This is a genomic window from Hymenobacter montanus (assembly GCF_014699115.1).
GTDB classification, from domain to species: Bacteria; Bacteroidota; Bacteroidia; order Cytophagales; family Hymenobacteraceae; genus Hymenobacter; species Hymenobacter montanus.
This window is the reverse complement of record NZ_JACXAD010000009.1, coordinates 115,344-173,014: the sequence shown is the minus strand read 5'-3', so window position 1 is coordinate 173,014 and position 57,671 is coordinate 115,344. Positions and strand designations below refer to the sequence as shown.

Annotated in this window: 47 protein-coding genes and 1 pseudogene (2 of these 48 cut by a window edge); 30 read left to right on the top strand and 18 right to left on the bottom strand. The window is 57.1% G+C overall.

The features are described from left to right. Positions 1-117 carry the beginning of a GAF domain-containing protein gene (locus tag IC235_RS10200; protein ID WP_191005072.1) on the bottom strand. 594 nt of this gene lie to the left of the window's left edge, so 117 of the gene's 711 nt are visible here — the first part of the coding sequence; it begins with the start codon at positions 115-117; its stop codon lies beyond the left edge, outside the window. Positions 118-637: 520 nt separating this feature from the next. Here IC235_RS10200 and IC235_RS10195 point away from each other — a divergent pair. From IC235_RS10195 to ureG, 7 genes are all read left to right on the top strand, one after another. Beyond that, positions 638-1,243 carry a HoxN/HupN/NixA family nickel/cobalt transporter gene (locus tag IC235_RS10195; protein ID WP_191005071.1) on the top strand — a complete coding sequence of 202 codons (606 nt, stop codon included), beginning with the start codon at positions 638-640 and terminating at the stop codon, positions 1,241-1,243. Between the two features lie 250 nt (positions 1,244-1,493). Further along, on the top strand, positions 1,494-2,237 hold the full coding sequence (locus IC235_RS10190) for an urease subunit beta (RefSeq protein WP_191005070.1): 744 nt from the start codon (positions 1,494-1,496) through the stop codon (positions 2,235-2,237). Between the two features lie 233 nt (positions 2,238-2,470). Beyond that, entirely contained in the window at positions 2,471-2,752 is a 282-nt protein-coding gene (locus IC235_RS10185; RefSeq protein WP_223847189.1) for a hypothetical protein, read from the top strand. Between the two features lie 12 nt (positions 2,753-2,764). Next, positions 2,765-3,139, top strand: coding sequence for a hypothetical protein (locus IC235_RS10180; protein ID WP_191005068.1), 375 nt, complete (start codon positions 2,765-2,767; stop codon positions 3,137-3,139). Between the two features lie 7 nt (positions 3,140-3,146). Beyond that, entirely contained in the window at positions 3,147-4,862 is a 1,716-nt protein-coding gene (gene ureC, locus IC235_RS10175; protein WP_191005067.1) for an urease subunit alpha, read from the top strand. Between the two features lie 64 nt (positions 4,863-4,926). Next, positions 4,927-5,598: an urease accessory protein UreF gene (locus IC235_RS10170; protein WP_191005066.1), complete on the top strand. Its 672-nt coding sequence runs from the start codon at positions 4,927-4,929 to the stop codon at positions 5,596-5,598. Between the two features lie 81 nt (positions 5,599-5,679). Then, positions 5,680-6,432 (top strand): urease accessory protein UreG, encoded by a 753-nt coding sequence (ureG, locus tag IC235_RS10165; protein ID WP_191005065.1) that lies wholly within the window; start codon positions 5,680-5,682, stop codon positions 6,430-6,432. 99 nt (positions 6,433-6,531) lie between these two features. On the opposite strand, the gene IC235_RS10160 is transcribed toward ureG, so the two are convergent. Beyond that, on the bottom strand, positions 6,532-7,389 hold the full coding sequence (locus IC235_RS10160; RefSeq protein WP_191005064.1) for an urease accessory protein UreD: 858 nt from the start codon (positions 7,387-7,389) through the stop codon (positions 6,532-6,534). A gap of 232 nt (positions 7,390-7,621) precedes the next feature. Here IC235_RS10160 and IC235_RS10155 point away from each other — a divergent pair, with 232 nt between their 5' ends. Both IC235_RS10155 and IC235_RS10150 read left to right on the top strand, forming a co-directional pair. Beyond that, a complete protein-coding gene (locus IC235_RS10155; RefSeq protein ID WP_191005063.1) occupies positions 7,622-8,371 on the top strand; it encodes a J domain-containing protein in 750 nt (249 codons plus the stop codon). Between the two features lie 217 nt (positions 8,372-8,588). Further along, positions 8,589-9,071, top strand: coding sequence for an ankyrin repeat domain-containing protein (locus IC235_RS10150; protein ID WP_191005062.1), 483 nt, complete (start codon positions 8,589-8,591; stop codon positions 9,069-9,071). 129 nt (positions 9,072-9,200) lie between these two features. Here IC235_RS10150 and scpA read toward each other — a convergent pair whose 3' ends face one another. Next, positions 9,201-11,453: a methylmalonyl-CoA mutase gene (gene scpA / locus IC235_RS10145; RefSeq protein ID WP_191005061.1), complete on the bottom strand. Its 2,253-nt coding sequence runs from the start codon at positions 11,451-11,453 to the stop codon at positions 9,201-9,203. A 129-nt stretch (positions 11,454-11,582) separates the two neighbouring features. Further along, positions 11,583-13,364, bottom strand: coding sequence for a methylmalonyl-CoA mutase family protein (locus IC235_RS10140; RefSeq protein WP_191005060.1), 1,782 nt, complete (start codon positions 13,362-13,364; stop codon positions 11,583-11,585). An 888-nt stretch (positions 13,365-14,252) separates the two neighbouring features. Here IC235_RS10140 and IC235_RS10135 point away from each other — a divergent pair. The 4 genes from IC235_RS10135 (at position 14,253) to IC235_RS10120 (ending at position 18,310) form a co-directional block, all read left to right on the top strand. After that, on the top strand, positions 14,253-15,041 hold the full coding sequence (locus IC235_RS10135) for a 5'-nucleotidase C-terminal domain-containing protein (RefSeq protein ID WP_191005059.1): 789 nt from the start codon (positions 14,253-14,255) through the stop codon (positions 15,039-15,041). Positions 15,042-15,138: 97 nt separating this feature from the next. Further along, on the top strand, positions 15,139-16,077 hold the full coding sequence (locus IC235_RS10130; protein WP_191005058.1) for a bifunctional metallophosphatase/5'-nucleotidase: 939 nt from the start codon (positions 15,139-15,141) through the stop codon (positions 16,075-16,077). Between the two features lie 152 nt (positions 16,078-16,229). After that, positions 16,230-17,786 carry a chromosomal replication initiator protein DnaA gene (dnaA, locus tag IC235_RS10125; RefSeq protein ID WP_191005057.1) on the top strand — a complete coding sequence of 519 codons (1,557 nt, stop codon included), beginning with the start codon at positions 16,230-16,232 and terminating at the stop codon, positions 17,784-17,786. A gap of 50 nt (positions 17,787-17,836) precedes the next feature. After that, positions 17,837-18,310: a Uma2 family endonuclease gene (locus IC235_RS10120; protein ID WP_191005056.1), complete on the top strand. Its 474-nt coding sequence runs from the start codon at positions 17,837-17,839 to the stop codon at positions 18,308-18,310. Here IC235_RS10120 and IC235_RS10115 read toward each other — a convergent pair. Continuing rightward, the gene (locus IC235_RS10115; protein ID WP_191005055.1) at positions 18,307-18,801 is read right to left on the bottom strand and encodes a hypothetical protein; all 495 of its coding nucleotides are present in this window, start codon (positions 18,799-18,801) and stop codon (positions 18,307-18,309) included. The genes IC235_RS10120 and IC235_RS10115 overlap by 4 nt on opposite strands. Before the next feature lie 176 nt (positions 18,802-18,977). Further along, the gene (locus tag IC235_RS10110) at positions 18,978-19,412 is read right to left on the bottom strand and encodes an OsmC family peroxiredoxin (protein ID WP_191005054.1); all 435 of its coding nucleotides are present in this window, start codon (positions 19,410-19,412) and stop codon (positions 18,978-18,980) included. 144 nt (positions 19,413-19,556) lie between these two features. Here IC235_RS10110 and IC235_RS10105 point away from each other — a divergent pair, with 144 nt between their 5' ends. The 5 genes from IC235_RS10105 to IC235_RS10085 all read left to right on the top strand — a co-directional run bounded on the left by IC235_RS10105 (position 19,557) and on the right by IC235_RS10085 (position 23,095). Then, complete coding sequence (locus IC235_RS10105; protein ID WP_191005053.1) at positions 19,557-21,053, top strand: GH3 family domain-containing protein; 1,497 nt, start codon at positions 19,557-19,559, stop codon at positions 21,051-21,053. 181 nt (positions 21,054-21,234) lie between these two features. After that, positions 21,235-21,417, top strand: coding sequence for a hypothetical protein (locus IC235_RS10100; protein WP_191005052.1), 183 nt, complete (start codon positions 21,235-21,237; stop codon positions 21,415-21,417). A gap of 124 nt (positions 21,418-21,541) precedes the next feature. Next, complete coding sequence (locus IC235_RS10095) at positions 21,542-21,988, top strand: HAD family hydrolase (protein ID WP_191005051.1); 447 nt, start codon at positions 21,542-21,544, stop codon at positions 21,986-21,988. Between the two features lie 29 nt (positions 21,989-22,017). Continuing rightward, the gene (locus IC235_RS10090) at positions 22,018-22,656 is read left to right on the top strand and encodes a hypothetical protein (protein WP_191005050.1); all 639 of its coding nucleotides are present in this window, start codon (positions 22,018-22,020) and stop codon (positions 22,654-22,656) included. Further along, positions 22,649-23,095 carry a 3-oxoacyl-ACP synthase gene (locus IC235_RS10085; protein WP_191005049.1) on the top strand — a complete coding sequence of 149 codons (447 nt, stop codon included), beginning with the start codon at positions 22,649-22,651 and terminating at the stop codon, positions 23,093-23,095. The genes IC235_RS10090 and IC235_RS10085 overlap by 8 nt, the downstream gene beginning before the upstream one ends. Before the next feature lie 161 nt (positions 23,096-23,256). On the opposite strand, the gene IC235_RS10080 is transcribed toward IC235_RS10085, so the two are convergent. Beyond that, the gene (locus tag IC235_RS10080) at positions 23,257-25,377 is read right to left on the bottom strand and encodes an OmpA family protein (protein WP_191005048.1); all 2,121 of its coding nucleotides are present in this window, start codon (positions 25,375-25,377) and stop codon (positions 23,257-23,259) included. A 314-nt stretch (positions 25,378-25,691) separates the two neighbouring features. Between IC235_RS10080 and lon the strand changes: the two genes are divergently transcribed. From lon to hslU, 3 genes are all read left to right on the top strand, one after another. After that, positions 25,692-28,115: an endopeptidase La gene (lon, locus tag IC235_RS10075; RefSeq protein WP_191005095.1), complete on the top strand. Its 2,424-nt coding sequence runs from the start codon at positions 25,692-25,694 to the stop codon at positions 28,113-28,115. A gap of 513 nt (positions 28,116-28,628) precedes the next feature. Then, positions 28,629-29,687, top strand: coding sequence for a type IX secretion system protein PorQ (gene porQ, locus IC235_RS10070; protein WP_191005047.1), 1,059 nt, complete (start codon positions 28,629-28,631; stop codon positions 29,685-29,687). A gap of 95 nt (positions 29,688-29,782) precedes the next feature. Then, positions 29,783-31,183, top strand: a complete 1,401-nt coding sequence (hslU, locus tag IC235_RS10065) for an ATP-dependent protease ATPase subunit HslU (protein WP_191005046.1) — start codon at positions 29,783-29,785, stop codon at positions 31,181-31,183. Positions 31,184-31,280: 97 nt separating this feature from the next. Here the strand turns inward: hslU and IC235_RS10060 are convergent, their stop codons facing one another. From IC235_RS10060 to IC235_RS10030, 7 genes and pseudogenes are all read right to left on the bottom strand, one after another. Beyond that, on the bottom strand, positions 31,281-32,732 hold the full coding sequence (locus IC235_RS10060; protein WP_191005045.1) for an IS4 family transposase: 1,452 nt from the start codon (positions 32,730-32,732) through the stop codon (positions 31,281-31,283). A gap of 119 nt (positions 32,733-32,851) precedes the next feature. After that, positions 32,852-33,406: a hypothetical protein gene (locus IC235_RS10055; protein WP_191005044.1), complete on the bottom strand. Its 555-nt coding sequence runs from the start codon at positions 33,404-33,406 to the stop codon at positions 32,852-32,854. Between the two features lie 54 nt (positions 33,407-33,460). Further along, positions 33,461-35,044 carry a SusD/RagB family nutrient-binding outer membrane lipoprotein gene (locus IC235_RS10050; protein WP_191005043.1) on the bottom strand — a complete coding sequence of 528 codons (1,584 nt, stop codon included), beginning with the start codon at positions 35,042-35,044 and terminating at the stop codon, positions 33,461-33,463. A 26-nt stretch (positions 35,045-35,070) separates the two neighbouring features. After that, positions 35,071-38,316: a SusC/RagA family TonB-linked outer membrane protein gene (locus tag IC235_RS10045; RefSeq protein WP_191005042.1), complete on the bottom strand. Its 3,246-nt coding sequence runs from the start codon at positions 38,314-38,316 to the stop codon at positions 35,071-35,073. A 486-nt stretch (positions 38,317-38,802) separates the two neighbouring features. Then, entirely contained in the window at positions 38,803-40,215 is a 1,413-nt protein-coding gene (locus IC235_RS10040; protein ID WP_191005041.1) for a SusD/RagB family nutrient-binding outer membrane lipoprotein, read from the bottom strand. 32 nt (positions 40,216-40,247) lie between these two features. Further along, positions 40,248-43,439 carry a SusC/RagA family TonB-linked outer membrane protein gene (locus tag IC235_RS10035; protein WP_191005040.1) on the bottom strand — a complete coding sequence of 1,064 codons (3,192 nt, stop codon included), beginning with the start codon at positions 43,437-43,439 and terminating at the stop codon, positions 40,248-40,250. Positions 43,440-43,699: 260 nt separating this feature from the next. Beyond that, positions 43,700-44,005 (bottom strand): annotated as a pseudogene (locus tag IC235_RS10030) (peptide chain release factor-like protein); the annotation flags it as partial. A 171-nt stretch (positions 44,006-44,176) separates the two neighbouring features. Here IC235_RS10030 and IC235_RS22805 point away from each other — a divergent pair. After that, positions 44,177-44,494 (top strand): transposase, encoded by a 318-nt coding sequence (locus tag IC235_RS22805; protein WP_394355259.1) that lies wholly within the window; start codon positions 44,177-44,179, stop codon positions 44,492-44,494. Between the two features lie 574 nt (positions 44,495-45,068). Here the strand turns inward: IC235_RS22805 and IC235_RS22800 are convergent. Next, entirely contained in the window at positions 45,069-45,275 is a 207-nt protein-coding gene (locus tag IC235_RS22800) for a transposase (protein ID WP_191005039.1), read from the bottom strand. Positions 45,276-45,797: 522 nt separating this feature from the next. On the opposite strand from IC235_RS22800, the gene IC235_RS10020 reads away from it, so the two are divergent. Together IC235_RS10020 and IC235_RS10015 are read left to right on the top strand one after the other, a co-directional pair. Beyond that, positions 45,798-48,797, top strand: a complete 3,000-nt coding sequence (locus tag IC235_RS10020) for a SusC/RagA family TonB-linked outer membrane protein (RefSeq protein ID WP_191005038.1) — start codon at positions 45,798-45,800, stop codon at positions 48,795-48,797. 22 nt (positions 48,798-48,819) lie between these two features. Beyond that, entirely contained in the window at positions 48,820-50,217 is a 1,398-nt protein-coding gene (locus IC235_RS10015) for a RagB/SusD family nutrient uptake outer membrane protein (protein WP_191005037.1), read from the top strand. Positions 50,218-50,300: 83 nt separating this feature from the next. Here IC235_RS10015 and prfB read toward each other — a convergent pair. Next, positions 50,301-51,378 (bottom strand): peptide chain release factor 2 gene (gene prfB / locus IC235_RS10010; protein WP_191005036.1). Its coding sequence is split into 2 segments (ribosomal slippage): positions 50,301-51,317 and positions 51,319-51,378, totalling 1,077 coding nucleotides; the frame shifts between segments, so codons are not numbered across the junction. A 484-nt stretch (positions 51,379-51,862) separates the two neighbouring features. Here prfB and IC235_RS10005 point away from each other — a divergent pair. Together IC235_RS10005 and IC235_RS10000 are read left to right on the top strand one after the other, a co-directional pair. After that, positions 51,863-53,419, top strand: coding sequence for a sensor histidine kinase (locus IC235_RS10005; protein ID WP_191005035.1), 1,557 nt, complete (start codon positions 51,863-51,865; stop codon positions 53,417-53,419). Between the two features lie 57 nt (positions 53,420-53,476). After that, entirely contained in the window at positions 53,477-53,920 is a 444-nt protein-coding gene (locus IC235_RS10000; RefSeq protein WP_191005034.1) for a response regulator, read from the top strand. A 51-nt stretch (positions 53,921-53,971) separates the two neighbouring features. On the opposite strand, the gene IC235_RS09995 is transcribed toward IC235_RS10000, so the two are convergent. Beyond that, positions 53,972-54,604 (bottom strand): ribonuclease HII, encoded by a 633-nt coding sequence (locus IC235_RS09995; RefSeq protein WP_191005033.1) that lies wholly within the window; start codon positions 54,602-54,604, stop codon positions 53,972-53,974. Positions 54,605-54,714: 110 nt separating this feature from the next. Next, complete coding sequence (locus IC235_RS09990) at positions 54,715-55,047, bottom strand: hypothetical protein (RefSeq protein WP_191005032.1); 333 nt, start codon at positions 55,045-55,047, stop codon at positions 54,715-54,717. Positions 55,048-55,413: 366 nt separating this feature from the next. Between IC235_RS09990 and IC235_RS09985 the strand changes: the two genes are divergently transcribed. From IC235_RS09985 to IC235_RS09970, 4 genes are all read left to right on the top strand, one after another. Next, on the top strand, positions 55,414-56,001 hold the full coding sequence (locus IC235_RS09985) for an NUDIX domain-containing protein (RefSeq protein ID WP_191005031.1): 588 nt from the start codon (positions 55,414-55,416) through the stop codon (positions 55,999-56,001). A gap of 265 nt (positions 56,002-56,266) precedes the next feature. Next, positions 56,267-57,091 (top strand): lysophospholipid acyltransferase family protein, encoded by an 825-nt coding sequence (locus IC235_RS09980; RefSeq protein ID WP_191005030.1) that lies wholly within the window; start codon positions 56,267-56,269, stop codon positions 57,089-57,091. 81 nt (positions 57,092-57,172) lie between these two features. Continuing rightward, the gene (gene gatC, locus IC235_RS09975) at positions 57,173-57,460 is read left to right on the top strand and encodes an Asp-tRNA(Asn)/Glu-tRNA(Gln) amidotransferase subunit GatC (protein ID WP_191005029.1); all 288 of its coding nucleotides are present in this window, start codon (positions 57,173-57,175) and stop codon (positions 57,458-57,460) included. A 9-nt stretch (positions 57,461-57,469) separates the two neighbouring features. Next, positions 57,470-57,671 carry the 5' portion of a hypothetical protein gene (locus IC235_RS09970; RefSeq protein WP_191005028.1) on the top strand. The gene runs 2,582 nt beyond the window's last position, so only the first 202 of its 2,784 coding nucleotides appear in the window; the start codon lies at positions 57,470-57,472; its stop codon lies off the right edge, out of view.

Here is a 57,671-nt window from a genome sequence, read left to right as displayed (position 1 = left end):
GGCCACGATGTCATCCAGTACTTTTTCGCTGCGGGCATCCAGCAGCCAGTAGCGTTCGAGGGCCCGCAAACGGGACGCATCGTCGGCCGGAATCAGGGAAGAAAATAGAGCGCTCACGGTAGAAGATGGAAGGATGAAACAAGGAAGGGCGACACTGGTAGATTAAACATCGGCGGCTTGGGGCTGATAAGGCAGCGCTTTAGCTTTAATTGTGAGCAAATACGGGAAAATTTAAATTCCCCTACAAGGTTACTAGTAGTTAAGATAAGGCCACCGCGGCCTGTGGGGCCTGACTTGGTGCTGGAGAACGGGCGGGTACTGGCGGTACTAGCAGCTACTGGCGCGAGTTTAGCGCAGCGTAACTCGTGCCGACCTATCCGGGGAGGCTGAGCCTCCCATAGCCCGGTCGCTAGCAGAACAACCCGGCGGCGCGGTTCCGCCGTGCCGCTGGCGCGGCAGGGGAGGCTCAGCCTCCCCATCATAGCCGGTCACGAGTTACGCTGCGCTAAACTCGCGCCAGTAGCATAAGAGGCTTCGACCAGCTCAGCCGGATGGCTTTCGTGGCGCAGCATTGCCACACCCAGAAAGATGAATATCACGAAAGCTTATCCCTATCTTTCGTCATTAAAATCGCTCAATGGAAAGCCTGTTGCCCATTCTCTTCGCTTTTATTGCCGGAACGGGCCACGCTTTTGAGCCCGACCATCTGCTGGCCGTCGGCAATCTGATTTCGCGCCGCGACACGCTGGCCTTGGCCCTGCGCGATGGAGTTTACTGGGGCCTGGGGCACACCACCATGCTCGTTGTAGTGGGCTCGCTCATCCTGCTGAGCCGAGCCACCTTTCTGCAGTCCAGCTACTTCGAAGCCGCGGTGGGGCTCATGCTGATTGTCATGGGCGCCAGCCGGCTCATTGGCTGGCGGCGGCCCGTTAGCCTGAAGCCAACCCGTTACCCGCACCGCCTGGCTTACACGGTGGGCCTGCTCCACGGCCTGGCCGGCAGCGGCGCGCTGGTGCTGCTAGTGATGAGCGAAATTCGCCAACTCCCGCTGGGCGTCCTGTATCTGTTCGTCTTTGGCGCGGGCTCTATCCTGGGCATGGTCATCGTGGCGGGGCTGTGCAGCATTCCCTTCACCAAGCGCATGCGCATCAACCGCTCGCTGCAATTCAGCGCTATCATGTTGTCGTCAGTTCTCTGCATCGTCTACGGCGGCCGGATGATTTATGAAAATGTGCGATGGTAGAAACCGTATTGCGCGCCTGGTGGACCTCACCCCCTGACCCCCTCTCCGCAGGAGAGAGGGCACCGGTCTTGCTCTGTATGGAGGCGTCCGGTTCTCCTCTCTTTTGGCTTCGCGCCTTAGCGAACTGGGTTCCGCCCTACCGGATCCCGGTAGGGGCAGGTGAGGTCTCCGGCGTCAGGCGGCGTGAGCGGGATACCTTGGCTTTGCCCGGCATGACGTTATTTACATTCTCTAGCTACCCCTCTACCCAATGCACCTCTCTCCCAAAGACCTCGACAAGCTGGTGCTGCACCAGGCCGGCTTCGTGGCTCAGAAGCGCTACGCCCGCGGCCTGCTCCTGAACTACCCCGAAGCCCTGGCCCTCATTGCCACGCAGCTGCTGGAATTCATCCGCGACGGCGAGCGGGTGGCCACGCTCATGGACAAGGGCAAGCAGCTGCTCGGCTTAGCTGACGTGCTGCCCGGCGTGGCTGATATGCTCCACGAAGTCCAAATCGAAGGCACCTTCCCCGACGGCACCAAGCTCGTGACCGTGCACCATCCCATCTGCCGCGAAACCGGCTCGCCCGAGCTGGCCCTTTACGGCTCCGGCCTGAGTCGCGCCCCGGCCCCCGGCGCCGCGCCCGATAGCGCCAGCCTCGCCCTGCCCGGGGAATACCAGCTGCAACCGGATGAGCTCATCCTCAACGAAAGCCGCGCCACGGTGGATGTGGAAGTCGTGAACATGGGCGACCGGCCCGTGCAGGTGGGCTCGCACTACCCCTTCTTCGAAACCAACGCGGCGCTGGAGTTCGACCGCGCGGCGGCCTACGGGTTCCGCCTCAACATCCCAGCCGGCACGGCGGTGCGCTTCGAGCCCGGCGAGCGCAAGCGCGTGACGCTGGTGGCTTTGGCGGGCGAGCGCATCGTGTACGGCGGCAATGGGCTGATTGATGGGAAGCTGGATGAGGCTGGAAAGAAGCAGCAGGCGCTGGATAAACTACCGGTTAAGTAGTATATCTTCGACTTTCCTAAAGTTCGCAAATCAAAGTTTTAATTATGAAAATTTTACTACTGTTTCTGATATTAATAGTGTGTTTTTGTGGCAAAGTTTCAGCTCAATCATTCACTGAAACTTTGCGCTATCTAAATGATAAACTCAATAGTGATGCTTCGCACACCACCCAAAGTCAAGGGTAAAAAAATACTTGGACAGTTACATCAGATGGTAGACTAGTAGTTAAGCTTATGCATCGTGATGGCTACTCTTTAATGACAAATTCTTATTATTTGAAAACCCTTTGCAATCGACCGGATTGCAGTTCACTGACTACGACACCTGATTTATTGAACTTAGATGGCGGGCGTCCAGGTACTTTGTTGATAATTAGCACAACATCGGGTAAAAAGATTCTTATTGATGTTGTTGACGAAGAAGCTGGTAATAGAATCAGAAACGCAGTTTTTCACTTAGTTACTCTTGCTAAGGCAAACAAAGCCTACAAAAGCAAAGACCCTTTTGATTACTAAATGTTTTTTGTCATGTTTAGAAGAAAAATTGATCCCCGAATCTTGGAAAAGAATCTGGGGGAAGAATCTAATTGGATTAGATTTGAAAATGCTTTAGCGCAATTGCCATCAGATAAAATCATTTTTCCCCCGGTTGTGAATGGTGCTTTCGATGAAGGAAAAAGATTGTGGCTAAAAGATGAGATGGATTTAATAAAAGGGGAGTTTATAAAGGAATATCCATTAGATTGGTATGGGGCGGAATATGTTTCATCTGTAAATGTGCCCGCTGTTGATGACCCCTACGAGGCGGAGTATACTGGTCTTGCTTTCAAATTAGAACAGAGTGATTCAGGTTGGGTTTTCGCACGGAATGAAGCTATTGTCAATTACGTCTTAAAGGCATAGGCCCACCATGTCTCTCCCCATCTCCCGTCGCGCGTATGCCGACATGTACGGCCCCACCACTGGCGACCGGGTGCGCCTCGGCGACACCGACCTGCTGATTCAGGTAGAAAAAGACTACTGCGTGTACGGCGAGGAATGCAAGTTCGGCGGCGGCAAGGTGCTGCGCGACGGCATGGGCCAGGCGGCTGGGATTGCCCAAGCCGACGCGTTAGATTTAGTCATTACCAATGCCCTGGTGGTGGATTACACCGGTATATTCAAGGCCGATATCGGTATCAAGAATGGGCGCATCGTGGGCATCGGCAAAGCCGGTAACCCGCACATTATGCCCGGCGTGACAGCCGGCATGGTCGTGGGCGTGACCACCGAAGTCATCGCCGGCGAAGGCCAGATTCTGACGGCCGGTGGCATCGACTGCCACATCCATTTCATTAGCCCCCAGCAGATTCCCGAGGCCCTGGCTTCCGGTGTCACCACCATGATAGGGGGCGGCACCGGGCCGGCAGCGGGCACCAACGCCACCACCTGCACCCCCGGCGCCTTCTACCTGGAAATGATGCTGAAAGCCACCGAGGCGTATCCGCTCAACTTTGGCTTTCTGGGCAAGGGCAACTCCTCCAAGCCCGAAGGCTTGCGCGAACAGGCCGAGGCGGGCGCGCTGGGCTTCAAGCTGCACGAAGACTGGGGCACCACGCCCGCGGCCATCGACATGTGCTTGCGCATTGCCGACGAGTACGACGTGCAAGTCTGCATCCACACCGACACGCTGAACGAAAGCGGCTTTGTCGAAACTTCCACGGCCGCGTTCAAGGGCCGCACCATTCACTCTTACCACACCGAAGGCGCGGGCGGCGGTCACGCGCCCGACATCATCAAAATCTGCGGCGAGCCCAACGTCATTCCCTCGTCGACGAACCCCACGCGGCCTTTCACGGTGAACACGATAGACGAGCACCTGGACATGCTCATGGTCTGTCATCACCTCGATAAAAACATCCCCGAAGATGTAGCTTTTGCCGAAAGCCGCATCCGCAGCGAAACCATCGCGGCCGAAGACATCCTGCACGATATGGGCGCCCTGAGCATCATCAGCAGCGACTCCCAGGCCATGGGCCGGGTGGGGGAGGTTATCACCCGCACCTGGCAGACGGCCCACAAAATGAAGCAGCAGCGCGGCCCGCTGCCCGAAGACGCGGCCGGCGCGGCCGACAACTTCCGGGTGCGCCGCTACGTGGCCAAATACACCATCAACCCAGCGCGGGCGCACGGCATCGCGGCGGAAGTCGGCTCGGTGGAAATCGGCAAGCTGGCCGACTTGGTACTGTGGAAACCAGCATTTTTTGGCGTGCGGCCCGAAATGATACTCAAGGGCGGCATCATCGCGCAGGCGCAGATGGGCGACGCCAATGCCTCAATTCCAACCCCCCAGCCGTCGTTTTCGCGGCCCATGTTCGGGTCGCTCGGCGGGGCCATCGGGAAAAGTGCGATGGTGTTCGTATCGGCCGCCTCAGTGGCGCGGGTGCGCGATAAATACGGCTTAACCAAGCAGGTAGTGGCGGTAAAAAACTGCCGTAGCGTAGCCAAGAAAGACATGGCCCTGAACGACTATTTACCCAACATCGAGGTCGACCCGGAAACCTACCGGGTGATGGTCGATGGTACCCACCTGACGTGTGAGCCAGCAGAGAAATTGCCGCTGGCGCAACTGTATAACTTGTTTTAAAATGGCCTCACCCCCCGCCCCCTCTCCCCCGGAGAGGGGGCGGGGGGTGAGGCACCCATTCCGCATGCAATTCGCCCGCCTTCTGCACTTGGTCGACTCCGCCATTCCCACCGGTTCCTTCGCCTATTCCTATGGGTTGGAGAGCAGCCTCACGTTCGGGCTGGTGAGTACCCCGTTTGCATTACGCAACTACCTTTATTCGTATCTGCAGCAGGTGGGCAGTGCCGAGCTACCGTTTATCAATTCCTGCTTTCGGCTAGCGGCCTTGAGTGAGGGCTTGCAACCGGTGGCTGAAGAGTACGACGCGCAGCTACTCGTGCCGGCGCTCTACAAGGCCAGTGCCGTGCAGGGCCGCAACTGGCTCAAGCTGTTAGCGCTATTCTACCCGGACGGGCAAATGGAGGCCATTAGCCAGTGGTTTGAGGCCCGTAATATCCCGCCGCATTTCACGCTGGTCTTCGCCCTGGGCCTACAGCGAGCCGGCTGCTCGCTGCCCGAACTGCAAGCCATGTACCTGCACATGCTGCTGCGCGACCAGCTCAGCGCCGCCATTCGTCTCGGGTTTTTGGGACCCCTGGAAGGCCACCGGCTGCAGCACGATTTCTATACCGTGTTCGACCACATTTTGGCCGCGCAGGCGGGTAAAGAATACGGGGAGGCCACCCGCTCCGCTTTTGTGCTCGATGCGGTGCAAGCGCTGCACGAGGACATCTACTCCAAGCTCTTTCAAAACTGAATAACGCCGTGCGGAGCAAACATGACCGACTAACTTCTACCGGCTAGCTCCCTCAACTCTCACCTTTCACTACCACCAACTATGGCTTTTGTCGAAAAACTTGCGCTGCTACTTCACGGCCACACCCATGAGGCGTATGAATCGCCGGGCGACTTTGCCGAGCGCGAGACCCGCCGCCTGCCGCCTTACCGCAACTTCCGCAAGCGAGCCTTCACCGTGGGCATCGGCGGGCCGGTGGGTACGGGCAAGACGGCGCTGCTCAAAGCCCTGTGTGAGCGGTTACGCCACGAGTTTGAGCTGGGCGTAGTCACCAACGACATCTTCACCCGGGAAGACGCCGAATTCCTTATCCGCCACAGCGCTCTGAGCGAAGACCGCATTGTCGGCGTGGAAACCGGCGGCTGCCCGCACGCGGCCATTCGCGAGGATATTTCCCTGAACATGGACGCGCTGGAAGGTCTCATGGCTCGCTTTAACTATGGACTCGACTACCTGTTCGTGGAAAGCGGCGGCGACAACCTGGCTGCTCACTTCAGCCGCGAGCTGGTCGACTATTCCATCTACGTCATTGATGTATCCGGCGGCGACAAAATCCCGCGCAAGGGTGGACCCGGCATCACCCAGTCTGACCTGCTGATTATCAATAAAATTGACCTTAAAGACCTGATAAAAGCCGATCTTGGCGTAATGGAGCGCGACTCACGTAAGATGCGCGGGGCCGGGCCCTTCCTCTTCGCCCGCGCCATCGACGGCCACGGGCTCGACGAAATCATCGCTCACATCAAAGCCGCCAAAGAGCGAGCCCTCGCCGCCGTCCGCGAAGACCGAAAGTAACCCCGTAACGCGGACTCTGCGAGTCCGCGCGTGAGAACGTTCGGGTTGATGTACTCGCGGACTCGCAGAGTCCGCGCTACGGGCGAAACGGCGTTCTCCCTACCACTTCCGCTCCAACGGATTATAACCCAGCAGGTGCTCGTCCGCTAGCGCGGCCAGTAGCTCATCGCACAAGGGCTGCAGGGCGGCGCGGCTCCGGGCGGCGGCGCGCAGAATGCACACGTTGTCGCGGGCCTGGGTTACCGAAATCAGACATTCCTGGCTGCTGATGGCGAAATGAGGGCCCGTGCTGCCGGGCATCTTTTGCCGCGCCAGCCGCCCGGCCAGGTGGCGGAAGCGCGCATCGCCAGGGCTCCCCACCAGGAACACCGAAAAAAACGTCTGGTAGTCGGCGAAGTTGCCGGGGGAAGTGGCAATGTGCTCAGCGGGGCTGAAAGCAAACCGGTCGAGCACCACCAGCTGGTCGCCCACGTGTACGCGCAACTCGGCCCGGAGCCCGGTGAAGGCGAACCGCTCGCCTTGGTCCATCCGGCCGGAGTGAAACCAGTCGACGACGAGTAGCAGCGAGTCGGGCTGTAAGTGCCACTCCTGCAGCTGCTGGTAACGGCTGGCGGCCTGCAGCACCACCGGGTCGGGGAAGACCACTGCCAGGGCGCCGGCGGCCAGCCGGCCGGTGGTGTGCTGCTGGGCAACTGCGCCGTCAATCGACCGAAAGATTCGGGTGCTGGCCTGGGTGCTGATGACCAGCCGCGAGTGGGCCTGCCCACTGATGCGCAGCCGAATGGTATCACCAGCTACCATGCCGCCGCCGTAGCTCGACAGCATCACGTGGCAGGCCGAGGTGGGCGAACCAGGGTTGAAAACTTTGAGGGGTTGGCGGCTGGTGCAGGCGACGAGGCGCGAGCGGCCCCGCACGTGAGCGACCTCCAGCGTGCTCCAATCCATTGATGGGTGCATGGTGACCGGGATGAAAGCGGGGGATAAAACCCCGGGCCCTGGTGGCCCGCGTGGTGCTCCGCCCTGCGAAGTACGGCCCTGGCATTCGGTAAGCAAGCCCCGCTTCCCGCCCAGCCGGCGCGCTGACCCGCCGGTCTGGCTCCAAGTTGCGGATTCAGTGCGCAGTAGGGTGACAATTTCCTCTTTTTCAAATGGCTGCTGGTTTGTATTTTCGAGGCTCCCGTGCTTCTATATGCAGAACTATTATCACGTTTTGGGCGTCGACCCCCTGGCTTCAGCCGCGGAAATTGAACAGGCCTATGTTCGTCAGCGCGCCCGCTTCAAGCGCCTGGCGGCTGTTGACCGGGCCATGAAAGCCCGGCTGGCGGCCGTCGAGGCGGGCTTCGACATTCTCGGCAACCCACGCCGCCGGTTGGCCTACGACTTATTACTGGCCCAGGAGCCGCCGGAAACCCAAGAGCCGCGTCATTCGAGGCAGCAGGAGCAGGTGGTCCACTACGCTCCGGTAGCCCGCCGGCTCAACGCGGCCCTGTTGGCCTGCTTCCTGCTGCTGGCCCTGGACTGGGCCCTGCCCCAACGCGAATACGCCCACGAAACCGTGCGCACCCGCTTTCCCGTGGCGGTCTCCTCCACGTTATCCGACCCCCAGATTGCTTACCGGGTGCGGACCGAGCATACGGCCTTTCGGCTGCCCAGCGCCATCGGCCACCGGGTGCGCGAGGGCAACCGCATTACGGTGTGGAAAACGCCCCTGCTGGGGGTGGTGCGCCGCGTGAGCGTGCCCGATTCGGCCGATGGCCCCGCACCTTTTTTGCCCTACGGGGGCACTATCTACGGCACGTTTGCGGTGCTGCCGCTGCTGGTCGGGGCCGTGGCGGCCGTGGGCGTCTGGCCCGGCCGCTCGCCCGAAACCGTGGTAAATACGGCGGCGGTTGGTGGTTTGCTAAGTATTGTAGCCCTGATTGTTCTGCTGTGGTTTTGAGCGTTAACTACGGGCCGGCGGTAATCAGTCGTCGATATTCGATGCAATAGCTCAACCATTGCAGGCTACTTATCGAATACCAGCAAGCCGCTTAGATAGCGAGTTTGCCAAAAATGAGCAAGCCGCTCTTCACAATCCAAGGCTTTGCCGAACATAAAGCGTAAGGGCTAGTGGCCCAGGTGCATCGCTCTGCTTGCTAATAACTACTTAAACTCCAATGAATTTCACTTCCGCTCGTCCCGAAGATTTGTTGTTTGACGCCGCCCGCCGCGGCGACGTACCCACCCTGCAGGAGCTGCTCGCTCAAGGCCTCGACGTAAACGTAACCAACGGTAAGGGCTTCTCGGCCCTGATTCTGGCCTCCTACGACGACCACCTCGAGGCCACCCGGTTCCTCCTCGCCGCGGGGGCCGACCCGAACGTACAGGACGTAAGCGGCAACACGGCCCTGATGGGCGTTAGCTTCAAAGGCTACCCCGAAATTGCCCGCGAGCTCATTCAGCACGGGGCCGACCTCAACCTGCAAAACGGCAACGGCGGCACCGCCCTCATGTTCGCGACCTTGTTTGGCCGCAACAACTTAGTGAAGCTCCTGGTCGAAGCCGGTGCCGACCAGACTATTGCCGACGTACGCGGCTTAACGGCCCGCGGCTTGGCCCTCCAACAAGGCAACGAAGAGGCGCTCCAGGTGCTGGCCTAAAGCGAGCACTTACCAACCGAAAAGTGGTTATCGGCTTCTGGTTTCAACATCTTCATCCTTGCGTCTGGAAACTGAATTTGGTAAGCGGATTTCCTAAAAGGATAATGTAGCCGGGACTCTACTCAGTGATTATCCCTCCAGCTTTTCTAAAATCTCCTGCGCGGCCACGGCAATTACCGTCCCGGGTCCGTACACCCCTACCACGCCGGCGGCATACAGAAACGGGTAGTCCTGCGCCGGAATCACGCCGCCGGCGATAACGAGAATGTCCTCACGGCCCAACTGCTTCAGCTCCGCGAGCAGCTGAGGAAGCAGGGTTTTGTGGCCGGCCGCCAGGCTGCTCACGCCCACCACGTGCACGTCGTTGTCGGCCGCCTGGCGGGCCACTTCGGCCGGGGTTTGAAACAGGGGCGCGATGTCGACGTCGAAGCCCACGTCGGCGAAGCTGGTGGCGATGATTTTAGCGCCGCGGTCGTGGCCGTCCTGCCCCATTTTGGCCACGAGCAGGCGGGGGCGGCGGCCTTCGCGGGCGGCAAACGCTTCGGCCGCCGCCCGGGCGGCGGCAAATGCTTCATTATAGTCCATTTCCTGGGAGTACACGCCGCTCACGGTGCGCGTGGTGGCCTGGTGCCGGCCGTACATAGCTTCGAGCGCATCAGAGATTTCACCCAGCGTGGCGCGGGCGCGGGCCGCATTCACGGCCAGGGCGAGGAGGTTGTAGGGGGGGAGCCCGGTTGCCTCACGGGACCCCTCCGGGGCCGGCCCCCTCTCCGGGGGAGAGGGGGAGCCGAACGATTCCGTTGCGCTAGCGTCAGGCTCCCCCTCTCCCTCGGAGAGGGGGCCGGGGGGTGAGGCCCCGGCGGCTTCGGTGAGGGAGGCCAGGGCTACTTTCACGGCCACGTTGTCGCGGGTGGCGCGAATGGTTTTGAGGCGGGCAATCTGACTTTCGCGTACGGCGTCGTTGTCAATGTCGAGCACTTCCACCTCCGTTTTCTCGGTGGTCTGGTACTTGTTCACGCCCACGATGACTTCCTTGCCCGAGTCGATGCGGGCCTGCTTGCGGGCGGCGGCCTCCTCAATGCGCAGCTTGGGCAGGCCGGTTTCGATGGCTTTGGCCATGCCCCCCAGCTCCTCCACTTCCTGGATGAGGGCCCAGGCCTTGTTGGCCAGCTCGTGGGTAAGGGTTTCGACGTAGTAGGAACCGCCCCAGGGGTCGACCACCCGGGTGATGTCGGTCTCGTGCTGGAGGTAGAGCTGGGTGTTGCGGGCAATCCGGGCCGAGAAGTCGGTGGGCAGGGCAATGGCCTCATCCAGGGCGTTGGTGTGCAGGCTTTGAGTACCCCCGAGGGCGGCGGCCAGCGCCTCAATGGTGGTGCGCGCCACGTTGTTATAAGGATCCTGCTCGGTGAGCGAGTAGCCCGAAGTCTGGCAGTGCGTGCGCAGGGCCAGGCTTTTGGGGTTGCTGGGGTTGAACTGCCGCATGAGCTTGGCCCACAGCAGGCGGCCGGCCCGTAGCTTAGCAATCTCTATAAAGTGATTCATGCCAATGGCCCAGAAGAAGGACAGCCGGGGGGCAAAGTCGTCGATTTTCATGCCCGCCGCCAGGCCAGCGCGCACGTATTCCAGCCCATCGGCCAAGGTGTAGGCCAGCTCCAGGTCGGCCGTAGCGCCGGCCTCCTGCATGTGATAGCCCGAAATGGAAATGCTGTTGAACTTGGGCATGTTCACCGCCGTGTAGCTAAAAATGTCGGCAATGATGCGCATGCTCGGCGCGGGCGGATAGATGTAGGTGTTGCGCACCATGAACTCCTTCAGAATGTCGTTCTGAATGGTACCGGCCAGCTTGTCGGGACTCACGCCCTGCTCTTCAGCCGCCACGATGTAAAAGGCCAGAATAGGCAGCACCGCCCCATTCATAGTCATCGACACCGACATCTGGTCGAGGGGGATTTGGTCGAAGAGAATTTTCATGTCCTCCACCGAGTCGATGGCCACGCCGGCCTTACCTACGTCGCCCTGCACCCGGGGGTGGTCGGAGTCGTAGCCCCGGTGGGTAGCCAGGTCAAACGCCACGCTCAGGCCCTTCTGCCCGCCCGCCAGGTTACGGCGGTAGAAGGCATTCGAGGCCTCCGCCGTCGAAAAGCCCGCGTACTGGCGAATGGTCCACGGGTTTTGCACGTACATGCTGGCGTAGGGCCCGCGCAGGTACGGCGCTTGCCCGGCGCCAAAACCAAGGTGGTCAAAAGCAGCCACGTCCTCCGGTCCGTAGGTCGGCTTGATGGGAATGCCTTCGGGCGTAAGCACAGCGGCGGCTTCCGTAACCGCGGGAGCACTAGGCGCGGCTGCCGCGTTGTAAGGAATAGCGGAAAAGTCAGGTTTCATGGGGTAGTAATTAAAAATTAAAAATGAAGAATTAAAAATGGTCTGGAAGCCCTGTTCAGAATGGTGCTTTTTATTTTAGAAAGCACATAACTGCATTTTTAATTTTTAATTCATCATTTCTAATTGACTTCACCGGCCTTGCAAACGGGCCAGCACCTGCTCCGTCGTGTAGCCTTGCACTTTCATCTCCTGAAACCCAAATACCCGCACGGCTTCTTGCAGCGTGGCCAGGTCGGCGCTGAGCAAAGTTGGCGGAACGAAAACCTGCTTCTCGGCGGGAATGTGGTAGATGAAGCGGGCGAACCGTTGGAACTGTTCGGGCGTGGCATACATCAGCGTGGCTTCTTCGGGCGACGAGTACAGCAGCGACAGCGTGCCGGGCGGATGACTGGCGGCCATTTCGGGCCGCTCGTGGGGCTGGAGCAGGTTCAGAAACGAATCCATGATGAGCTGGTTGGTGTTGGTGCCCAGCAGCACCACGGCGGCCCGCTTGCTTTTGCGCTCCCGCCGCTCGAAGTGCAGGGCGGTAGCCAGGCGCAACACCTCGGTTGGGTAAGTTGCCCGCGTTACGTCGAAGGCCGCCGAGCGCAGCAGCTTCTTGGGGTGAAAGCTGAACTGCTCGTCCCGGTTCTGAAAGCGGTTGGTGCCCACCACCACCTGCTGGCCGCTGGCAATGCGCCGAAATGTTTCAGTCGCTACCTCCTTGATTTCTTCCTGCATCTGGCTGCGCACCTTGGGTAGCCCGCCCGCCGCCTCCAGGCGTTGGAAGTGCATCCAGGCTTCCCGGGCTAGTTGGTCGGTGAGGGTTTCGAGGTAGTAGGAGCCGGCGGCGGGGTCCTGGACCCGGCCCAGGCCTGACTCTTCGCGCAGCAGCACCGACAGGTTACGGGCCAACCGGGTTGAAAATTCGTTCGCCTCAGCAAAGAGGCTGTCGAATGGGGCCACCGACAGCGAGTCGGCTCCCCCCAGCACGGCGCTCATGGCTTCGGTGGTGTGGCGAAGCAGGTTGGTGTGCGGGTCGAGTGTGGTTTGAGTCCAGGATGCGGTGGCGGCGTGAATGCGCAGGCGATGGTTTAGGTCCGCGGGCAGCCCGAAGCCATGCAGCAGGGTGGCCCACAGCCGTCGCAGGGCGCGCAGCTTCGCTATTTCGGGGAAATAGCTGGGCGTAACCACCAAGTGCACGTGCAGCGCCGCCGCCACTTGCGCCGCTGGGAGGTTTTCGTCGGGAAGTTCAGCCAGCAAGGCCGCCGCCGTATTCAGGCTAAAGGCTATTTGTTGGGTGGCCGTCGCCCCGCGGTTGCCGAAGAAGGCGCCGTTCACGGCCAGGGCCCGGAAGTCGGGCATGCCGGTGGTTAGGCTCACGCACCGGCGCAGGGCCGTCCGGTAGTCGGGCAGGGCGGCTCCTTCGGGTACGGGAGGCGGGGCGAAACGCAGGAACCCACGCAGGGCAGTACCCGGGGCAGCATCTACCAACCGGCTGAGCAGTACCTCCGGGCCCGCCGTCAGGGTGTAGCCAACGTAGGTACGGGCCAGCGGCAACTGCTTGGCCAGGTAGTGCACGGCAAAAGCCGAGGCGTCAGTCAGCACAAAGTGAATGCCGTCGGCCCCCCGGGCCAGGGCCGCTGCGGCCTGGTCGATTTCGGCGCGGCCGTCGCCGGCGGCGACGGTCAAGGTGGGCACGTTCAGCCAGGGAGCCACCGGGTGGGGGAGGGGAGCCGGCGGACCACCCAGCGCGGCTAAGGCTTCGCAGTGGTAAAAGGGCTCCACGCTAAAGCCATCGGGCAGGGGCCAGCGCAGGACAGCCGGGTCCTGGCCTTTCAGGTCGCGGGCCAGGCGGGCCTGCCACTCCGCGGTGGTTACGGCCGGGAACTCGGCGAAGGAAACGGGCGCGGCTCCGGGGGTGTCGGACATACAAAAAGGCTCAACAAGAGAAGGTCGGTAAAAACGATAACCGGTCGAAAGATACCGCCTACGCAATATCCTGCCGAAAAATCAAAAGTTCTAAAGCATTTTTTACTCGGCATAGAAGGCCGCTAAGGCGCTGTGTAGTCCCTTGGGAAAACTAGCTTTCTATAAGTCGGAGTAGATTCGGCTTAGATATTAGATAATAGAAGCATTTTCTCGGTTAGTAACTGCCGGCTTTGGCTGGGTGGAGAGCTGCTTCGATCAACTCAGTAGGATACCCTCTTACTACTTTTTCCCAACAGGCTACTGACTCCAGGCAAGGGCAACTCAGGTATGGAGATGGCTTTCGGCATGATGTTTCTTAATCAGGCAGCTGCCGGACCACGCCGTACTAATTCAGGAGGCATAAGTACTTCCTATGCCGGGAAGCCCATTGTGGTAGCTTTACGCATCCGCCTAGTTGTACGAGTGGCTGAGCTGCCTCAGCTTACTCTGGAAATAGTGTGATTGTAAAGACTAAGGTTGTCAGCCATTTTACTCAGTCAGTGGCCAAGCTCAACGTTAAGGTCGCCCCTCCATTTTGGGTTTGATAGTAATTTAGCTGGCCGTGCGGTTACCTGCGGGACTCCCGAAACCGCCGTATTTGTTCTCACTCACTGGAGTAGGTACCGTTTTTGATGGTGACCTCGTCGCCAGGTGATAGCCGCCTCTTTCAGTGGCGGTTTGCAGGGAAGGTCCCAGGCTGCTGGCATTACTCCTACCCAAAGGAATAATGTATTTAGTAGTGGTCGAGGCGTACCCTCCTACGGTCAACCGCCAGGGGATATGTGCCAAAAGCTTTATTTTCAAGGATATTAAATTTTCGGAAGCCCCAAAGCTCCTACCCTTACAATGATGAGCATTCCTGTTTCAGTCGTGATGAAACTCCGGCGTTCCCGAATAATTGGGCTTGGCCTGCTGCTTACGCTGGCCGCCCCCGGCTGCCAACGGGCCGCCTACGCGCCAACAGCGCGTTTTGCTCCGGTCACCAGCCAGCCCGTGGGCAAAACTCAGCCCGAGGACCCCACTATCGCAGCCTTCATTGCGCCTTACCACGATAAAGTGACTGCTCAAATGATTGAAGTGTTGGGAACGGCGCCAGCCCCCCTCGTGAAAAGCCCCGGCGAGTCGCCGCTGGCCAATTTCGTGGCTGACCTGCAGCGTGCCCGGGCCAGCCAGGTGCTGGGCGAGCCCATACCGCTGGGCGTGATGACCAATGGTGGCTTGCGCGCCGGCTTCGCGGCGGGGCCCATCACTCTGGGCGCCGTGTTCGAGCTGATGCCCTTTGAGAATGAGCTGGTAGTGCTCGACGCGCCCGGCCCGGTAGTGCAGCAACTGTTCGAATACGCCGCCCATACCAAGATGGCCGTGTCCGGGGCTACGTATACCGTCACCTTCGATGGCCTGCCCAAGGACATTCGCATTGGTAATCAAGCATTTGACCCCGCTGTTGAGAAACTGTGGCCCATTGCGATTTCCGATTACCTAGCCAGCGGCGGCGACAACATGGAATTTTTTAAGCCCTTGGTGCCCCGCCACACCAACATCCTGCTTCGTACCGCTATTGCCGACCACATCCGCGCGCTCACCAAAGCCGGCCAGCCCGTAACGGCCAAAGTGGAAGGGCGGGTGAAAGGGAATTAAAAAGCGAGAATTACAAAATGGCCAGACTCGAAACGGCGGTGGCTATTACTTCTCCATCCATTTTAATTTTTAATTCATAAATTTTTAATTACTCCTCATGCAGCGCCGCGACTTTCTTCGTCAATCCTTGCTCGGCACCGCCGGCTTCACCGTGTTGGGAGGGCTGGCTGACTCGGCTCAGGCCGCCGCTAGTAGCAATGCTCCTGTTCGTCTCACTATTCTGCATACCAACGACATGCACTCGCGCATCGAGCCTTTCCCCGACAATGGGGGGCAGTGGGCCGGGCTCGGTGGCATGGCGCGGCGCGCGGCCCTCATCAAAGACATTCGCAGCAAAGAGCCCAACGTGCTGCTGCTGGATTCGGGCGATATTTTCCAGGGTACGCCGTACTTTAACTTTTTCGGGGGCGAGCTGGAGTACAAGCTTATGAGCCAGATGGGCTACGATGCCAGCACCTTGGGCAACCACGATTTCGACAACGGCTTGGAGGGCCTCCAGCGCCAGTTGCCGCACGCCACCTTTCCTTTCCTGATTGCAAACTACGACTTCTCAAAAACGCCGTTGGCGGGCCGGTTCGCTCCTTACAAGGTCTTCGAGAAGCAGGGTGTTCGCATCGGGGTGTTCGGCTTGGGCATTGAGCTCGCGGGGCTGGTGGCCGACAAAAACTTTGGCGGCACCGTGTATCTCGACCCAGTTGCGAATGCTAAAGAGGTCGTCGCCCAGCTGCGGGGCCCTGAAAAGTGCGACTTAGTCGTCTGCCTTTCCCACCTCGGCTATAAGTACGCTGATGCCAAGCTCGACGACCGCAAATTAGCGGCCCAGGTATCGGGCATTGACTTAATTCTGGGAGGCCACACCCACACGTTTATGAACGCTCCCGAGCCCGTGGCCAGCCCCGATGGCCACCCCACTATGATAAACCAAGTGGGGTGGTCAGGCATAAATTTGGGAAGACTGGATTATGAATTTTCGCCAAAAACGAAACGAGCCGGCTTAGCCAGCGCCTCCGTGGTGCCGGTTCGGGCAGCCTGTTAAAAGCACGACAAAAGCAAGCGGCTATTGGCTTTTTTAAGTGCAGAGTTTTCCACAATTTTGTTCCCCTCTAAAAAAACAGACGGTCGTAAGGACGTCACTTTCATTGCTTCGTTTACTGCTGGCCTAGGGCTGGTTTTTGATTCATTGCTCTCATGCTCAAAGATTTTCGTTCGGTATGGGCTGGCTGCTTGCGCAGCATCTCGGCGGAAATCGGGGAGCAGAGCTTTAAGACCTGGTTTCAGCCCATTGTTCCGGTCGAACTGAAGGGCAACGTGCTGACTATTCAGGTGCCGAGCGCCTATTTCTACGACTGGTTGGAGGAGCATTACGTGGACGAGTTGCGCCGGGCGCTGTTTCGGGAGTTGGGAGCCGATGGCCGGCTCGAATACAGCGTGGTGGTGGACCAGGGCAACGAGCAGGCCCAACCGCGCACGCTGCACCTGCCGCCCCCTCGTAAGGCGGCTGCCCCCGACCCGCGCGACGCGCCGCCGCCTCCGCTACCGCCCATCGGCAACCCCTTGGCCGGCAGCGCCCGGGCGGCCTCGGCGCGCTACGTGGCTTCGGGTGGGGTGCGCACTACGCCGCGCGGCAACTTCGCCGGCGCGAACCAAGCGGCCGACACCCTGGCCCCGCCCCGTAACCCTTTCGACACGGCCCGGCCGATGGACGGCAACCTGGTGCCGTCGCAGCTCAATGGTTCCTACACCTTCGGCAACTACATTGAGGGCGACTGCAACCGCCTGGCCCGCTCGGCGGGCCTGGCCGTGGCTAACAAGCCCGGTACCACCAGCTTTAACCCGCTGATGGTGTACGGGGGCGTCGGCCTGGGCAAAACCCACCTGGTGCAGGCCATTGGCAACCACATCAAGGCCACCGCGCCCGAGCGGTTCGTGCTGTACGTGTCGGCCGAGAAGTTCACGAACCAGTTCATCGACAGCGTGCAGCGCGCCCAGGTGCAGGACTTCGCCAACTTCTATCTGCAGGTCGACGCCCTGATTCTGGACGACGTGCAGTTCCTGGCCAACAAGGGCAAAACCCAGGAGATGTTCTTTCACATCTTCAACCACCTGCACCAGTCGGGCAAGCAGATTGTGATGACCTCCGACCGGCCGCCCAAAGACCTGCTGGGCCTAGAAGACCGGCTGCTGAACCGCTTTAAGTGGGGCCTCACGGCCGACGTGCAGAGCCCCGACTTCGAAACGCGGGTGGCCATCATCCGCAACAAAATGGAGCAGGACGGCATCGACATTCCGCCGGACCACGTGGTGGATTACCTGGCCAACTCGGTACACACCAACGTGCGCGAGCTCGAAGGCGTAATTGCCTCACTGGTGGCCCAGAGCAGCCTTAGCCGCCGCGACATCGACCTGGAGATGGTAAAGCAGGCCCTGCGCCACATCATCGAGGAAGTAGAAGCGGAGGTTAACCTCGACTTTATTCAGAAAACGGTAGCGGCTTATTTCAACATTCCCGTTGATTTGCTGAAAGATAAAACCCGCAAGAAGGAAGTGGTAACCGCCCGTCAGGTGGCTATGTACTTCGCCAAGCACCACACCTCGCATACCCTCAAAACCATTGGTTTTCACTTTGGCGGGCGCGACCATACTACGGTGATGCACTCGGTACAAACCGTGTCGGACCTGGTGGATTCGGACAAGAAATTCCGCGACCAGGTGGACGAGCTGCGGAAGAAGTTCGCCAAGAAGTAAGGCCTCTATTGCCGGGCGGGGCGCGTTCTATTTGGGAAAGCTCTTGTCTTATGGAAACCCCTGCGCCTGAAGTTTCTGATTATGAGCTGGAGCGCGGAAAGCCTAGGCCCAGCCTAAATCGTGCGCTTATCCAGCGCAACTTGCTTTTGCTTAATGCTGGTTTAGGTGCTGATTACCTAGTACTTCCTGAACTCAGTTTAGCGTTAGATGTGCAGAAGGCGGTGCCGGACGTGTCCGTCTTTCCACGTGGGGCGCTTGATTTATCAGCCGAGCAAATTTCGGTTACAGTCGTGCCGCGTACGGCCATCGAAATCCTCTCGCCTACGCAGGTGATTCCTGAACTGCTGGAGAAAGCCAAGCGCTATTTCGCCGCCGGGGTGCAGTCTTATTGGATGGCGGTGCCAGATTTGCGGGCCGTGGCCGTGTTCTCGGAGCTGGGTAAATACCAGTATTTCTACAACGGCCAAACCTTAACCGACCCCGCGACGGGAGCCGAAATCGCTATCAGTCAGCTGTTCGACTAGCCCGCGTTGCTCGTCACTACTTCCTGTAGCGGCAAGTTGTGCTGGGCGGCAAACTGCCGCACCATTTCGCGGAAGCCCATTCGACGCGTGCGGCCTTTCACTTCGCGCAGGTTCAGGGCGTAAAGCTCGCCATCCTTCTGGCGTACGCGCAGCAGCAGCGGCTTTAGCTCCAGGGCGGCGATGTTCTCGGCCGCAAACACCTGCTTGGGGCGAAACAGGCCATTTTTGTGCACGATGTAGCCCGGGGTGAACTCCAGGTAGCTCTGCGTGCCGAAAATAGGGGCGTTGTTCACCAGCACGTAGCCGATGTACACAAGGCTAAAGCCTAGAAATACCCAGTGCAGAAAGTGATAATCGTGGATGGCGGGGTCGCCTACCATCATGCACAGCACGTATACCACCCAGAATAAACCGATGGCCAGCTGCCCCCAGAACGGGACGCGGGAGTTGTTGGCGGGACGAAGACGAATGCGGGTAGTACCAGTGGGCATGCGGCAAATTTAGCTGCCAGCTACTAGTTGTCAATTGTTCGGGGAAGCAGGAATCGGTAATGCCCCGCCCTTTCAAGGTCTAACAATTGACAACTAGCTGGTTATCTTAACGGGGTGAAGTCGCAACCCGGCCTTCCGGCCCGCGCAACTGCCCGTTAGCAACTGGCAACTGGAAATCAGCCAATAAACTTCGCCTCTAACGTCATTGCGGGGACGGCGCTCAAGGCCCGCGAAACGGGACAGTTGGCCTTCGCGTCTTCGGCGTGCTGCTGGAAGTCCTCGGCCGTGATGTTGCCGCCGCTCACGTGCCCTTCTACGCTCACGTGGATGCGCTCGATAATGGGGTGGCCGTTGTTCGGGTTCATCGTCACGGTCGAAGTCGTATTGATGGTTTGCACCTGGTGGCCATGTTTGGTGAGCACGCTGGTCAGGTACATGGTGTAGCAGCCGGCGTGGGCCGCGCCGATGAGCTCCTCAGGGTTTGCGCCGGGTTTGCCTTCGAAGCGGCTGCCCACGCCGTACGGGGCGTTGAGGGTGCCGCTTTGCGTAGTGAGGGTGCCGCTGCCTTTGATGTCGCCGTTCCAGACGGCTTTACCTACGTGGTCTGCCATGATTAATTGGGGGTTGAGTTGGGTAAGGGGTGAGGGTGTGAGTTAGCTGGTAACGGCCGCAAGTTACCGGAGTTGCCGGATGTAAACTGCTGAACTCAGTCAACGTACCTTCGCAGCCCTTCCAATAGCATTTTTACTCAGGGTATGGGATTAAAATCTGCGCTGAGCCGGCCGCTGGCAGCATTGGCCGCGAGTCGGGACCGTAAATGGCAGCGCGACCCGGTCGGGACGCAGCTGGTCGTGCTGCGCCAGCTCTCCACCACGGCGGCGGGCACTGCCTTCGGGCGCGACCACCAGCTGGCTGCCGTGCGCACGCCCGCCGACTTGGCTCGCCAAGTGCCCGTGCGCGACTACGAAGCTTTGAAGCCTTACTTCGACCGCACCCAGGCCGGGGAGGCCCACGTGCTGTGGCCCGGGCACCCGCTGTACCTGGCCAAAACCAGCGGCACCACTTCGGGCACCAAATACATTCCCATTACCCGGGCCAGCATTCCCAACCACATCAACGGGGCCCGCGATGCCCTGCTTACGTATGTTCACCGCACCGGCCGCAGCCAGTTTCTGGATGGCAAGCTGATTTTTCTGTCGGGCTCACCGGAGCTGGAACGGGTGCACGGCATCCGCACCGGCCGTCTCTCCGGCATTGCCAACCACCACGTGCCCGCCTATCTGCGCCGTAACCAACTGCCCAGCTACGAGACCAACATCATCGAAGACTGGGAAACCAAGCTGGAGCGCATCGTGGACGAAACCCTGGGCCAGAAAATGACCTTGATTTCCGGGATTCCGCCCTGGGTGCAGATGTATTTCGACCGCCTGACCGCCCGCACCGGCCGGCCCATCAAGGACGTTTTCCCCGATTTCAACCTGTTCGTTTACGGGGGCGTCAACTTCGAGCCCTACCGCGCCAAACTCTTCGAAAGCATCGGCCGCCCCGTGGATAGCATCGAGCTGTTCCCCGCTTCCGAAGGCTTCCTCGCCTTTCAGGACGAGCCCGGCAACCCCGGCCTGCTGCTGCTGCTGAACAGCGGCATTTTCTTCGAGTTTATTCCCGCCGAGCAGTTTTTCCAGCCCAACGCGCCCCGCCTCACCGTGGCGGATGTAGCCCTGGACCAACAATACGCCGTGGTCTTAACCTCCAACGCGGGCCTCTGGGCCTACTCCCTGGGCGATACCGTGCGCTTCGTGAGTTTGCGGCCGCACCGCGTGGTGGTCACGGGCCGCATCAAGCACTTCCTATCCGCCTTTGGCGAGCACGTCATCGGCGAGGAAGTAGAGCAGGCCCTGCGCGAAGTCATGGCGCACTTTCCCGAGGTAGAAGTCATCGAATTCACCGTTGCCCCCTTGGTCAGCGACGACCCGGTTACGCCCTCCCGCCACGAGTGGCTGGTGGAGTTTGCCCGCCCCCCACGGGATGCCCCGGCTTTTGCCGCCGCGTTGGATACGGCCTTGCGCCGCCGCAACCCGTACTACGACGACTTGCGCCGCGGCAGCATTCTGGTGCCGTTGCAGCTCACCTCCCTGCCCGGCGGGGCGTTTCAGCGGTACATGAAAGGCTTGGGCAAGCTGGGCGGGCAGAACAAGGTGCCGCGGCTGGGCAACGACCGGAAGGTAGCAGATGCGCTACTCGCGGCGGGCTAAAATTCGCCTCTTGTCGTATGCTACGCCCCGATAAAACCATCGGCCGCAAAATGCAAACTACTTTGGCCCCCGAGCTACATGCCGAAGATAGCTTTGGAGCTAACCAAAACGCCCGATGAACGCATGGCCGCCGTCGAAGCCATTCGGCAGCACACGTTCGCTTTTCACCTGTCCGCTGCCGATGAAGGCCAACCAACTCAACCCCGACTTCAAAGAGTTTGTCGAATTATTAAACGCCCACGGGATTGAGTATCTAATCGTCGGTGCCTTCGCCGTGGCCCGCTACGGCCTAGTGCGCAACACGGGCGACCCAGAGAGCAGGAAGTGCGTGAACCAGCGTCAGCAACTGCTGGTCGACTGGTAGAGCTACGTCGGTGCTGGCCGCTAGCCCGCGACCAACCCGCACGACAGCCGTGCGGGTTTACGTTAGTACCTGAACGTCGGCACAACCACTCTAAAGCCGCCTACTTCATTTAGCCAAGCCAGGAATGGTAAGACGACGCATCGCCTTCGACCTCGACAACACGCTCATTCGGTGCGGCTACGATTTTCCCCATGAAGCCCCTTACCGCGCCTTCTGGGCCCGATTGTTAGGTGGCGAGCAACTGCGAGAGGGGATCCGGGAGTTGGCCCGGCATTGTCGCCACCACGGTTGGGAAGTCTGGGTCTATACTACCTCTTATCGCAGTGCCTGGCACATCCGCAAGCTGTTCTGGCTCTACGGTATTTCGCTCGACGGCATCGTCAACCAGCAGCGCCACAACCGCGAAGTGCAAACCCGCTGCACCAAGCACCCACCCAGCTTTGGCATCGATTTGCTGATTGATGATTCGGAAGGTGTGCGCATTGAAGCCGAGCGTCACGGTTTCCGAATGCTGGTGGTAGCTCCCGACGATGAGAACTGGACGCAGAAAGTAAAAGCCGCGATGAAGTAAGAACATTCAATAAATAAACGCCCGCTGCCATGAGGCCACTTCTGGAAGAATACGTCCGGCTGGAAAAAAAAGCTTATAGCGGCCGCACTGAAAAGGTTAAGGCAATACAGTCCTTGCTGGCTGCTTTCGACAACGAACCGGAACTGTCGCTGGAGGAAGTAATGGAATTTACATCGGTGGGAATCATTAAGCCGCCCATATTCAACGAGCTTATCTACCCGGTGCTGGATAGCGCGGTGCAGCAAGGAAATCTGTCAGCCATAAAATTGCTGGTAAAGCTAGCCTCCTGCCTGTTTGCCTATCAGCAACAGTATAAGGATTGGAAATATGAGCTTGGGGAATTGGTAGCAGCGGGCTTGAAGATAAGCCCCTACGATACGGAGCTGCTGACCCACAAATATGAGCACATCCAACGCTATCTGGGTTTTACCATTCATGAAGTGCCCTCAGGGGTGCTGTGGGACATGAATGGCGCCGATGCTAGCCAATGCCAGGAACTGCTGCAACTGGCTGATGAACTTGAAAGCTTGAGTCGGTTACTCGGTAAAGACAATTCCCAGCTACTCGCTGAGTGTCGCTATTATTACCGCTGCTATGCCGCTTATCTAACCCAGCAATCGGTCTACGCCAGTTTTGCTGCTTATCTGGCGGCCCATCCTAATGCATAAACCCGCTCTCCACGCCGCCTGCGCCGCCTTCATCGAGCAGCGCATTGCCGCCGCTCGCACCGCCATGCAAGCCGCCCAGGAGTCGTCCAGCTCCGAAACCAAGAGTAGTGCTGGCGACAAGTATGAAACCGGCCGCGAAATGGCCAATGCCGAGCGCGACCGCAACGCTGCCCATATGCAGCAGGCCCAGCAACTGCGGGCCGAGCTGGCGCGCATTAGCCCCGATTCGCCCTGCGATACGGTGCGGCCCGGGGCGCTGGTAACCACCAGCCTGGGCCGTTTTTACATCGGTATCAGCGCGGGCAAGCTCGAGGTAGCCGGAGAGGAGTGCTTTGCCGTGTCGGTCGCGGCGCCGGTAGCAGTGGCACTGAAAGGGCTCCGGGCGGGGGAGCAGGTGGTGTTTAATGGTAAGCCGGTACGAGTCATGGCGGTTGATTAGGCAGCCAGCTATCTCGGCCAGCCCAGAGTTTCCGCGAAACGCTTATCCAGCGGAAACAAGGCACTGCGTTGGCGTGGCCGCCGACGGCAATCCCCAGTTCCTTTCAGCGATGGGCCGGTCGACCTTCTTGAGGGCTGACCTTCCGCCTAATGTTCGGCCGCTTACTTCCAGTCCCCGGCCCCGTCGACTGCCTTGTCCGCCTCGGGCTTGACGAGCCGGAATTCGACGCGGCGGTTCACTTTGGCGTCGGCCTCGGTTCGCTCGTCTTTTAGGGGTTTGCTCGAGCCGTAGCCGAAGCTTTCGATGCGGTTGGGCTTGAGCTTGCCCTTGCGCTCAATGTAGCGGCGAATTTCCTCGGCCCGGTCCTGCGACAGCTTCTCGTTCACGTCGGGGTCGCCGCTGGCGTCGGTGTGGCCCCCGATGTTGAGCCGGAAAGTCGGGTGGTCGACCAGGAACACGGCAATGCGGTCCAGGGTCGGCTGCATGGCGGGCCGGATGGCCGACTTGCCCTGCTCAAACTCGATGTTTTTGAAAATCAGCGGCAGCTTGTAGTCGATACTATTGGTGAGCAGGGTCATCACCGTATCGCCCTTCAGGGCAAACTGCTTTTCTACGCTGAAGAAGTCCGGGCTTTGAATCAGCATGGCGTAGTGCGAGCCCTCAATCAGCTCAAAGTCGAATGTACCGTCCGGCCGGATGAATTTGCTGGCTACTTCAATCCCGTTATCGGTGTCGATGATGCTGACAATGCCCTTGAGCGGCTTGCTCGATACGGAGTCGAGCAGGGTACCTTCCACAATGGTGGTGGCTTGCGGCTGCGCCTCCATGGGCAGTGGAAAGGAATAAAGGTCCAGGTTATTGATTTCCTTGGCCTCGGAGCGAGCGTAGTAGAGGTTTTTGCTTTGAGCGTCAATGGTAAAGTAGTATTCGGAGCCTTTGCCATTCACCAGCGGGCCAATGTTTTTGGGCTCCTGCCAGCGGCCGCCGACCCGGTACGTTTTGTAGATGTCGAAATCGCCAAAGTTCAGCAGCTGCCCCCGCGAGCTGAAGTACAGCACGTGGTAGAGCGGGTGGTAGAACGGGCTCACTTCACTCTCGCGGGTGTTCACCACCGGGCCGGCATTTTCGGCGGGGCTCCACTGGCCGTTGCGCAGCTTGTGGGTGAAGTAGATGTCCGACAAGCCGAATCCGCCCAGCCGGTCGGATGCGAAGTAAAGCGTGTCTTCGTTCTGAGAAAGCGTGGGTTGCGAATCCCAGGCCGGCGAATTAACCGCCGGGCCCAGGCTTTTGGGCGGGCTCCACTTGCCGTCCTTGCCGCGCGTGGCCGTGAACAAGTCGCAGTTGCCATGGCAGGTAGCGCATTCGCAGCGGGCAAAAATGATGGTGCGCCCGTCCTTGCTCAGGCAGGCCGACCCCTCATTGTTGGGCGAGTTGATGGGTTTCGGCAAGGGCTCGGCATCCGTCCAGCTAATGCCCTCCCGGCGCGAGGTGTAGAGGTCCTCGTCGACTACTCCCGTCAGGCCCCGCCGCTTGCGCTTGCTGCTGAACAACAGCACCGAGTCGTTGCCGGCCAGGGCAGGCCCGTAGTCGGCGGCTTTGCTATTGATGGCATCGCCCATGCTCGTATACACGCCCTTAGGCGGGTGAAACGTGTTGAGGTTCTTGCGATATTCCACCAGTTCGTAGTAGGTCTTCAGGGGTACATATAACTGCTCGTTCTTTTTTTCCAGCGAATCGTAGTAGAGCTGCACCTTCGTGATGTCGGTGCGGTGGTGTTTGAGAGCCAGCCGATAAAATGCCCGGGCTTTCACCACTTGGCTGTCGCGTTCGAGCAGTTGACCCAGGCGCCAGAGCAGGTTGGTGTTGCGGTAAAAGTTAGCGATGCCGAATTGGGCCACGTAGCGCTCCAAAAGCTCGCGCGCTTGGTGGTAGTTGCGGCGCCGCTCCGCCTTGGCGATGGCCCGCAAAGCCTTCTTGTCCTCGTAAAAAGCAATTTTGTTGATGTTTACAAAGTCAGGGGTCCCGTCGCGGCGCAGGCGCAGGCGGCGGGCGCGTCGGCCATCGAGGGAGCGTATCTGGTAGGGGCCCGGCGTAGTGGCCGGCTGGTTGGCCGCTTTTGGCTTGGTTGCCGGGGCCCCGGCGCTCGTCTTACCGGCCGAGGGAGAAGTCGCCGGCGGGATGCGCTTCGAGGGGCGGTGCTGGGCCTGGGCGCACGGCGCGGCGGCCAAGAGTCCCAACAACAGCAGCAGGGTAAGGCGGTACCGACGCACTGGAGCGGACATGTAGGAAGGGGATAAGAAAATAAATCTTCGCAAGTTGCCAGCAAATTAGCGATTTGTTTATAGCCTGAACATCCTGGGCGGGTGCGCCGCTTTGACGGGGCGGCTCTGCTGGCACGGCCCTTGACGCTTAAAAGCGAGGGGAACTCGTACCTTGTACTTCCCCTTTACAGGTCGGCAGGCTGCCAATGTGGCATCCGCTGCCATTGCTCTTGGCTTTATTCTCATTCATGCGTCTGGCACCCGTTCTTTGTTCTGCATCGTCTCCCATCCGGACGTTCAGCGATTCTAATTCCCACCCCGAAGCCATTGCCATTATGGCCGCCGATCCTGAGCACTTACTACGGAGCGATGATGCCCCGCCTACCTTGCCCTTATTGCCCGTCCGTAACACGGTCTTGTTCCCGGGCGTGGTGTTGCCCGTCACCGTGACCCGCAAAAAAAGCATCAAGCTGGTGCGCAACGCCTACGCAAGCGATAAGCTACTGGGCGTAGTGGCCCAGCAGAGCCCCGATGCCGACGAGCCAACCACCGACGAGCTGTACCGCGTGGGCACCCTGGCTCGCATTCTCAAGTTGCTCGAACAGCCCGATGGCCAGGTTACCATCATTCTGCAAGGCCAGGTCCGCTTCACCATCGAAGAGCAGCTCACGTTCACCCCGCTGCTCACGGCCCGGGTGAGCTACTTCGCCGAGGTGGCCCTGAACCCGGACGTCCCGGCTGAGTTTGGCTTGTTGCAAGCGCTGCGCGAAGCCGCCACCAAAGTGCTGGAACTCAGCCCTGAAATTCCAATGGAGGCCCGGGCCATGCTCGACGGCATTCAGTCGCCGGCTTTCCTCACGCATTTTCTCTCTTCGAACGTGCAGCTCGACTTGCCCGCCAAGCAGAAGCTGCTGGAGCTGGCCGACCCCGAAGAGCAGGCCCGCCAGCTGCTCGAAGCGCTGCTGAGCCAGGCCGAGCTGCTCGAAATCAAGCAGGACATTCGGTCCAAGACCCACACTGGCATCGATGCGCAACAGCGCGAGTATTTTCTGCGCCAGCAGCTCAAAACCCTGCAGGACGAGCTGGGCCAGGAGGGTCCCGATGAGGACGTGCACCGCCTGCGCGCCCGCGCCGAAACCAAGAAATGGCCCGAGCCAGTGGCGCTCCACTTCAAAAAGGAGCTCGAGAAGCTGGCCCGTACCAATCCGATGGCGCCCGACTACTCGGTGAGCATGAACTACGTCGAGTTCTTACTCGACTTGCCCTGGGGCGAATACACCAAGGACAAATTCAACCTCAAGCAAACCAAGAAGATCCTCGATGCCGACCACTTCGGCCTCGAAAAGGTGAAGGAGCGAATCCTGGAATACCTGGCGGTCCTCAAACTGAAGCAGGACCTGAAAGCGCCGATTCTGTGCCTTTACGGCCCGCCCGGCGTGGGTAAAACCAGTCTGGGCCGCAGCATTGCCGCCGCCATGGGCCGCAAGTACGTGCGCATGAGCCTGGGAGGCGTCCGCGATGAAGCCGAGATTCGGGGCCACCGCAAAACCTACGTGGGAGCCATGCCTGGCCGCATCATTGCTCAAATCAAGAAGGCTGGTGCCTCCAACCCCGTCATTATTCTCGATGAGATCGATAAGGTGAGCAGCGACTTTCGCGGCGACCCCAGCTCGGCGCTGCTCGAAGTGCTCGACCCCGAGCAAAACGCCACCTTCACTGATAACTACCTGGAAGTCGAGTACGACCTGAGCAAGGTGCTATTCATCGCCACGGCTAACTCGCTCGATACCATTCAGCCCGCCCTGCGCGACCGGATGGAGATCATCGACCTGACGGGCTACACCCAGGAAGAGAAAGTACAGATTGCCCGCAAGCACCTCTGGCCCAAGCAGCTAAAAGAGCATGGCCTGGGCGAAACTGAAGTGAAAATCACCGATGCTGCCTTGCACCGGGTGGCCGACGACTATACCCGCGAATCGGGGGTGCGCGGGCTCGAGCGCAAGCTGGCTGCCCTCACCCGCAACCTGGCCCGCCGTAAAGCCGGTAAAGAACCCCTGCCGGCTGTGATGGAGCCCGCCGAGATTCGCAAAGTGCTCGGCGCGGCCATTTTCGACCGCGACCAGTACCAGGACAACGACATGGCCGGCGTGGTGACGGGCCTGGCCTGGACCAGCGTGGGCGGCGACATCCTTTTTGTGGAGAGCCTGCTGAGCCGCGGCCGGGGCAAGCTTACGCTCTCGGGGCAGCTCGGCGACGTAATGAAGGAATCGGCCATCACGGCACTTTCCTACCTGCGCAGCCGGGCCGATGAAATTGGCATCGACTACCGCTTGTTTGAGCAGTACGACCTGCACATTCACTTCCCCGAGGGGGCCGTGCCCAAGGACGGGCCCAGCGCGGGCATTGCCATCTTCACCAGCATGGCCTCGGCTTTCACCCAGCGCCGGGTGCGCCCGCGCCTAGCCATGACCGGCGAAATCACTCTCCGCGGCAAGGTGCTGCCGGTAGGGGGCATCAAGGAAAAGCTGCTGGCGGCCCGCCGGGCCGGCATGAAAGACATCATCCTATGCCCTAAAAACCGCAAGGACATCGAGGAAATCCAGGAGGACTACCTCAAAGGGCTTACCATTCACTACGCCGACCGGGTCGATGACGTGTTGCGGGTGGCCTTGCTCGAGGAGCTGGTGCCGCATCCGCAGAAGCTGCCCGTGCGCGATGAGCCGGTGCCTGCTCTGGGCCCAAGTGTTGAAGTACAGTAAGCCTGCATAACCTCCAGTAGCTGGTTCCGGGAGGCGCTGGCTAATTCGATAGCCGCGTAGCGGCGGCAGGTTGGTAGAAAATTTAGCATGTTGCCAGGTCAGAGCCGCGTAGCGGTGGCAGAGCTACCAGACGAATCTGTCACCGCTATGCGGCTATCAACCACGCTTCTTCTTCGCTCTACAAATCTGTCGCCGCTATGCGGCTAGTCAGCGACTCGAGGTGAAGGCAATTTTAACCAAAGTCGCAGAATAAGCCAAAGCAGTCGAAAGCATATACGAAGAAGGCTTATTTGAAGGGCAAAGCCGGCGTATGGCCTGGGGCAGGGGAGGGGTGTCAATTTCAAGTATATTCTGCTCTGGCTGAAACAGGCTTGCTTTTAATCCTTCACCAGTACTCCGCAACTTGGGTTAGCTGCATACTTTGAGCGGGTAAACAGCGTTGTTTTGCCCGCCAGCTCAAGTGCTGTTCCGCAAACCAGCTAACGCGTGCGTTACACCTGCTATCTTAGACTAATGAAGCACTTTTCCTCTCGTCGAATTGCCGGTTTCTGCCTCTTGTTCGGAGTGATGGGGCTCCGGCCCGCGGCCGCGCAGCAGCTAGGTGGTCGGACGGTCTTTCCGTTCCTGGACCTGCCGCCCAGCGCGCAGCTGGCCGCCCTGGGTGGGATGAGCGTATCGGCCCGTACCGACGACCCCACCATGCTCTATGGCAACCCGGCCCTGCTCAATGCGGAAATGGATGGGCGCCTGGCCCTGAGCTACGTTGCCTACGTGGGCGATATCAAGCAGAGCACCGCGGCGTATGTCTTCAATACCGAGAAAGCAGGTCGTTTCGGTGTGGGCATCACCTACCTTAACTACGGGCAGTTCGAGAGCTACGACCCGGCGGGCAACAGCCTGGGCACCTTCGGGGTGAATGAATACACGGTCGGCGTATCCGATTCTTACAGCAAAGGCCGCTTCACGTTTGGCGCTACCACCAAGCTGGCCGTTTCCAGCATCGCGGGCAGCCGGTCGCTGGCCGGCGTGGCCGATGCGGGGATTGTGTACAAGCACCCCACCCAGGATTTTACCGCCGGCTTAGCGGTCAAGAATGCCGGGTATCAGTTCTCGCCTTATCCCGGCACTGAGCGTGGTCCGCTGCCGCTGGATGTCCAGCTCGGTGCCACCATCAAGCCTGAGCACATGCCGGTGCGGCTTTCGCTCACGGCTCATCACCTTCAGCAGTGGGACATTCAGTACCTCGACCCCAACCAGCGCGGCCAGCCCGACGCCCGTGGCGTAGAGAAGAAGCCCACGAAAAGCTTTGGCGATAATCTGGCCCGGCACCTCACCGCGAGCGCCGCGCTGATCCTCGGCAAGAACCTGAACCTGCGCGTGGGCTACAACCACCTGCAGCGTCGCGAGCTCCGCCTCGACAACACCAGCGGGGGCGCCGGTCTTAGCTTTGGGATAATGCTTAAAATCAGCACCTTTCAGGTTGATTACACGCACGCTACGCTGCAAGCGGCGGGCTCCGGCGAGTACTTTACCCTATCCCGCAACCTCGATTCACTGTTCAAGAAAAAATAGCGCAAGGTTTCGCGAAGGGGAAACCCACTTCGTGAAGTTGATTTGTTGATGTTTAAATCTCTTTCCAACTGGCGCGACCTTGCGCGAAAGCCTACATGCAAGATTTCCTAACCCCGGCCCAGATTGTGGCCGAACTCGATAAATATATTATCGGCCAGCACGAAGCCAAGCGACACGTAGCCATTGCCTTGCGCAACCGCTGGCGCCGCTTGCACGCCCCGCTCGCCATGCAGGCTGAAATAGTGCCCAACAACATCCTGATGATTGGGGCCACTGGGGTGGGCAAAACTGAGATTGCCCGTCGCCTGGCCCACCTCGCCGATGCCCCCTTTGTGAAGGTGGAAGCCAGCAAATTTACCGAAGTGGGCTACGTCGGTCGTGACGTGGAAAGCATGGTGCGCGACCTCGCCGAGCAAAGCGTGAACCGCGTGAAAGCCCGTCGCCAGGAAGCCGTCAAGGCCCAGGCGGCCGACGCCGTGGAAGAACTGATTCTGGATGCCCTCATTCCCGCCGTGCCGCGTCCGGCCGGTGCGAAAACCGGCGTCGGTTTCGGCAGCAATGGGGGAGAGGGCGACGTTCCGCAGTCCGATGCCGAGCTGAACGAGCGCACTCGCGAGCGGTTCCGGCAGAAAATCAAAAATGGGGAGCTGGAAGACCGCCGCATCGAAATCCAGGTGGCGCAGTCGGGCGCGAGCGTCGGCATCATGGGCGCCCCTCCCGGCATGGACGAGAGTACGCTCTCCGGCCTGCAGGACATGCTGGGCAACCTGCTGCCTAAGAAAACCCGCAAGCGCAAAGTCACCGTGGCCCAAGCCCGCAAGCTCCTGCTCGACGAGGAGGCCGCCAAGCTCATCGACATGGACGAGGTGAAGGACGAAGCCATCCGCCAGGCCGAAAACGCCGGCATCATCTTCATCGACGAAATCGACAAGGTGGCCAGCAACGGCGGTAGCAAAGCCGGCGGTCCCGACGTGAGCCGCCAGGGCGTGCAGCGCGACCTGCTGCCCATCGTGGAAGGCTCGGCCGTGAACACTAAGTACGGCATCGTCAACACCGACCACATTCTGTTTATCGCCGCGGGTGCCTTCCACGTGAGCAAGCCCAGCGACCTCATCCCCGAACTGCAGGGCCGTTTCCCCATCCGCGTCGAGCTGCAAAGCCTGAGCAAAGATGATTTCTATCGCATCCTTAAAGAGCCCAGGAATGCCCTCACCAAGCAGTACGAGGCCCTGCTCAAAGCCGAAGAAGTAGAACTCACCTTCGAGGACGGGGCTTTGGAACGCCTGGCCGAAATTGCCTCCGAGGTTAACGCGGAAGTCGAGAACATCGGCGCCCGGCGCCTGCACACGGTCATGAGCCGCTTACTCAACGACATCCTCTACGACGTGCCGGACAAGATCGGTGCCAATGCCCACATCCTCATCACGGCCAGCCTGGTCGATGAGCGGCTCGCGGACATGGTGAAGAACCGGGATCTGAGCCAGTATATCTTGTGATAAGATGACGCATTAAAAAAGCCCCAGCTACAGTAGCCTTGTCCTTACCCAAATCTTCGAAGAGCGCCGGCCGGTAGGTCGGTGCTTTTGTTGCCTGTTATTCATCCTGTAGTTGGGCGGCCATGTTAACGCCTTCCACGAGCAAACGCAGGCTCCGGCGGCCGAGCCAGAGGGGTTGCCAGCCGGGCGGCCCGTCGCCCTTGCGGCCGAGGTGGCCGCCGAGCGCGGCCAGGGCTAGGTAGACCTCGCGCACTGTCGCCAACGGGCGACGACGCTGGTGGCGCAGCACCCGCAACGCGGTGGTCGTCAGACCGGCCGCTTCGGCGGGCAAGTCCGGCTCCAGCCGGCTTTTCTCGCGTAAGTCCACCAGGGCCAGCGCCACTACACTCAGCAGGGCCACGGCGGCGAAGAGCCGAGCCGCCGTTTGCAGTTGGAGCTTCTCGGCCCCCAAGCCCGTTTTCAGGGCCTTGTGGAAATCTTCTATCAACCAGCGGCTGGCGTACTGGCGGGCGCAGCCCAGGGCCTGCGCAACATCCGTGATGGGCTGGTCGCAGAGCAGCAGCCACTCCAAGTTGGGCCCCGGGCCCGTTTCTTCCCAGACCCGCACCACGCCCCCAGGCACGGGCGCCCCCTTGCCCGTGGCTGCCCCCGGCCGCTGCGGGGCGCGTAAGGCCAGGGCCGGGCTGAAACTCACCTGCAACTCGACGTCGCGGGCCGGCTGGCGGGGCCGCCCGCGTAGGGTCAGGGAAAGGGTGCCGGCGCTGGGCTGGGCCCGGGCCTGCTCAAAAAGGCGGCCCGCAGGCGTTTGGTCCGCCCCGGCCACCAGGGCCCGGTTTTGGGCGGCGCGCACCACGAAGCCCAGGCCCTGGGCTTGGCATTGCTGCAAGTGCTCGTAGATGTCGGCCCCGCGGTCGGCCACCACCACCCAGCGGGTCCCCGGTGGCGGAGTGCCGACCGCCCGCAGGCTGTGCGCCCACAGGGCCGACTCGCGGGGTCGGCTCTGGCGGGGACGGGAGCCACCGTGGGGGTGGGCTTTTTCGGCTTCCGGCACGGGCTGGCGCACGTGAAACTGCTGGTCGAGCAGGCCCAGCAGCGGCAAGGCGGGCCGTTTGGCAGCCGGGTCGGGGTCCCGCTCCGGCCAGGCGGCGGCCACCAGCGAGTGCAGCAGCCCCCCCTGGCTGCGGGCCTTGCCCGGCCCCACCGGCCCGAGGCCCGCCCGGCGCTCGGCCGCCTCGGGCCAACTCAACTCGGTCGTGTCCTCGACCAATAGGTACGTGCCGGGGGCCTGTAGCTGCTGAGTAACCAGCTGGCGGTGCGGGGCTTGCAGCGCATCAGGGGTGGTCTGCGCGTGCCCCAGCAACTGGTAGGCGGCTTTGCTGGCATAGGCCTGCCCCTGGCTCAGGCGCGGGATGCTCGCCCCCGGCTCACGCGCCCAGCCGGCCGCCAGCCTCACCACCCGCCGAGCGCGGCGAATGTCGCCCAGCACCACCCCACCAAAATGCGTTTGCGCCCACTGCGCCGCCGCCCCGAAGTCCGTTGAAATTGACATGCCCGAAAGCTACCACCGGCCCCCAAAAAAAGCGCCGGCCTACCAGCCGGCGCTTTTCGAAGATTTGGGTAAGGACAAGCCTACAGTAGCTGGGGCTTTTTTAATGCGTCATCTTATCCTTACGGTATAACCGTAATTGTTCCGGAAAGGGGAGCGGTATTGAAAGACTGGTTGTACTCAATGCGTCGGCCCCCTTTGAGAAGCAAATCATAAGTAATCAGGAATGATTCGTTTGCTCTGAGAGAAGCACCCGTGATGGGGACTCTGGTACCTCCCTGGCTTGGGCCTGCGGCTCGGGTTAAGCCGGCAATCATGTCACTCAAGGTAACAGAGATGTTACCTGACGTCGGTGGTACTGACCGCAAGAGCAAGGTTGGGCCACCAAAGCCCAGTGCTGGATTGCCTGTAGCTGGCACATTAAATCCTCTGAAGGTGCGGTATATGTTGATGGATTCAACTTGACTAGCATCTCCTCCTCTAACATCAATGAAGAAAGTAGCTGTCGGGTTACCGGCTTGTATATCAGTCACCTTATAAGTGCTCTGAGCAGAGATGTTAATGAATGCCAGAGGAAACTCCTCTACCGATGGGGTAGGAAGCTTCGGATCTTTCTTGCAACTAGAGGCACCTAAGGCGGTGAGAGCCAGTATTGCGGCAAAGAAATGTTTTTTCATGAAAAGTTGAGTTTAGCGTGAAGAAGTAGCTTACTAGATAAAGCTACGGGTGCTCTACCGGTCCCAGAAGATTTTCGCCGTCGTATAGTTCGGCTGTTGTGGAGCGTTAGGATTCGTCAGCAAATCATTGGCACGGTAGGTAAAGCGCACCGGGAAATCACCGGTTGACACCGTTTGCGGATCACTATCAGTGGCCGCGTTTGGAATGTTCGGATAGCCCGTACGACGGTAATCCGTGTAGACATCCACGCCAGTGCCAAAGCTGGCGATGTATTTCTCGCTTATAATGACATTTAGCTTGGCATCATTGCTTGCGGCGGCGTCGTAGCGAGCCAGTGCCGCTGTAACATAAGTGGTAATGGCAGCGGCTGTAATTACTGGGCTTCCGTTATCCACAGCAACAGCATTCACTTTCGCAAACGACGCATTCAAGGCATCACTTAGGGCGGTACGCGCTGCTGCTGCATTGTTCAGTACCATCAGTTGCAATTCGGCCTCCGTATACTTACGCATGAAAAACGTGATGAAGCGCTGGGCCACGTCTCCCTTAGCCGATGCGCCCGTAGCGCCACCTGCAATGCCAGCCCCATTATCATAGCGCCCACCGATTGGGTAGAGACCCTGCAGCGTGCGAATAGCCGCATTATTTGTCGAACTTTGTGGACCTACACTGCCAAAGCGAGTTGTGATAAAGCGGCCGTCCTGATAGTCTACGGTCGTAAGAGGCGTAGAAGCCGTAACCTGATTGAAGAAGTAATAAGGAATCCGTGGGTCGGTAGTGGCCTTCATCAAGTTATAGAAGTATAAGTTGACGCTGTTCTCACGGCTGGACCCTGCGTAATCGCCTTGGAAGCCTGGGTGACGATTCTCGGGACTGCCCGCCCCGGTACCGTAACGAAACTCGAAGTCATCTGCTGCGGTAATCAGGTTCGCGTTGGTCGCTAAGAGCGGAGTCACCTCGGTAGCAACGTTGCGCGTAAGCCGGATTTGATTGTAAAGCTTGAGCTTAAGAGTATTGCCTAAGCGTATCCACTTGGCTTTGTCTCCTCTATAAATCAAGTCATCCGTGCTAGCCTCCTGAGTACTCGTCTTACCAAGGTTGGTTATGCCCTCATCAATGAGTCGAAACAAATCTCTATAGATGTCTTCGTCTTTGTCGAACTTAGGAGCCCTAATAGGACTGGTAGGATCAGCGCCTTGCAGGGCTTCCGAATAAGGAATATCGCCCCAGACGTCCACCATCTGGCTGAATACATAGGCCTTTTGAATCTGGGCGATGCCCACATAAGCCCACGACCCAGAAGCTGTTCCTTTTTTGATGATCAACTCATTATTTGCCAACATATCGACGTACAAACCTTGCCACTGGTTATTGAAGGTGTTGCCGTCTAGAAAATAAGCCCCCACCCGGGTGTTAACCAATTGCTGCATAATGGCTGATGCCGGCTGGCTCAAACCTAGCACGCTATGTCCGAGGCCGGTGGCCATGGCCGCCTGAGAAGTTGGCAGGAGGAGAGGGATTTGAACATCAATTGGGTTGATGGGATCAGTGTTGGTGTCCAGGAATTTGTCGCAACCAGTCGTTCCGGCAAGCACCAGAAGTAGTGCTAGGGAAACGCGAATTTTTGGTATTTGCATGGGAAAATTAGATAATCTTCGTGGAACTAGAAGTTTATGCGGAGGTTAACCCCATAACGGCGGGACGTTGGGGCATTCGTGAAATCGAAGCCTTGAGCGTTTGCGTTGCCGAATGAGCTGGTTTCAGGGTCGAAGTTCGTGTACTTAGGAATGTTCGGAGAATACCAAAACAGGTTACGGCCGGAGAGGCTGACGTTCATGCTCCTGATGAACTTGGTTTTGCCTAGCAAGGCACTTGGCAGCTCATACCCAAGCGTTACCTCACGCAAACGAATAGTCGTACCGTCAAACACACTGAACTCGGAAGCCGCTCCGCTAGCGAAAGAACCCGTTCCGAAATACAAATCGTTCACAGTGATGGCTGTGGAGTTCTGGGTCGTGCTGTTCGGGTTACTGGGGTCAGATAGAATGGGCAGACGAGTGTTTGGATTACCGTACACCCCGTCAATAACCACCGATTTTTCTCGGTCTTCCGTATCCTTTGTTACACCACGCAGAAGCAGGCTTTGGATAGTTTGCGAGAACACATCACCGCCCTGGCGATAGTCGATCACCCCTTCCAGGGTAATGCCTTTGTAAGTGAAGGTGTTCGTGAAGCCGAACGTGAAGTTCGGATTAGGATTACCAATGATGTCGTTGGTTGTTGCGATAATGGTACGCCCGGTATTACGGTCGATAAGAACCTTGCCAGTTGCTGGGTCGCGGGCTACTTTTGAGCCAATGATCTGGCCGTATTGTTCGCCTGGACGATGAATGGATTGTGGGTCGCTAAAGAATGTGCCTACCGTGCCATTAAGCTGCTGCTGAACACCTTCGGTTAACGACTCGATAACGTTGCGGTTGCGGGTGAAGGCCGTGAAGCTGGTCCAGCGGAAGCCGGCTACGTCAAGCGGAATCAAGGTCAGCCCTAGTTCAACGCCCTTGTTCGAAATTTCTCCAAAGTTGGTTGTGAAAGTGGTATAGCCTGTCGCAAAGGGTAAGGCAATATTCCCAATTTGGCTAGTGCTACGACGGTTGTAGTACGTAGCGCTCAAAACGATACGGTCCTTAAAGAAATTTAGATCCGCCCCTGTTTCAAACTCTTTGGTAAATTCCGGGGTCAAAGCCTGGTTGCCCACGCGATTCCCGATATTAGCACCTGCCGTAGCAGTTCCTCCCGTAGGAGTAAAGGGAAAGCCAAGGCTAGCTGCATTATTACCAAACGAGGGTGACAGGTTATAGGTACTGTTGAGCTGGTAAGGGTCCGCATCCTTGCCGGCTTTGGCGTAGCTAATCCGCAGTTTACCCATGTTAAGCACATCAGACTTGAGAGCACTAAAGGCTTCCGTGAAAATGAAGGAAGCACTTCCACTAGGATAAAAGAAGCTGCGGTTGTTTTTGGCGAGGGTTGAAGTCCAGTCATTACGAGCTGTCCCGTTTAGATAAAGGAAATCCTTGTAACCCAGAGTTACATCGGCCAGAACTCCGAAAATGCGGCGCTTCCTTGCGATAGTACCATTTTGGGCTACCGTCCTCGTATTAGTAATGTCATCAACATCGAACACGGTATAGTTGGAGCCAGTTACGGAGGGCCAAATGAAGTCGCGTTGGTTGACGTTGTGGCCAACAATGGCTTTCAGGCTAATATCCTCGGTCAGGTTCTGGTCGGCGGTGAGCAGGGTAGTCGCTTCCAACTCAGTATTCGAGATATTATCCTGAATGAGTCGGCCGGTTCCACCAGCTCCCACGGAGCCGGGGCGCAGTACAGTGGTGCGTTTATCAGTGTAGGTGTTTACCCCACCGGTGAAGCTTAGGTTCAACCACTTTAGAATGTCGTAGCCGGCATTGAACGTAGCAGACACGCGGTCTACTCGGGCAGTGTACGTATTGTATTTAGTCGACCAATAGGGGTTGTCGGCTTGGCCAGTCAGCCAGCCCAGCACCGGTGCGCGGGTCACCGGGTTTTCGTTCGGCAGTCCGGTAAGATCGAGGTTCCGGGGCAGAAACAGAACGCGGCCAAAGGCCGACGCGCTACCAACGGCATTCGGTGCGCCTACTATGGGGCCGCGCTGACTGCTGTTAACATACGTTAAGTTCGCGCCCAACGTCAGTTTATTGAACGACCCCGAGCCCCCCGCGCTAATGCTGTTGCGGACAAAGGAGCTGTTGGGAATCATGCCCGTCTGATCCGAGCGAGAAAGTACCGAACTGAATTTGGTGTTCTCACCGGTCCCGGTTATCGAAATGGAGTTCTCGAATACCTTGCCGGTGTCGAAGAAGTCCTTCACATTGTTAGGGAAGGCCTGGTAAGGGTAGCGGGCATTCAGGTACTCCGGAAAAGCCAGGTTTCCACTGTAAGGATGGAGTACATCTACTGGTGCTTGCGGGCTGCCAAACGCGGGCCCCCACGAGCCGTTGGCGGCTGTGTAAGCAAAATTGGCCCCCGAGCCATACTTGTTCTGGTAATCGGGGAGATTGGCTATTTTCTCAAAAGAGTAAGAAGAGTTGTACCCTACCCGCAGACCTTTGTCCCCGCGGTTGCGGCTGCCTGTTTTGGTGGTGATGACGATGGCGCCGTTAGCAGCACGTGAGCCATACAGCGCGGCCGCCGCGATGCCTTTAAGTACGTTCAACGACTCAATGTTGTTAGGGTCAATATCCACAGCGCGGTTGGAGCCAGAACCGCCGTTACCCAAGGAACTGACGGAGTTCTCTTGAGCATTGTCATATGGTATTCCGTCCACCACAAATAAAGGCTGGTTGTTGCCAAGCAAGGAGGAATTGCCGCGAATGGTGATGCGCGTAGACGAGCCCGGCGCACCGTTGGCACCACCAATGTTCACCCCCGGAATTTTGCCCTGCAACGTGCGCAACACATCCGGCTCGGATTTTTGAACCACCTGCTGGGGCTTTATTTCCGAAACGGCATAACCTAAGGCCCGTGCTTCGCGTTGAATGCCCAGGGCGGTTACGACCACCTCACTTAGTTGCTTTACGTCAGCTGCCAGGGCTACGTTAAACTGTGATTCACTGCCAATTACACGTTCCTGCGTAACCATTCCAATGGAGCTGAACACTAAGGTACCGCCAGCTGCTGGTACGCTCAGTGTGAAGGAGCCGTCCGAATTAGTAGAGGACCCATTACTGGTGCCTTTCAACAGGACCGTTACGCCTGGTAACCCGTCGCCGGTTTTTTGATCTATGACCCTCCCCGTAACAGTACGGGTTTGCGCCATTGCTCCGTGAAGGAGAGTAAACATGAGCAGAACACTCATGAGTAAGACTTTCTTCATATACAAAAAATTTAAAAAAAAAGAAGATTGAGTCAGTGACCCTAGTTAGGTTCATGATTGCCAAAAGTAAGGTAAGATGCCAGTACTAAAAACAAAAAAATATTTTTTAGGTATTAAAACCTCAAATTATCTAAAAATCATAATTATATTATATGGATAATAAGGTTTAGTTATAGCCGAAGCATTTTAAAATGAATAGTCGAGCAAACCCTTGATGTAAGTGATGGGATACAGCTAGTTGGAAGTGAACTTTTTAAAGTACTTAACGATATACAATCAAATCAACCATGTGGTATTTAAACAGTTGAGCCATATGCATCGACCTGCGGTATTTGTCGCGGTAGCCTGTCAGCTTAATAACACTCCTCTAGTTGTTCGTGCGGAACTGCTTTCCGAATGAGGCCTAACGATAACGATGGAACAAAAAAACCTGACCCACCTGGGTCAGGTTTTTTGTTCCATCTTCATAGTGACTGCGACACAGCCTTACTGTGCCCAATATACCGGTCTCGTCAAGTCCGAAACCACCGTCGCATTCCGGTTATTAATGCGCTCACCCTGTGGGGTGGGCAGGCGCTCAGGGATAGTTGAGATAACTCCGGTCGGGTCACGCGTTAAGGAGGGCTGTTTGGTGCGGCGGTAATCACTCCACGCCTCAATCTGCAGGAAGTTCGCAATGTACTTCTGCGTCAAGATCTGAGTCAGAGCCGTCGCTGCATTAGCACTTAGAGTACCATTAGCTGCCAGATACGTGTTCTGCTGAGCTGTGCTGATGTTGAATTTGCTGAGGTGGGCCGTGAGGGCTGCCCTATAAGCCGTTTGGGCCCTGCTAGATTGGCCAGCGCGAAGTGCCGCTTCCGCTTCAATCAGTTTGGCTTCTACATACGTTACCATGGGCACAGGCGAATTGACCGAAGCAAAAAATGAGCCGATATCGGAAATCTCGTCGGTCTCGGTGGTGCCCAGAGGAGTACCAATATAGTCTCCGGCCGCATTGGCAGGGGTAGCATAGAAAGGCAGCCGTGGATCATTAAGAGTATTCATCAAATCTATCAAGCGGGCACCCATCTTCACATAGTTTGGCCGGTTCAGATTGAAGGCATAAAATTGATTCTGGCTAGTGTTGCTAGTAGTGAAGACGGCGTTAGCATCGTCAGTGTTGCCGGTAAGCCCAGCTTGGTCGATGGCTGCCAAAACCGCTGTGGCGGAACCCGCAGCATCACGCTTGCTGAGCCGGTTGGCGTAGCGGGCTTTTAGAATGGATGCCGTCTTCACCCACAAGGACGCGTCGCCGCGGTGGATAAAGTCGTCGGAACCAGGCCGCAGGCCAGCGGCAGGCTTCTGTAGTTCCGTAATTCCTTCCGAGAGTAGGGTCTGAATATCTTGCAACACCACCTGTTGAGTGTCATAGGTAGGGTTCAACTCCAGCGAGGTAGCCTCAAAACCAGCACCCCCGCGAAGCGCCTGTCGGTTGGGAACGTCGCCAAATATGTCTGTAGCGATGCCTAGCAGCATAGCTTTCAATATCTTGCCAATGCCAACGTAATAGGGTGAATTCTCATTGGTGCCTCGCTTAATCATCTCCTGCGCGTTGATGAGGCCGCCCTGATAAATCGTATTGAAGTCGTTTTCGGTATCCGACTCCGTTACTAGGTAAGTGGCGTAAGTGGCATATTGCTGGTCGGTGCCCGCCAACTGTTGCGTAAAAATACCGGCCTCCCGTGCTAGGTTGCCGGTATACGTAGTCATCACGGAAAGTTGGGTGCCGCTCATCAGGAGCGGTAGCGTAGTATCAAGCGGCGCATTGGGGCTGATGTCGTAATCCTTGGTGAACTTGTTGCACCCGCCACTTCCGAGCAAAGCGGTGGCAAGGAATAGGCAAAGAACTTTCTTTTTCATGATTATGAGGAATAAAAGCGGCAGCTTTAGTTTTAAAAGTTCGCCTTCAGGCCAAAACGGTACGTGCGTACGTTCGGCATGTTGAAATAATCGAAGCCGGTGACGTTCGAGCCGGCGCCAGTCAGACTGGTTTCCGGGTCGATGCCTTGGTAGTTTGTCTTCAGGTATAAGTTGGTACCCGATGCGTAAACTTCCAAGCCTTTCATAAAGCTCAGGAAGCTTGGGGAGCCAAAGTTGTACGCTAAGGTCAATTCACGCAGGCGAACCCAACTGCCATCTTGCACAAACTGCTCGTTAGCCCCGCCGTTGTCGCCGAGATACCGTTGGAAGTAGGTGTAGGCAGGAATTGCTTTTGTATTGGTTGAGCCATCGGCTAGTACACCCGGGATCACGTAGTCGCGCTCGCGGTCTTCCGTTATTTTCGAAATACCAAGGCGGTTCAGGCGACCGTAAGAACCATTCCATATTTGACCGCCGCTACGGATATCAATCACCCCAGTCAGGCTTAGGCCCCGGTAGCTGAAAGTATTGCGGATACCTAGGGTGTAGCGCGGGAAGGGGTTACCGATATTGCCGGTTTGGGCCGCCACGATGGGCACGCCATCTGGTCCGATTAACAGTTGCCCGTCAGGAGCCCGTTCCCAGCGCGTTCCGAATAACGCTCCATAAGGCTGGCCCACGATGGCATATGAACCAATGCCAGTAAAGGCAGTTTCTAAATCAAACTGCGTTATCCCCGGCGCCAACGCCAATACCTCGCTACGGTTGCGGGTATAGTTAAACTGCATGTTCCAGTTGAAGCCCTTTTCAGAACTGAAGGGCTTCAGGCCGACTACCACCTCAATGCCGCGGTTAGCAATTGAACCGGCATTCTCATAGGTGCTGGTGAAGCCCGAGCCTGCGGAAATCGGACGGTTCAGGATGAGGTCCGTCGAGCGGTTGTTATAGTAAGTAAAATCAATGGTGATTTTATCCTTGTTCAAGTGTAGCTCGGTACCTACTTCCCTGGAAAGCACTTGTTCAGGACGTAGTTTTAAATTACCGATAGCAGACGACAGACCCGAACCGTTCACGCCGGCATAGGGGAAAGAAAGCCCGTTGGTGAAACCATCGGTGAAGAAAGGAGCTACGAAGTAATTGCGGGTGATGCCAAACGGCGGTTCATTACCTGCTTTGCCGATGGCTCCGCGGATTTTGATAAAATTCGCGATGTTCTCGATGGACTTAAAGCCCGGCAGTTCTGACAGCACAACCGAAGCATTAACAGAAGGTGCGAAGAAGCCGCCGGCATTAGGGCCAAACGTGGAAAAATTGTCATAGCGACCTGTGGTACCGACAAATAATAGATCGTTGAACGAGAAGTTAGCGTCGTAGAAGTAGGAGAAGCTGCGAATGGTATTCGTCTGTTCGTCGGCGTAGCGGATAGCAGAGTTGCTCAGATTATAAAATTCAGGCACTGCCAATTGCTGGCCGCGAGCAAAGACGTTCTGATTATACCGCTCGTTGATATTATTGCCCACCGTAAGGCTAGCAAATAGTTTCTCCGTCAGGTTAAATGAACCCGTGGCGGTCAGGTCGTTATAGAGTTCGCGGTGATATTTCGTGTTTTCGCGAATCTCACCCGACAAGTCGCCAGGATTGCCGTTTGAATATAATGCGAAGATGCCTTTGCGCCGGTCAGTGTAAATGTCCCCGCCGCCGCGGTTCATGATGCGAAGCCACGTTAGAGGGTTGTAAGTCAATGTCAGGTTGCCTATAATACGGCTGTTGTCATCACGAGTAGGGTTCTCATTCACCGTCCAATAAGGGTTATCGTATCCTTGGAAATAGCTACGCTGGTAACCCTTGTTGGGTCCGCTATCATATTTATAGCCAGCAGCCAAGTCGAAGCTACTTGGCGCCCGCATCAGGCCCAGCATCACCCCCGAAGTGTTGCTACCCTGTTGGGCGCGTACGCCCCCAGAATTGATGTAGTTAACGGTACTGCCCACGGTTAACTTATCGGATAGTTTAGTATCAGCGGTCAAGCGCAGGGTATACCGGTTAAAGCTCGTATTAGGCACGATGCCGTCGTTGTGCAATTGGCCCAGCGAAAATCGCACCGCGCCCCGGTCATTGCCAGCCGCGATGGATAGGTCGTTGGTGTAAGAAACACCTGTTTTGAAAAAGTTCGCCGCATTATCAACCGGCGTAATGCCGAGCGAGGAATTGGTAGGGCCCCAGACTTGTGATGTTCCAGCATTATCGTCCGAATCATCAGAAGCGTGGGTGCGGTCGAAGATGCCATCGTTTCCGGGCGTATAAGTGCTATAGACAGGGGTACGCACCGCGCCCGTGGCAGTGCGTTGATTGCCACCGCCCGTGCCCTGCGCATATTTCAATTGTCGGTCGAGTAGACGGTTAACTTCTGTCAGTTCAACTTCCGAGCGGAAGGAGACAGTGGCTTTTTGATTAGCTTTGCCTCTCTTAGTGGTAATGACGATGGCACCGTTGCCGGCTCGCGACCCGTAGAGGGCTGCGGCCGCCGGACCCTTTAAGACGTTGAATGTTTCAATATCGTTCGGGTTGATGTCGATGGCTCGATTGGAGTTAGCCACTCCTTGTAAGTTGGCATTAAAGGGATAATCAGCCCCTTCAGTCACGTTGGTTTGATTATCAAGCGGAATTCCATCAATCACAAACAGTGGTTGGTTACTCCCAATAAATGAGTTGTTGCCACGAATCAGAATTTTCGAGGATGCCCCAGGTACGCCGGCGCTACCAATTACTTGTACACCAGCAACTTTTGCTGCTAAGCCTTGCACGATGTTGGTTTCGCCAGATTGCGCTACGGCGTCACCTTGTACCTGTTGAGTGGTATAACCCAGGCTTTTTGTTTCCCGCTCAATACCCAAAGCAGTCACCACCACTTCATTCAGCTGCTTGGTGTCGGTAGCCAAGGCAACATCAATGTTGCTGGAGGTACCTATGGCCTGTTCTTGTGAAGCATAGCCAATAAAGCTAAACACCAATGTGGTTGCGCCACGGGGCACACTGATAGAAAAACCTCCGTCGGAGTTGGTGCTAGTGCCCACTGTAGTGCCCTTTGCCAGTACCGTTACTCCTGGCAAGCCCTGGTTAGTGGCCCGGTCGGTTACCTTGCCTGAGATGGTACGGTCTTGCGCTTGGGCCTGCTGCAATAGGGCCATAAAAAGCGCAAAAACCATCAGTAATGATTTTTTCATGCTTAACTAAAATGTATGGTGAGTGAAAAGAGAAGGTACGATTATGAAAACAGATAGCAAGTATAGCACAAATTTTCGTTAGGTTTCTATAATAAGAACTCGAAAATAAGGTTGCCCGCACGTTAACAGTTCATTAAACAACTGTTTGCGATGCGTTGGTATGCCCGTTTTGAGCTAATTTAACTTTTGTATTTCAGCGAAATAAGCCTTCTTAAAGCTAATGTTTGCGCTAAATCAAGTTGAATCGTGCTTGATCTATATTACTGTTGAATCAAAAAGCCATTATGAGGTACTCATCGAAGTCCCCATCAGGCACGTTCTGCACGTTCGTCGGTGCGCAGGTCCTTGATGAGCTTGTAGGGGTGGAGCACATAGTTGCGGATCTGCGAGCCGAAGTCGATGCGCTTCTTGGAGGCTTCGACTTTGTCGCGCTCGGCGTGGCGCTTGTCCATCTCGAGCTGGTAGAGGCGCGATTTGAGCATGCGCAGGGCGTGCTCCTTGTTCATGAGCTGACTGCGCTCGATTTGCACGGCAATGATGATGAAGGGGGCGTATGTGAGGGGCACTTTATCTCTACCTCTATGATAGAATAGAAGCTTTACTTTTGGCGGTGGTCCAAGAGGGGATAGGATAAATTACTTGTCATGTTTGGCTATTGTTCGTTTAGCGAGCCGCCGCAACATTAAGTTGCAGAGACAGAGTTTACCCCTAACCTCACTGTTGCGCAAGTTGGTTTCGTGCTCGCGGCCCGCCACGCGTCATTATTTGCTCTGGGGCGACGGACGCAACCACGGCCCAGTGGTGAACGCGGCAGCGCAAGCGGCCGCCTGCGGGTGCAACTCGTGCCCAAGCCCACCAATGCAAAGGGCTTTGCCGTACTGCCGCGCCGTTGGGTAGTCGAGCGCACCTTCGCTTGGCTGGGCCAGTACCGCCGCTTAACCGAGCATGACGTGGAGACCCACCCACGCAACAGTGAAGACTGGACCAAGGTCTGCATAAGCAAGTTGATGCTCAGACGGCTCGCCAAATTAGCTCCGACAAAACATACCGAATGACTTATTCTATATTCTCTTAGAGCCTGTTAAAATTTACGGATTAGGTGTCGGATGCTGGATAAAAATAGAGTTACTTCAGCTGCCGTGGACAAGCATTCGTTGTCTCGACTTAGGCGTCAGTCCCCTTGCAACCAGCCACTGGGGTGTTCCAGGACCCAGCGGATGGGAACTGGTGTAAATGCCGTTGTGCTATTGAGCCCGGGTGCCGTTTCCATGCCCCAGCCGCGGTGAGCCTACGTCCACTCCAGGGGCTGGCTGGCGTAGCTGGTATCGGCCAGCACGAGCGCCAGGCGTCCAAAGCGCTACGCGTGCCGCTTTTGCAGGGCTGCCAGCCCCCGGTTTGGTCGTTTTCAGTGGCTGCCGCCGTTGATGGCCAGCCGTAAGCCGCCAGTGTCGATGAGTGGGTAGCGCTTGCGGTCCTGGATTTTTTGTGCCCGGCAAGGCCCCTGTCCAGCATGCAGCGCTCGCTGCATTTGCCATAGTGGGCGTCGAGCACGGCCACGCTGGGCGAGGCCTGGCCCGAAGCGGCGGCGCGCTGGCGATGGCGGCGCACCAGGGATTGGTTGAGCGCGGCCTAGCGCCCAGTGGCCTGCCAGCGCCGAAAATAGTAGTAGCATCGGGAATATGCGAAAACGCGCGGCAAGAGCCTCCACTGATCAGCCCTTTTGGTCAGGTAGAGCAAGGCGTTGACAGTCAAGCACAGTGCGTACTGGCGGCGCGTATCGGGCAGCGTTCTTTGAGTAACATGCCACTGGAAATCAAGCAGGTCCGTTTCGTCCATTTTTGGTCGGAGGAGAAAAAGGAAGTAAGCTGCCTGGTTTCTTCTTAGCTACCAGGTACTTAATGAGTTCAGCAGGTTCTGAGATGGTCGAAGCATCTTTTCCGGACGATTCTAATCTGACCAACTCAGCATTAGAGGCGATAGGTGCCAAAAAAATAATCAGGCAGTTATAAGCCAAAGGCTCTAGTCAGCTCCTGTGCTTTTTATCTTCTTTAATCCTGTTCTTGATTTCTTTTGTAGCTTTAAGATTCCCTTTAGTCTAAAACAGACTTCCAGCAGCGAAGCTTAAGTCTTTAAGAGACCTTTAACTAGCTCCGTTGATTCAAACCCCTTAGGTTTCTATAGCTGTTTTAATCTGTGAGCTAGTTGACATGAATATATGATGGTTAGATGACATTAATTTATAAGAAAAATGCTAAATTAGGGCGCTTCTGCCTCTAATCACTGTTTTTGCTGTATACTTGCTTTTTGACTCACCTAAATCTTCGTTTCCACTTTCTCACTCACCAACCAAATAGTCAAATGAAAAAACTTTTATGTATGGTCATGCTCTTCATGACCGGCCTGTTGCAGCAGGTTTATGCCCAAGACCGAGCCCTGTCCGGGAAAGTGACTGACCGGGCAACTGGCCAAGGGCTTCCCGGAGTCACAGTTCAGGTCAAGGGCACAACATTAGGAACTGCTACTAACGCAGATGGAAGCTTCTCATTAAGTGTGCCGCCTTCAGCAAGTACCTTAATAATTAGTTCGATTGGTTACACCTCAGTTGAGCAACCTATTGGCGATAATACTACTTTCACCATAGGGCTTGCAACTGATGTAAAACAACTAGATGAGGTGGTTGTGAGTGGTTTGGCTAGTACAGTGAAGCGCTCTAACTTGGCTAATGCCGTAGCCAGCGTTTCCGCTCAAGAACTGTATGGTAGCACTCGCCCAGCAACCCTAGATGCCGCCTTAAACGGAAAAATTGTCGGGGCCAACATCAGTTCCACTAGCGGAGCACCTGGCGGCGGGGTCTCCGTACAATTACGTGGTATTTCAACTCTGACCGGTAACGTACAACCACTTTACATTATTGATGGCGTTTATGCAGTAAGCCAAGAAATTGGTAATGGTGCAGGTTCCTCGGCTTTCACAGGGGCCTCATCTCTCACTACCCGCACAACCCAAGATAACGGTACAAACCGGATTTCGGATTTGAACCCCGCAGACATTGAGTCAATAGAGGTTTTAAAGGGCCCTAGTGCAGCGGCTATCTATGGCCAGCGGGCTAACGCCGGCGTAATCATTATTAAAACCAAGCGTGGTGCGGCTGGTCAAACATCCATTAATATAAGCCAAGATCTTGGATTTCAGGGTATTCAGCGCTATATTGGCCACGAAGACTTTACACCTGAAAAAATTACTCTAGTTGACGGCACTGGCCCCGCTGCTAACGCGGAGAAAGCAGCACTAGCTGCTGCACAGGCTAGTGGCAAGATCTACGATTACGAAAAAGAAGTTTTCGGCAATATAGGCTTCCTACGTAATACGAACATGAGCATCTCGGGAGGTAGCGACCGTACTAAGTTTTATGCCTCAGGTTCTAATACACGCGAAGATGGTATCGTAAAAAACACCAATTATACCCGCAGTTCTGTTCGCCTGAATGTGGATCAAAAAATTGGTTCACGCATCGACCTGGGTATAAGTGCTGGGTACTTTAACACCACTAATCGTCGTAGCTTTTTTGGTAACGACAACAACGGGGTTTCGGTGGGCTATAACTTGCTCTCTATCCGGAGCTATGATGAACTGCACAAAGACCCTGTAACAGGATTATTTCCTGACTCGCCACGTACTGGTGATAACCCACTAGCCATTGTTGAACGTGCTATCAACGAAGAAACCACGAACCGGGTCACGACATCGGGTAATACTACCATTCGTATTATTGATAGCGAGAACTCTTCCTTACGCTTGTCGGTTCAAGGTGGTATTGATTATGCAGGCTCGGGGGCCCTGCTGGCGCTGCCTTCGGACTTGCAGTCGCAACAAAGCTCTGCCAACCCTGGCGTGGCCCGTGTAGCAAGTAACCAATTCTTCAACTATAACTTACAAAGCTTTCTGGCATACGATTGGAAGCTTGGCTCCCTGGCCTTTTCTTCTCAGGTAGGTGCCACCCGTTTGGGGCTTAACGTCAAGCAGCAGTTCAGCCAAGGTCAGAACTTAGCTCCAGGACCACTGCAGCCTGATCGTGGCACAATTGTTACGCAAAACACCAACATTCAGGATGAAACCGATGTGGGATACGTGGCTCAGCAGGAAATCAATTTTCAAGACCGCGTTGTTGCCACAGGAGGGATTCGCCTCGACAAGTCCAGCCGTAATGGTGATCCTAAAAAGTTGTATGCTTTCCCTAAAGTTTCACTGGCCTTAAATCTGACTAAGTTCGATTTTTTCTCGATTAATAATGTGAGCCAAGTAAAACTGCGGGCTGCTTATGGTGAGACCGGCGGTGTAGCCTTCTTCAACAGTACGTTCTCGCCGCTCAATAGCATAAGTACAGGCGGTTACGTAGGTCTCATTCCATCAGTTTTGGTCGGAAACCCTAAAATTGGTCCGGAGCGTGCTACAGAGTTGGAGGGGGGGATTGACCTTGGCTTCTTCAACAACCGACTGTCTTTCGAAGCGACAGTGTATAACAAAAAGGTTATCGATATTATCCAGACCTACAACACTGCTTCTGGCACAGGGGTACAGTCCATTCGAGCCTTCCCAGTAGGGGATTTGCGTAACCGGGGTCTTGAACTGTCATTGAGTGTAACGCCTGTGCAGTCAACTAACTTTCGTTGGACCTCGACAACGCAATTTTGGCTCAACCGTTCTCTGGTAACACGTCTCATTGTACCTACCGCTAACCTGAACCCCGGTTTTGGCTCCAACTATGGTACTACCTTCTTCGCTCTTAACGAATCGCCTACTCGTTGGTATGGTTCTCCTAATCTCCCGGCCAGCGAAACTCCTTTCTTGTTGACGCGCTACGGTGAGGCACAGCCTACCTTCCAAATGTCATACTTGAACTCGTTTACGCTGTTCAAAAATCTCGATGTCTCCTTCTTGCTACATTGGAAGAAAGACAGCTATACTAGCAACCTCACGGTGACAAACCAAGATGGTTTTGGTACTAGTAAAGATTGGAGTGAACCCTACACACAGCCCGATGGTAGTGTAGTGCCGCTAGGAGAGGCCCGTCAATCCTTCAAAGCCGACTACTACATCCAAAATAGCGGCTACGTGCGCTTGCGGGAGGCTTCTATTTACTATTCGCTGCCTTCTGAACTGCGTGCTAGCTTATTCAACAATTTCGTGAAAAGCCTGCGAGTAGGAGTCTCTGGTAACAACCTATTGACATGGACCAAGTACAAGGGATATGATCCTGAAGTTTCCAACTTTGGTTCTACCAACACGCAAGCTCAAGTTGATGTGGTAGGGTATCCATCTACCCGTCGTGTTTTCTTCACTCTTCAGTTAGGCTTCTAACCAAGTCCTTTTGTATTGCCTTATGCAAAATTCAGCTAACATAAAGCCACGCACCCTGCTATTAGCGGGAGTAGTTTCTGTGCTAATAGGCGCGTCTGGTTGTAATCCAACTACGATTGACCCTGTAACGGACCCCAATAACCCCAGCTTAGAAAGCGTTATAACTAACGCTACTCCTACCCAGATTAATGCGTTAGCAAATGGTGTAGAAGCCTCTCTCCGTTTGGGGCACACTAATAATGCCCCGTACAATCAAATAACTGGTACACTTGGTCGTGAGATCATTATTTTAGCTAGTAATGAGCCGCGTTGGTATACTGAAATTCTCGGCAGCAAAACCTCATTAGATAACGGAGCCTTTTATTCAACCGGCTCCTATAATACTTTTGCGCGCACTATTCGAGCAGCAAACGTTCTCCGCCAGTCCCTCGCAGCAACCAGCACCGTTACGCCGGTTCAAAAGCAAGGCCTTCTAGGGTTTTGTGACACCTACGAAGCTATTGCGAAACTACACATGCTCAATTTGATGGGCGAGAACGGTATTCGCATTGATGTTGCTGATTTCCTTAAACCTGGCAAATTCACTGTTGGCTCAGCACCTGCTCTAGCTAACATTCGCCAACTACTCGACCTCGGCGCTACTGAGCTTGGCCAGGCAGGCACCGACTTCTCTTTCCCTCTCTCTAATGGATATGCCGGGTTCGACACCCCAGCTTCATTCCTGAGGTTTAACCGAGCTATAGCTGCTCGTGTTGCTCTTTACCAGGGTGATAATGCTGGAGCCTTGACTGCACTAAGCGCTTCCTTCTATAGCCCAACCGCCTCATTGACCCTAGGACCTAAAATTACTTTTAGGCCTGGCACTGCTGGTGACCAAGGTAATTCGTATTTCCAAGTACCAAACTCAGGTCCATCGACACTAGTCACGGTGCCTGATAACTTTGTAAGCGAAGCGGAAACAGGTGACCAGCGCTTGAGTAAAGTTTCGTTGCGTACAACCCCACGTACTGCTGGCGGTATTACTGGTCGTTATGACCCTACTGTATATGCGACGCAAAACGCACCTGTAGCTATCATTCGCAACGAGGAGTTAATTCTTATTGCTGCTGAAGCAAAGGCTAAGACCAACGACATTACTGGAGCAGTACAGGACATTAATACTATTCGCACACGCTCAGGAAACTTACCCCCTTATGCTGGCGCGACGACTCAAGCTGCCCTACTCAATGAAATTTTACGTCAGCGCCGTTACTCGCTCTTCTATGAGGGCCATTTCTGGGTAGACCTACGTCGGCTAGGTAAGTTAAACCCTAATCCTACGCCAAACATTACGCTGCCTTATTCTACTGGCACGTTCAGATTATTTGACCGTTTGGCTATTCCGTTCGCAGAAGTAGCTTGGGATCAGGCTAATCCATAACCAATAGCATTACTAGACATAAGAAAGGCCCATCTAAGTTTTTAGGTGGGCCTTTCTTATATAATTTTATTATGGGAGGGCTTTTACTTCTCCATTAAAAACCCTTTAATATACTCATCCAGATCCCCATCGAGCACGTTCTGCACGTCGGTGCGCTCGATGCCAGTACGCAGGTCCTTGATGAGCTTGTAGGGGTGGAGCACGTAGTTGCGGATCTGCGAGCCGAAGTCGATGCGCTTCTTGGAGGCTTCGACTTTGTCGCGCTCGGCGTGGCGCTTGTCCATCTCGAGTTGGTAGAGGCGCGATTTGAGCATGCGCAGGGCGTGCTCCTTGTTCATGAGCTGACTGCGCTCGATTTGCACGGCGATGATGATGCCCGAGGGGGCGTGCGTGAGGCGTACGGCGGTTTCCACCTTGTTCACGTTCTGGCCGCCGGCTCCGCCAGCCCGGAAGGTGTCCCAGGAAATGTCGGCGGGGTTGATGTCGATGGTGATGGTATCGTCAATTACCGGATAGGCAAACACGGAGGCAAACGAGGTATGGCGCCGGCCGCTGCTGTCGAAGGGGGAGAGGCGCACGAGGCGATGCACGCCGATTTCGCTTTTGAGGTAGCCGTAAGCGAAGTCGCCGTCGATTTCGAGCGAGGCGGATTTGATGCCGGCCCCTTCGCCCGGCTGGTAGCTGATTTGGCGCACCCCGAACCCGTGGCTTTCGGCCCACATGATGTACATGCGCATGAGCATCTCCGCCCAGTCCTGGCTTTCGGTGCCGCCGGCGCCGGGGTTGATGTCGATGATGGCCGAGAGCTGATCTTCCTCGTCGGAGAGCATGCGTTTAAACTCCAGCTGCTCTACTTTCTTGAGGGTGGCGTCATAGTCGGCCTGCATTTCGGCTTCCGGCACGTCCCCGTCCTTGTAGAAATCGAAGAGCACTTCGGTATCGGCCAGGGCCTGCTGCACGGCTTCGTAGTCGTCGGTCCAATTCTTGGTGGCCTTGATTTCCCGTAGGATAGCTTCAGCGGCTTTGGAATCGTCCCAGAAGCCGGGAGCGGTGGTTTGGGCCTCGGCAGCCGCTATTTGTTCTTTGCGGGTATCGTAGTCAAAGATACCTCCTCAGGGCCTCAACGCGGCCCTTCAAGTCCTTAATGTGGTCTTGGGTCATGGGTGGGAAAAGTGAAAGGAGCCACGGATTGGCCGGGTCCGGGGGTACGAAAAGACGAAAGTACCGAATTATAAGGCGGCAGGGACGAAGACGGGAGGTCCGGCTGGTTTAACAGCGGAAATTTCGCTCTTTGATTTTGCCCCGGAAGCCACCCGACTAACCACGCTTATTTTTGGCTAACGACGGCGTCAAAAGGCCCTGCGAGAGCCTGGGCAAGATAACCTTGGCTGATGGATAGCCCACCAGCACCGGGGCATACGCCCACCTGCCGGAAGCTCGGTCACTTCCTCACCAGTCTACGCTTATTCAGCACGGGGCTAACCGGTTGATGGGTACGTGACAAGCCCGATATAAGGCGGAGGTTCTGGTTGAGCACCCGTCCTTGCGGAGGGCGCGGAAGAATGGTGCCGATGCCCCGAACCATGGACGCGAAGCTGCGTACGGATGCCTACCTTACTTACATGAGGAGTTACGGTGTCCTGGTATGAAATTTACGCTTACTACTAAGCTCTTTGCGGGGTTTATCCTGTTGCTGGCGCTGTTTGGTGGAGTGGTGGTCTTGTACTACCAACTGGCCGGGCAAGTGCTGCACAATTCGCGGCAGGTAGAAGCTTCCCAGCGAATTTCAAACAATGCGGCCAATCTGCTACGCAACATCATCGACATGGAGACGGGTTTTCGGGGCTACCTGCTCATTGGTGACGAGCAAACCCTGGCTCCTTATTACGATGGCGAGCGGCAGCTAATCGGCCGATTCGCCCAATTGCGGGGGCTCGTTACCGACTCCCCTCCCCAGGTTAAGCTCATCGACCAAACGCAGCAGCTCTTCGAGCAATGGTCGCGCTACAGCCACCTGCTGGTAGGGGAGAAGCGCGAGGCCCATCGGCGCGATGCCCGGCAAACCGGCCTGGAAGGCATGCCGCACCGGCACCTCAGCGAAGGGCTCTTCGGCAAGCAGATAATGGATAAGATTCGCGGCCGGCTGGCGGCTTTTGAGCGGAGAGAAGCGCAAACCCGGGAGTACTTACGCGCCCGGCTCGACGAAAGCATCGTGCGAGCCGAATGGTTATCGGCCGGCCTCGCGGTGGCGGCCTTATTGCTGGGCGTATTATGGGCCCTCTACATTGTTCGGCTGCTTGCCCGGCGCCTGCGCGGCATGCTGGATATGGCGCGCCGGATGGCGGATGGCGACTACGGCAGCCAGATCGTGGATACCGAGCAGGACGAGGTGAGTGAGCTTACCTCGGCCCTGAACGTGATGGCCCGCACGGTGGGAGCCAATATCAGCCAACTGGAAAGCCGCAACCAGGAGCTGGATCAGTTTGCCTACGTGGTGTCGCACGATTTGAAAGCGCCTTTGCGCGGCATAGAAAGCGCCTCGCGCTGGATTGAAGAGGACATGGGCGGAGACCAGCTGCCGCCGCACATCCGCGAGTTTTTAGGCATGATGCGGCAGCGCGTACACCGCATGGAAAAGCTCATTACCGGCATCCTCGACCTGGCCCGGGTGGGCCGCGTAGCCCAGGCCAACGAAACGGTATTCGTGCGCACGCTGATTCGCGAAGTAGTAGACTCCCTCAATCCGCCGCCCGGCTTTCGCGTCGAACTACCATTTTTCCTGCCCACGTTCACCACCAATGTGGTGGAGTTGCAGCAGGTTTTCACTAACCTGATCAGTAACGCACTGAAGTACCACGACCATCCGGAAACGGGCACGGTGCAGATTGGCTGCGACGACGCGGGCGAGTTCTACCGGTTTTCGGTGGCCGACGACGGGCCTGGAATTGACCCGGAATACCACGACCGGATTTTTGTTATTTTCCAGACTCTCAACGACCGGGATACGCTGGAGAGCACGGGCGTGGGCCTAGCCATCGTGAAAAAAATCGTGGAGCGGCAAGGAGGCCGCATTGATATCAAATCGGCGGAGGGCCAGGGCGCTAAGTTCCGGTTCACCTGGCCCAAGCAACCACCCAAAGCCAAAAGTTTGGTGCCGGCAATGGCCACCGAGCCCAAATCTGCCGTATTACGCTCCACCTGAAAGTAGCTTCTGATTACTTTCGCGGGCATATTCCCGCTGTAGAAAATTGCTTAGCCTATGTCTGCCGACCAACCCACGCCCAGTATTTTGCTCGTGGAAGACGACCAGATGGATGTTATGAACGTGCAACGGGAACTGCGCCGCCACAACATCGACGTACCCCTCATTCTTGCCCGAAACGGCCGCGATGCCCTGAAAATGCTGCGCGGCGAGGGCGGGGAACCTAAAATTGCCAAGCCAAACGTGGTAATGCTCGACATCAACATGCCGCGCATGAATGGCTTGGAGCTGCTGGAGATCCTGCGGTCGGACCCCGAGTTCGTGGGTTTAAACGTGTTCATCATGACCACGTCCGACCTTGAGTCGGACCGGCTGAAGGCGCAGCGACTAGCAGTGAGCGGCTACATTATCAAGCCACTGAGCTTTGATAAATTTGGCGAGGGCGGCACGACGGTAGACGGATTCAGCTTGTTTCTGGACCTACTCCGGCTGAAGGAATAGTGGAATGGCTATACAAATGGCCGATGTCGAACTGATTACGCAACAGGGCCGCTACTCGTCATATTCTGCGTAGGTGCTTTCGCTGCCGCTAGCATTTCTGGGGCTTGGCAGCAACCGAAACCCCCGGCGGTGGTGAGGGCTGGGGCCGTGCGTCTGAATGGCCGCGCGGTGGCTCGGGGTGGGGTAGCCCGCATTCTGCTGCCAGCCGTAAGCCGGGAAATCAGCCGCTAGTGCCTGCATGTGCTCGTCGCGGAAGGTTTTGGCCAGGATGGAGGCCGCGGCAATACTGCGGTAGAGGCCATCACCACCAATAACGCAGGTGTGGTCGAAGCCGGCCAGCGGCCGAAACCGATTGCCATCGACCAGTAAATGGGCAGGAACCACCGGCAAAGCGGCCACGGCCCGGTGCATGGCCAAGTAGCTGGCTTGGGCAATATTGAGGGCCTCAATTTCTTCTACCGACGCTTGGCCGATGGCCCAAGCAACGGCGTTAGCGCAGATTTCGGGGCGCAGGGCCTCCCGGCGCTGCGGACTGAGCTGTTTGGAGTCGTTGAGAAAGCGGGGACTGAAATCGGGCGGTAAAATCACGGCCGCCGCGAACACGGGGCCCGCCAGGCAGCCCCGGCCGGCTTCGTCGAGCCCGGCTTCGAGGGCGTGGCCGGTGTGGCTAGCTAGAAGTGGCATGGAAACAAAAATAGGCACCGGTGACGCAAAGCCCTCTCGCCCGGGCGCAGAAGCGCCCGTTGAGCCGCAACGGGGGCGGCCCAACGGGCGTTGGCAGCCAGGGAGCCGGGCTACTTGTGGTCGCCGGCACTGGTGCCGTTTACGTTGGTAGGGTTTTCACCCCGGCGGAAGCCCTGGCTGTCGCGGGGGCCTTCGTCAATCTCACCATCCTCGTCGCTGGTCACGTACTCATTCGTGATGGGGCCGAGGCCATTGGTATGCTGCGCGAGTTCAGCTTCGGCCTGGGCATGCTTGAGGTTGAATAGGGGGTCGTGCTCGTTTTCGCTGGCGTCCAGATTGGACTTGGAATTGGGCTGAGCCATGGTAAAGGTGCCGGCCGGAATGTGGGCAGCCGGAGTAGAGGGGTACGGCTTGACCGGCGTGAGGGTTGAAAGCTGGTCCACCCATTAGCGCGGGCGGGCTACTTCCTCCCCGGTGTATGCCCGCTTTAGGCACAAAAAAGGCCGTCGCGTAGCGACGGCCTTAAAGTGGCGGGTCTGGCTTAGAGGTGTCTACCCCACCTTGTCAGTCAGAGCGCCGCCGCACGAGAGGTCCTTCCTTTCCACATTTCCAGCCCGTGCGGGGGTACTTATGACTCAAAGGTAAGTTACCAGCTTGGCGGATGGCAATTACTTTTGGTTTAACAGGCTAATTTAACCGGTCAATGGCAGTATTAACACGACGGAAGTAGAAAAGGAAACGGCTGCTAGTAAATAGCCTTAGCTGAGCCCGCGTAACTTTACTTCTATTTCCAGCTTTCTCCCGCTCGTATGTCGCTTACTGCTGTGCCCAATGTCGACGAAACCTTCAACCCCTGGCAAACGCTGAGCACGGAGGTGAAGTACCATAATCCCTGGATTTCGGTACGCGAGGACCAGGTGCTGAACCCCCGGGGGGGGCGGGGTATCTACGGCGTGGTGAGCATGAAAAACAAGGCGTTAGGCATTGTGCCCGTCGATGCGGAAGGCAACACTTGGCTGGTAGGCCAGTACCGTTACCCGCTGAAGGAGTACAGCTGGGAGATTCCCATGGGCGGTGGGTTGATCGAGCACGACATTCTAGAATCGGCGCAGCGCGAGCTAAAAGAAGAAACCGGGTTGACGGCGACGCGCTGGACGCGGATTGCCCGCTTGCACACGTCTAACTCCGTAACCGACGAGGAAGGATTCGTCTTCTTAGCCGAAGGCTTGAGCCAGGGCGACGTAGAGCCCGAAGAAACCGAAGACCTACGTATTTGGAAGTTGCCGCTGGCCGAGGCCGTGCGCATGGCGATGGACGACCGGATAACCGACGGCATCAGCGTAGCGGGTTTGCTCAAAGCCGAGAAGGTATTGGCCGCGAGGGCGGTAAACGGCTAAGGCAATGCGGGGGTGAAAAAATAGTAACTTCTTTGGGCCGGGGGAAGTCGAGATTTAACTGAAAGTGAAGGGGCGGAGACACGGAGGACATTCAGTCAATGACCACCCAACCGCAAGTACATTGGGCAGCAGCTCTACCACTGGCGTTGAAGCCCTGGGCTTGAACAGCTAGTCGGCTAAAGAGGAGTGGGGTTTGGTTTGACTGCTACCGCCTCCTGTCGCGCTGCTCGGCAGGCCAACCTTTCCAAACGTTAACTTTGCCAGTATGCGTCATCTGCTTCGTTACCTCGGCCAGCGCCTCTACACGACTTGGGCCGTGTTCTGGTTTATTGTGCCGTTTGTACTTATCTACCCGTGGCAGTGGTTTTTCAGCCGGCGGCCCAATGGGGGGTGGGTGGTGCATATGCTGAACCGGTTCTGGTCGAAGTCTTCCATTTTTATGTGGGGAATGCCCGTTGAAGTGGTGCGTGAAAGCGCTGAGCCAACCCCGCAGCCGTGTGTGTACGTGGCCAACCACGGCTCTTACGTGGACATCATGCTTTTATTCAAAACGATTCCGGGGTTCCTGAACATGATGGGTAAGGCTTCGCTGGCAAAAGTACCGGTGTGGGGGCCCCTTTTCGGCAACGTATACATCACGGTCGACCGCACTAGTGCCGTGAGCCGGGGCCGGGCCGCGGTGGCCGCCCGGCGCGGCCTGGCGGCCGGCAAAAGCATCGCCATTTTCGCCGAAGGCCGCATTTCGCCCACGCCTGGTAAAGAGCTGCTGCCTTTACTGGACGGGGCTTTTCAGCTCGCCATCGAGGCGGGCGTGCCGCTGGTGCCCGTGGGGATGCCCCTGAACCACATGTTCATGCCGGACGTTGAGAAAGGCCTGCGCGTGCGCTATCATCGCCTTAAAATCGTATTCCACCGGCCCATTCCCACCACCGGACTCACGCTGGCGGACATCCCAGCCTTGAAACAACGCGTGGCCGCGCTACTAACCGGCGACTTCCTGACCGAGGGCGCCGTAAAGCCCGGCCCGAGTACCTGGCGGGCCCCCATCGCCCATGTTTCTCCGCAACAGCCCGAATCCGTCAGCTCATAATAACCTGGTTATTGGTTTGTAAACGAGCCACTAACAGCCAGAAACCACCACTAATAACCACCCTTCTAATTCCATATCCCCTTGAGCACTGACCTTGGTACTTTACGGGGCCTGGCCCATCTGGCCCGCCTCGAATTCGACGAAACCCGCGAGCAGCAGATGCTGGGTGATTTGAACAACATCCTTGATTTTGTGGCCCAGCTGGAGGGCCTCGACACCACGGGCGTGGAGCCGTTGGTACACCTCTCGCAGGAGGTGAACGTGCTACGCGACGACGTAGCACAAAATACCGTGAGCCACCAGGACGGCCTGCGCAACGCACCGCGCAAGGATTCGGATTACTTCCGGGTGCCCAAAGTGCTGGACTAGCCCGAGCTGGTGAACAAGTTACTTCCGACCCGGGCCTGGCGGCCCACTTGGTTGATTGGGCTGGCCACGCTGGCCGTAGGGCTGGCCGTGTTTTACTACTTTACGGGGGAGGCCGGGGCCCTGCCGCTACGCCTGGTGCCGCACTTGCAGGCGGTTCCGCTCACGCTCGAGCACGTAGCGGCGGGGCCTGTGCGCCTGCCCGTGCAGGCCA

Excerpts from the sequence above, each read along its gene's own strand:
- IC235_RS10160 (WP_191005064.1), bottom strand. The coding sequence starts at position 7,389 with ATGCACCCATCAATGGATTGGAGCACGCTGGAGGTCGCTCACGTGCGG.
- IC235_RS10195 (WP_191005071.1), top strand. The coding sequence starts at position 638 with ATGGAAAGCCTGTTGCCCATTCTCTTCGCTTTTATTGCCGGAACGGGC.
- lon (WP_191005095.1), top strand. The coding sequence starts at position 25,692 with ATGGCCGCCGATCCTGAGCACTTACTACGGAGCGATGATGCCCCGCCT.
- IC235_RS10055 (WP_191005044.1), bottom strand. The coding sequence starts at position 33,406 with ATGAAAAAACATTTCTTTGCCGCAATACTGGCTCTCACCGCCTTAGGT.
- IC235_RS09995 (WP_191005033.1), bottom strand. The coding sequence starts at position 54,604 with ATGCCACTTCTAGCTAGCCACACCGGCCACGCCCTCGAAGCCGGGCTC.
- IC235_RS10035 (WP_191005040.1), bottom strand. The coding sequence starts at position 43,439 with ATGAAAAAATCATTACTGATGGTTTTTGCGCTTTTTATGGCCCTATTG.
- IC235_RS10040 (WP_191005041.1), bottom strand. The coding sequence starts at position 40,215 with ATGAAAAAGAAAGTTCTTTGCCTATTCCTTGCCACCGCTTTGCTCGGA.
- IC235_RS10135 (WP_191005059.1), top strand. The coding sequence starts at position 14,253 with ATGAGCATTCCTGTTTCAGTCGTGATGAAACTCCGGCGTTCCCGAATA.
- IC235_RS10120 (WP_191005056.1), top strand. The coding sequence starts at position 17,837 with ATGGAAACCCCTGCGCCTGAAGTTTCTGATTATGAGCTGGAGCGCGGA.
- ureG (WP_191005065.1), top strand. The coding sequence starts at position 5,680 with ATGGCTTTTGTCGAAAAACTTGCGCTGCTACTTCACGGCCACACCCAT.
- IC235_RS10155 (WP_191005063.1), top strand. The coding sequence starts at position 7,622 with ATGCAGAACTATTATCACGTTTTGGGCGTCGACCCCCTGGCTTCAGCC.
- IC235_RS10170 (WP_191005066.1), top strand. The coding sequence starts at position 4,927 with ATGCAATTCGCCCGCCTTCTGCACTTGGTCGACTCCGCCATTCCCACC.
- IC235_RS10140 (WP_191005060.1), bottom strand. The coding sequence starts at position 13,364 with ATGTCCGACACCCCCGGAGCCGCGCCCGTTTCCTTCGCCGAGTTCCCG.
- IC235_RS10105 (WP_191005053.1), top strand. The coding sequence starts at position 19,557 with ATGGGATTAAAATCTGCGCTGAGCCGGCCGCTGGCAGCATTGGCCGCG.
- ureC (WP_191005067.1), top strand. The coding sequence starts at position 3,147 with ATGTCTCTCCCCATCTCCCGTCGCGCGTATGCCGACATGTACGGCCCC.
- IC235_RS10050 (WP_191005043.1), bottom strand. The coding sequence starts at position 35,044 with ATGCAAATACCAAAAATTCGCGTTTCCCTAGCACTACTTCTGGTGCTT.
- IC235_RS10115 (WP_191005055.1), bottom strand. The coding sequence starts at position 18,801 with ATGCCCACTGGTACTACCCGCATTCGTCTTCGTCCCGCCAACAACTCC.
- IC235_RS10185 (WP_223847189.1), top strand. The coding sequence starts at position 2,471 with ATGCATCGTGATGGCTACTCTTTAATGACAAATTCTTATTATTTGAAA.
- hslU (WP_191005046.1), top strand. The coding sequence starts at position 29,783 with ATGCAAGATTTCCTAACCCCGGCCCAGATTGTGGCCGAACTCGATAAA.
- IC235_RS10060 (WP_191005045.1), bottom strand. The coding sequence starts at position 32,732 with ATGTCAATTTCAACGGACTTCGGGGCGGCGGCGCAGTGGGCGCAAACG.
- IC235_RS10020 (WP_191005038.1), top strand. The coding sequence starts at position 45,798 with ATGAAAAAACTTTTATGTATGGTCATGCTCTTCATGACCGGCCTGTTG.
- IC235_RS10150 (WP_191005062.1), top strand. The coding sequence starts at position 8,589 with ATGAATTTCACTTCCGCTCGTCCCGAAGATTTGTTGTTTGACGCCGCC.
- IC235_RS10095 (WP_191005051.1), top strand. The coding sequence starts at position 21,542 with ATGGTAAGACGACGCATCGCCTTCGACCTCGACAACACGCTCATTCGG.
- IC235_RS10080 (WP_191005048.1), bottom strand. The coding sequence starts at position 25,377 with ATGTCCGCTCCAGTGCGTCGGTACCGCCTTACCCTGCTGCTGTTGTTG.
- IC235_RS10085 (WP_191005049.1), top strand. The coding sequence starts at position 22,649 with ATGCATAAACCCGCTCTCCACGCCGCCTGCGCCGCCTTCATCGAGCAG.
- IC235_RS10130 (WP_191005058.1), top strand. The coding sequence starts at position 15,139 with ATGCAGCGCCGCGACTTTCTTCGTCAATCCTTGCTCGGCACCGCCGGC.
- IC235_RS10180 (WP_191005068.1), top strand. The coding sequence starts at position 2,765 with ATGTTTAGAAGAAAAATTGATCCCCGAATCTTGGAAAAGAATCTGGGG.
- IC235_RS09985 (WP_191005031.1), top strand. The coding sequence starts at position 55,414 with ATGTCGCTTACTGCTGTGCCCAATGTCGACGAAACCTTCAACCCCTGG.
- porQ (WP_191005047.1), top strand. The coding sequence starts at position 28,629 with ATGAAGCACTTTTCCTCTCGTCGAATTGCCGGTTTCTGCCTCTTGTTC.
- IC235_RS10005 (WP_191005035.1), top strand. The coding sequence starts at position 51,863 with ATGAAATTTACGCTTACTACTAAGCTCTTTGCGGGGTTTATCCTGTTG.
- IC235_RS10000 (WP_191005034.1), top strand. The coding sequence starts at position 53,477 with ATGTCTGCCGACCAACCCACGCCCAGTATTTTGCTCGTGGAAGACGAC.
- scpA (WP_191005061.1), bottom strand. The coding sequence starts at position 11,453 with ATGAAACCTGACTTTTCCGCTATTCCTTACAACGCGGCAGCCGCGCCT.
- IC235_RS10015 (WP_191005037.1), top strand. The coding sequence starts at position 48,820 with ATGCAAAATTCAGCTAACATAAAGCCACGCACCCTGCTATTAGCGGGA.
- dnaA (WP_191005057.1), top strand. The coding sequence starts at position 16,230 with ATGCTCAAAGATTTTCGTTCGGTATGGGCTGGCTGCTTGCGCAGCATC.
- IC235_RS10045 (WP_191005042.1), bottom strand. The coding sequence starts at position 38,316 with ATGAAGAAAGTCTTACTCATGAGTGTTCTGCTCATGTTTACTCTCCTT.
- IC235_RS10100 (WP_191005052.1), top strand. The coding sequence starts at position 21,235 with ATGAAGGCCAACCAACTCAACCCCGACTTCAAAGAGTTTGTCGAATTA.
- IC235_RS22800 (WP_191005039.1), bottom strand. The coding sequence starts at position 45,275 with ATGGACGAAACGGACCTGCTTGATTTCCAGTGGCATGTTACTCAAAGA.
- IC235_RS10190 (WP_191005070.1), top strand. The coding sequence starts at position 1,494 with ATGCACCTCTCTCCCAAAGACCTCGACAAGCTGGTGCTGCACCAGGCC.
- IC235_RS10090 (WP_191005050.1), top strand. The coding sequence starts at position 22,018 with ATGAGGCCACTTCTGGAAGAATACGTCCGGCTGGAAAAAAAAGCTTAT.
- IC235_RS10110 (WP_191005054.1), bottom strand. The coding sequence starts at position 19,412 with ATGGCAGACCACGTAGGTAAAGCCGTCTGGAACGGCGACATCAAAGGC.
- IC235_RS09980 (WP_191005030.1), top strand. The coding sequence starts at position 56,267 with ATGCGTCATCTGCTTCGTTACCTCGGCCAGCGCCTCTACACGACTTGG.